Annotated in this window: 52 protein-coding genes and 1 tRNA gene (2 of these 53 cut by a window edge); 29 read left to right on the forward strand and 24 right to left on the reverse strand. The window is 67.7% G+C overall.

What is annotated here, in order from left to right; translation table 11 throughout:
* The 8 genes from mnmG to ACSYAO_RS21015 all read left to right on the forward strand — a co-directional run.
* Positions 1-1727, forward strand: the 3' portion of a protein-coding gene (gene mnmG / locus ACSYAO_RS20980; protein WP_049461687.1) for a tRNA uridine-5-carboxymethylaminomethyl(34) synthesis enzyme MnmG. It extends 163 nt beyond the left edge of the window; only the last 1727 of its 1890 coding nucleotides appear in the window; the start codon falls outside the window, past its left edge; the stop codon is at positions 1725-1727.
* 255 nt (positions 1728-1982) lie between these two features.
* A complete protein-coding gene (locus ACSYAO_RS20985; protein ID WP_032129113.1) occupies positions 1983-2513 on the forward strand; it encodes a gamma carbonic anhydrase family protein in 531 nt (176 codons plus the stop codon).
* Between the two features lie 123 nt (positions 2514-2636).
* Positions 2637-3326: an RDD family protein gene (locus ACSYAO_RS20990; protein WP_049461685.1), complete on the forward strand. Its 690-nt coding sequence runs from the start codon at positions 2637-2639 to the stop codon at positions 3324-3326.
* Complete coding sequence (locus ACSYAO_RS20995; RefSeq protein ID WP_032129115.1) at positions 3323-4315, forward strand: stage II sporulation protein M; 993 nt, start codon at positions 3323-3325, stop codon at positions 4313-4315. Before ACSYAO_RS20990 ends, ACSYAO_RS20995 begins: the two co-directional genes overlap by 4 nt.
* A complete protein-coding gene (locus ACSYAO_RS21000) occupies positions 4305-5921 on the forward strand; it encodes a DUF4129 domain-containing protein (RefSeq protein WP_049461719.1) in 1617 nt (538 codons plus the stop codon). The genes ACSYAO_RS20995 and ACSYAO_RS21000 overlap by 11 nt, the downstream gene beginning before the upstream one ends.
* Positions 5918-7102 (forward strand): DUF4350 domain-containing protein, encoded by a 1185-nt coding sequence (locus tag ACSYAO_RS21005; RefSeq protein WP_049461684.1) that lies wholly within the window; start codon positions 5918-5920, stop codon positions 7100-7102. The genes ACSYAO_RS21000 and ACSYAO_RS21005 overlap by 4 nt, the downstream gene beginning before the upstream one ends.
* The gene (locus ACSYAO_RS21010) at positions 7099-8085 is read left to right on the forward strand and encodes an AAA family ATPase (protein ID WP_005411535.1); all 987 of its coding nucleotides are present in this window, start codon (positions 7099-7101) and stop codon (positions 8083-8085) included. Before ACSYAO_RS21005 ends, ACSYAO_RS21010 begins: the two co-directional genes overlap by 4 nt.
* Positions 8082-9380 carry a DUF58 domain-containing protein gene (locus ACSYAO_RS21015; RefSeq protein ID WP_049461683.1) on the forward strand — a complete coding sequence of 433 codons (1299 nt, stop codon included), beginning with the start codon at positions 8082-8084 and terminating at the stop codon, positions 9378-9380. Before ACSYAO_RS21010 ends, ACSYAO_RS21015 begins: the two co-directional genes overlap by 4 nt.
* A gap of 559 nt (positions 9381-9939) precedes the next feature.
* On the opposite strand, the gene ACSYAO_RS21020 is transcribed toward ACSYAO_RS21015, so the two are convergent.
* Both ACSYAO_RS21020 and ACSYAO_RS21025 read right to left on the reverse strand, forming a co-directional pair.
* Entirely contained in the window at positions 9940-11118 is a 1179-nt protein-coding gene (locus ACSYAO_RS21020) for a glutathionylspermidine synthase family protein (RefSeq protein ID WP_049461682.1), read from the reverse strand.
* Between the two features lie 7 nt (positions 11119-11125).
* A complete protein-coding gene (locus ACSYAO_RS21025; RefSeq protein ID WP_014038869.1) occupies positions 11126-11698 on the reverse strand; it encodes a DUF1190 domain-containing protein in 573 nt (190 codons plus the stop codon).
* 312 nt (positions 11699-12010) lie between these two features.
* Here ACSYAO_RS21025 and ilvD point away from each other — a divergent pair, with 312 nt between their 5' ends.
* Together ilvD and ACSYAO_RS21035 are read left to right on the forward strand one after the other, a co-directional pair.
* On the forward strand, positions 12011-13849 hold the full coding sequence (gene ilvD, locus ACSYAO_RS21030; protein WP_149908936.1) for a dihydroxy-acid dehydratase: 1839 nt from the start codon (positions 12011-12013) through the stop codon (positions 13847-13849).
* A gap of 138 nt (positions 13850-13987) precedes the next feature.
* On the forward strand, positions 13988-14605 hold the full coding sequence (locus ACSYAO_RS21035) for a hypothetical protein (RefSeq protein WP_049461717.1): 618 nt from the start codon (positions 13988-13990) through the stop codon (positions 14603-14605).
* A 151-nt stretch (positions 14606-14756) separates the two neighbouring features.
* On the opposite strand, the gene dinG is transcribed toward ACSYAO_RS21035, so the two are convergent.
* From dinG to aroE, 3 genes are all read right to left on the reverse strand, one after another.
* Positions 14757-16859 carry an ATP-dependent DNA helicase DinG gene (dinG, locus tag ACSYAO_RS21040; RefSeq protein ID WP_049461681.1) on the reverse strand — a complete coding sequence of 701 codons (2103 nt, stop codon included), beginning with the start codon at positions 16857-16859 and terminating at the stop codon, positions 14757-14759.
* A 167-nt stretch (positions 16860-17026) separates the two neighbouring features.
* Positions 17027-17380 carry a hypothetical protein gene (locus tag ACSYAO_RS21045; protein ID WP_005411542.1) on the reverse strand — a complete coding sequence of 118 codons (354 nt, stop codon included), beginning with the start codon at positions 17378-17380 and terminating at the stop codon, positions 17027-17029.
* Between the two features lie 3 nt (positions 17381-17383).
* Positions 17384-18229 (reverse strand): shikimate dehydrogenase, encoded by an 846-nt coding sequence (gene aroE, locus ACSYAO_RS21050; protein ID WP_049461680.1) that lies wholly within the window; start codon positions 18227-18229, stop codon positions 17384-17386.
* Between the two features lie 48 nt (positions 18230-18277).
* Between aroE and ACSYAO_RS21055 the strand changes: the two genes are divergently transcribed.
* Complete coding sequence (locus tag ACSYAO_RS21055; RefSeq protein ID WP_049461679.1) at positions 18278-19150, forward strand: PD40 domain-containing protein; 873 nt, start codon at positions 18278-18280, stop codon at positions 19148-19150.
* Positions 19151-19310: 160 nt separating this feature from the next.
* On the opposite strand, the gene ACSYAO_RS21060 is transcribed toward ACSYAO_RS21055, so the two are convergent.
* From ACSYAO_RS21060 to ACSYAO_RS21075, 4 genes are all read right to left on the reverse strand, one after another.
* Positions 19311-19580 (reverse strand): hypothetical protein, encoded by a 270-nt coding sequence (locus ACSYAO_RS21060; protein ID WP_049461678.1) that lies wholly within the window; start codon positions 19578-19580, stop codon positions 19311-19313.
* 32 nt (positions 19581-19612) lie between these two features.
* Positions 19613-20602, reverse strand: coding sequence for a porphobilinogen synthase (gene hemB / locus ACSYAO_RS21065; protein WP_049461677.1), 990 nt, complete (start codon positions 20600-20602; stop codon positions 19613-19615).
* 19 nt (positions 20603-20621) lie between these two features.
* Complete coding sequence (locus tag ACSYAO_RS21070; RefSeq protein WP_010482217.1) at positions 20622-21539, reverse strand: bestrophin family protein; 918 nt, start codon at positions 21537-21539, stop codon at positions 20622-20624.
* Between the two features lie 122 nt (positions 21540-21661).
* A complete protein-coding gene (locus ACSYAO_RS21075; protein WP_006475755.1) occupies positions 21662-21910 on the reverse strand; it encodes a hypothetical protein in 249 nt (82 codons plus the stop codon).
* 184 nt (positions 21911-22094) lie between these two features.
* Between ACSYAO_RS21075 and ACSYAO_RS21080 the strand changes: the two genes are divergently transcribed.
* Positions 22095-22559 (forward strand): hypothetical protein, encoded by a 465-nt coding sequence (locus tag ACSYAO_RS21080; protein ID WP_014038879.1) that lies wholly within the window; start codon positions 22095-22097, stop codon positions 22557-22559.
* 896 nt (positions 22560-23455) lie between these two features.
* Here the strand turns inward: ACSYAO_RS21080 and ACSYAO_RS21085 are convergent.
* From ACSYAO_RS21085 to ACSYAO_RS21100, 4 genes are all read right to left on the reverse strand, one after another.
* Positions 23456-25255, reverse strand: a complete 1800-nt coding sequence (locus ACSYAO_RS21085) for a DUF885 domain-containing protein (protein ID WP_049462824.1) — start codon at positions 25253-25255, stop codon at positions 23456-23458.
* Between the two features lie 206 nt (positions 25256-25461).
* Positions 25462-25977 carry a cytochrome c oxidase assembly factor Coa1 family protein gene (locus tag ACSYAO_RS21090; RefSeq protein ID WP_049462825.1) on the reverse strand — a complete coding sequence of 172 codons (516 nt, stop codon included), beginning with the start codon at positions 25975-25977 and terminating at the stop codon, positions 25462-25464.
* A gap of 25 nt (positions 25978-26002) precedes the next feature.
* Positions 26003-28228 carry a S9 family peptidase gene (locus tag ACSYAO_RS21095; RefSeq protein ID WP_049462826.1) on the reverse strand — a complete coding sequence of 742 codons (2226 nt, stop codon included), beginning with the start codon at positions 28226-28228 and terminating at the stop codon, positions 26003-26005.
* A 144-nt stretch (positions 28229-28372) separates the two neighbouring features.
* Positions 28373-29062 carry a glutathione binding-like protein gene (locus ACSYAO_RS21100; RefSeq protein ID WP_049462827.1) on the reverse strand — a complete coding sequence of 230 codons (690 nt, stop codon included), beginning with the start codon at positions 29060-29062 and terminating at the stop codon, positions 28373-28375.
* A 110-nt stretch (positions 29063-29172) separates the two neighbouring features.
* Between ACSYAO_RS21100 and ACSYAO_RS21105 the strand changes: the two genes are divergently transcribed.
* The gene (locus ACSYAO_RS21105; protein ID WP_032129129.1) at positions 29173-29802 is read left to right on the forward strand and encodes a TIGR00645 family protein; all 630 of its coding nucleotides are present in this window, start codon (positions 29173-29175) and stop codon (positions 29800-29802) included.
* A 201-nt stretch (positions 29803-30003) separates the two neighbouring features.
* Positions 30004-31005, forward strand: a complete 1002-nt coding sequence (locus tag ACSYAO_RS21110; RefSeq protein ID WP_049400878.1) for an energy transducer TonB — start codon at positions 30004-30006, stop codon at positions 31003-31005.
* An 83-nt stretch (positions 31006-31088) separates the two neighbouring features.
* On the opposite strand, the gene ACSYAO_RS21115 is transcribed toward ACSYAO_RS21110, so the two are convergent.
* On the reverse strand, positions 31089-31343 hold the full coding sequence (locus ACSYAO_RS21115; protein WP_049462828.1) for a hypothetical protein: 255 nt from the start codon (positions 31341-31343) through the stop codon (positions 31089-31091).
* Positions 31344-31420: 77 nt separating this feature from the next.
* Between ACSYAO_RS21115 and ACSYAO_RS21120 the strand changes: the two genes are divergently transcribed.
* Both ACSYAO_RS21120 and ACSYAO_RS21125 read left to right on the forward strand, forming a co-directional pair.
* The gene (locus ACSYAO_RS21120; protein WP_049463730.1) at positions 31421-32218 is read left to right on the forward strand and encodes an AraC family transcriptional regulator; all 798 of its coding nucleotides are present in this window, start codon (positions 31421-31423) and stop codon (positions 32216-32218) included.
* Between the two features lie 101 nt (positions 32219-32319).
* A complete protein-coding gene (locus tag ACSYAO_RS21125) occupies positions 32320-33018 on the forward strand; it encodes a transposase (protein ID WP_049460585.1) in 699 nt (232 codons plus the stop codon).
* 34 nt (positions 33019-33052) lie between these two features.
* On the opposite strand, the gene ACSYAO_RS21130 is transcribed toward ACSYAO_RS21125, so the two are convergent.
* From ACSYAO_RS21130 to ACSYAO_RS21145, 4 genes are all read right to left on the reverse strand, one after another.
* Positions 33053-34237, reverse strand: a complete 1185-nt coding sequence (locus ACSYAO_RS21130) for an ABC transporter permease (protein ID WP_049460587.1) — start codon at positions 34235-34237, stop codon at positions 33053-33055.
* Positions 34234-34980, reverse strand: coding sequence for an ABC transporter ATP-binding protein (locus ACSYAO_RS21135; protein WP_049400883.1), 747 nt, complete (start codon positions 34978-34980; stop codon positions 34234-34236). The genes ACSYAO_RS21130 and ACSYAO_RS21135 overlap by 4 nt, the downstream gene beginning before the upstream one ends.
* Positions 34977-36503 (reverse strand): alpha/beta hydrolase, encoded by a 1527-nt coding sequence (locus tag ACSYAO_RS21140; RefSeq protein WP_049460588.1) that lies wholly within the window; start codon positions 36501-36503, stop codon positions 34977-34979. The genes ACSYAO_RS21135 and ACSYAO_RS21140 overlap by 4 nt, the downstream gene beginning before the upstream one ends.
* 68 nt (positions 36504-36571) lie before the next feature.
* The gene (locus ACSYAO_RS21145; RefSeq protein ID WP_049460590.1) at positions 36572-37774 is read right to left on the reverse strand and encodes a GGDEF domain-containing protein; all 1203 of its coding nucleotides are present in this window, start codon (positions 37772-37774) and stop codon (positions 36572-36574) included.
* A gap of 154 nt (positions 37775-37928) precedes the next feature.
* On the opposite strand from ACSYAO_RS21145, the gene ACSYAO_RS21150 reads away from it, so the two are divergent.
* The 3 genes from ACSYAO_RS21150 to ACSYAO_RS21160 all read left to right on the forward strand — a co-directional run bounded on the left by ACSYAO_RS21150 (position 37929) and on the right by ACSYAO_RS21160 (position 41174).
* Positions 37929-38414 (forward strand): DUF1203 domain-containing protein, encoded by a 486-nt coding sequence (locus tag ACSYAO_RS21150; RefSeq protein ID WP_032129137.1) that lies wholly within the window; start codon positions 37929-37931, stop codon positions 38412-38414.
* Between the two features lie 233 nt (positions 38415-38647).
* Entirely contained in the window at positions 38648-39820 is a 1173-nt protein-coding gene (locus ACSYAO_RS21155; protein ID WP_049460593.1) for a lytic polysaccharide monooxygenase, read from the forward strand.
* 178 nt (positions 39821-39998) lie between these two features.
* Positions 39999-41174, forward strand: coding sequence for a lytic polysaccharide monooxygenase (locus ACSYAO_RS21160; protein WP_049460595.1), 1176 nt, complete (start codon positions 39999-40001; stop codon positions 41172-41174).
* A gap of 112 nt (positions 41175-41286) precedes the next feature.
* Here the strand turns inward: ACSYAO_RS21160 and ACSYAO_RS21165 are convergent, their stop codons facing one another.
* A complete protein-coding gene (locus tag ACSYAO_RS21165) occupies positions 41287-42036 on the reverse strand; it encodes a ferredoxin--NADP reductase (protein WP_080356485.1) in 750 nt (249 codons plus the stop codon).
* Between the two features lie 84 nt (positions 42037-42120).
* Between ACSYAO_RS21165 and ACSYAO_RS21170 the strand changes: the two genes are divergently transcribed.
* The 5 genes from ACSYAO_RS21170 (at position 42121) to ACSYAO_RS21190 (ending at position 47114) form a co-directional block, all read left to right on the forward strand.
* Positions 42121-43089, forward strand: a complete 969-nt coding sequence (locus ACSYAO_RS21170; protein ID WP_049400895.1) for an ABC transporter ATP-binding protein — start codon at positions 42121-42123, stop codon at positions 43087-43089.
* On the forward strand, positions 43086-43877 hold the full coding sequence (locus tag ACSYAO_RS21175; RefSeq protein ID WP_005411568.1) for an ABC transporter permease: 792 nt from the start codon (positions 43086-43088) through the stop codon (positions 43875-43877). The genes ACSYAO_RS21170 and ACSYAO_RS21175 overlap by 4 nt, the downstream gene beginning before the upstream one ends.
* A gap of 349 nt (positions 43878-44226) precedes the next feature.
* Positions 44227-44994, forward strand: coding sequence for a hypothetical protein (locus ACSYAO_RS21180; protein WP_049460599.1), 768 nt, complete (start codon positions 44227-44229; stop codon positions 44992-44994).
* Positions 44995-45294: 300 nt separating this feature from the next.
* Positions 45295-46233 (forward strand): 2-dehydropantoate 2-reductase, encoded by a 939-nt coding sequence (gene panE / locus ACSYAO_RS21185; protein WP_049460601.1) that lies wholly within the window; start codon positions 45295-45297, stop codon positions 46231-46233.
* 50 nt (positions 46234-46283) lie between these two features.
* Complete coding sequence (locus ACSYAO_RS21190) at positions 46284-47114, forward strand: epimerase (protein WP_180862769.1); 831 nt, start codon at positions 46284-46286, stop codon at positions 47112-47114.
* 76 nt (positions 47115-47190) lie between these two features.
* Here ACSYAO_RS21190 and ACSYAO_RS21195 read toward each other — a convergent pair whose 3' ends face one another.
* The gene (locus ACSYAO_RS21195) at positions 47191-47988 is read right to left on the reverse strand and encodes a TatD family hydrolase (RefSeq protein ID WP_049460617.1); all 798 of its coding nucleotides are present in this window, start codon (positions 47986-47988) and stop codon (positions 47191-47193) included.
* Between the two features lie 67 nt (positions 47989-48055).
* Between ACSYAO_RS21195 and hrpB the strand changes: the two genes are divergently transcribed.
* Both hrpB and ACSYAO_RS21205 read left to right on the forward strand, forming a co-directional pair.
* Positions 48056-50560 carry an ATP-dependent helicase HrpB gene (hrpB, locus tag ACSYAO_RS21200; RefSeq protein ID WP_049460604.1) on the forward strand — a complete coding sequence of 835 codons (2505 nt, stop codon included), beginning with the start codon at positions 48056-48058 and terminating at the stop codon, positions 50558-50560.
* 135 nt (positions 50561-50695) lie between these two features.
* Positions 50696-51070: a hypothetical protein gene (locus ACSYAO_RS21205; protein WP_019336760.1), complete on the forward strand. Its 375-nt coding sequence runs from the start codon at positions 50696-50698 to the stop codon at positions 51068-51070.
* 94 nt (positions 51071-51164) lie between these two features.
* Here the strand turns inward: ACSYAO_RS21205 and ACSYAO_RS21210 are convergent, their stop codons facing one another.
* The 4 genes from ACSYAO_RS21210 to ACSYAO_RS21225 form a co-directional block, all read right to left on the reverse strand.
* Positions 51165-51704 (reverse strand): pseudouridine synthase, encoded by a 540-nt coding sequence (locus ACSYAO_RS21210; protein WP_049460607.1) that lies wholly within the window; start codon positions 51702-51704, stop codon positions 51165-51167.
* Positions 51705-51833: 129 nt separating this feature from the next.
* Entirely contained in the window at positions 51834-52085 is a 252-nt protein-coding gene (locus tag ACSYAO_RS21215; protein WP_223224685.1) for a hypothetical protein, read from the reverse strand.
* A 135-nt stretch (positions 52086-52220) separates the two neighbouring features.
* Positions 52221-52484, reverse strand: a complete 264-nt coding sequence (locus tag ACSYAO_RS21220) for a hypothetical protein (protein WP_223276875.1) — start codon at positions 52482-52484, stop codon at positions 52221-52223.
* 118 nt (positions 52485-52602) lie between these two features.
* The gene (locus ACSYAO_RS21225) at positions 52603-53460 is read right to left on the reverse strand and encodes a class I SAM-dependent methyltransferase (protein ID WP_049460609.1); all 858 of its coding nucleotides are present in this window, start codon (positions 53458-53460) and stop codon (positions 52603-52605) included.
* 169 nt (positions 53461-53629) lie between these two features.
* Here ACSYAO_RS21225 and ACSYAO_RS21230 point away from each other — a divergent pair, with 169 nt between their 5' ends.
* The 3 genes from ACSYAO_RS21230 to ACSYAO_RS21240 all read left to right on the forward strand — a co-directional run.
* Complete coding sequence (locus tag ACSYAO_RS21230) at positions 53630-54586, forward strand: aldo/keto reductase (RefSeq protein ID WP_049460611.1); 957 nt, start codon at positions 53630-53632, stop codon at positions 54584-54586.
* Between the two features lie 683 nt (positions 54587-55269).
* Positions 55270-55343 (forward strand) — tRNA-Lys (locus ACSYAO_RS21235).
* 357 nt (positions 55344-55700) lie between these two features.
* A protein-coding gene (locus ACSYAO_RS21240) for a slipin family protein (protein WP_049398660.1) crosses the window boundary here: on the forward strand, positions 55701-55982 show its 5' end (the start). The gene runs 843 nt beyond the window's last position; only the first 282 of its 1125 coding nucleotides appear in the window; it begins with the start codon at positions 55701-55703; its stop codon lies beyond the right edge, outside the window.

The raw sequence follows: 55982 nt of genomic DNA on the forward strand, positions 1-55982 counted from the left end.
TCGGCAAGGGCCACCTGGTCAAGGAGATCGACGCGCTGGGCGGTGCGATGGCGCATGCCGCCGACCGCGCCGGCATCCAGTGGCGCACGCTCAATGCCTCCAAGGGCCCGGCCGTGCGCGCCACCCGCTGCCAGGCCGACCGCAACCTGTACCGCATGGCGATCCGCGCCATCGTCGAGGGCCAGGCCAACCTGACCGTGTTCCAGGCCGCCGTGGACGACCTGGTCATCGAAGGCGACGCCGTGCGCGGGGTCATCACCCAGACCGGGCTGCGCTTCGATGCCGAGGCCGTGGTGCTGACCGCCGGCACCTTCCTGGCCGGCAAGATCCATGTCGGTCCGACCCAGTACGCCGCCGGCCGCATGGGCGACCCGCCGGCCACCACGCTGGCCGCGCGGCTGCGCGAGCGCCCGTTCCAGGTGGACCGCCTGAAGACCGGCACGCCGCCGCGCATCGATGGCCGCTCGCTGGACTACAGCGTGATGGACGAGCAGCCCGGCGATTCGCCGCGGCCGGTGATGTCCTTCCTCGGCTCGGTGGACGAGCATCCGCAGCAGGTCAGCTGCTGGATCACCCACACCACCGAACAGACCCACCAGATCATCCGCGACGCGCTGCACCGTTCGCCGCTGTACAGCGGCCAGATCGAAGGCATCGGCCCGCGATACTGCCCGTCCATCGAGGACAAGGTGGTGCGCTTCGCCGAGAAGGCCAGCCACCAGATCTTCGTCGAACCCGAAGGCCTGGGCATCGTCGAGATCTATCCCAACGGCATCTCCACCTCGCTGCCGTTCGACGTGCAGCTGGAGATGGTGCGCAGCATCCGTGGCTTCGAGAACGCACACATCACCCGCCCCGGCTACGCGATCGAGTACGACTTCTTCGACCCGCGCGGGCTGAAGGCCTCGCTGGAGACCAAGCTGGTCAACGGCCTGTACTTCGCCGGCCAGATCAACGGCACCACCGGCTATGAAGAAGCCGCCGCGCAGGGCCTGCTGGCCGGCCTCAACGCCGCACGCCAGGTGCGCGGGCTGGACGGCTGGTGCCCGCGTCGCGACGAGGCCTACCTGGGCGTGCTGGTCGATGACCTGATCACCCACGGCACCAACGAGCCGTACCGTATGTTCACCAGCCGCGCCGAGTACCGCCTGCAGCTGCGCGAGGACAATGCCGACCAGCGCCTGACCCCGACCGGCCGCGAAATGGGCCTGGTGGATGATCGCCGCTGGAGCGCGTTCGAGACCAAGCAGGCCGCCGTCGCTGCCGAGCGCGCACGCCTGGGTGCGCTGTGGGCGACCCCGGCCAATGCACTGGGCCGCGAAGTGAACGAGACGCTGGGCGTGGCGGTCAGTCGCGAGACCAACGTGCTGGACCTGATCAAGCGCCCCGAGCTGGATTACGCCAAGCTGATGCAGGTGCCCTCGCTGGGCCCGGCGGTGGCCGATGGCAAGGTTGCCGAGCAGGTGGAGATCGGCGTGAAGTACGCCGGCTACCTGGACCGCCAGCGCGAGGAGATCGAGCGCCAGCAGCGGCACGAAGCCACGCCGATCGCTGAAGCCTTCGATTACGCGACGGTGCGCGGGCTGTCGGCCGAAGCGCTGCAGAAGCTGGAGCGCGTACGCCCGCAGACCATCGGCCAGGCACAGCGCATTCCGGGCATGACCCCGGCAGCGATCTCGCTGCTGCTGGTGCACCTGGAGCGCGCACGCCGGGGACGCGTGGCATAACACGAGCGCGGTAGATGCCATCCACGCATGGCGTGGATCTACTGCAATGCTGCGCGCGATCCGCTGTTCCGCATACAGCATCGGCTACAACTACGAACCGTAGCGGGTAGTGCCGGCCGCTGGCCGGCAATCGCAGAACTCCAGACACGCCCATGAGGTTGCCGGCCAGCGGCCGGCACTACCCTGCGGTGCGCGCGCGGCGTGCAGACCACGCAGGTATCATCGTCGTGAACGCCCTGATTTCCGGAGACTTCGATGAACCCGCTGCGCCCCTTCCGCGACAAGATGCCCGTCCTCGGCGAACGCGTGTACATCGATCCGGCCTGCACCATCATCGGCGACGTGGAGCTGGCCGATGACGTGTCGGTATGGCCGGGCACGGTCATCCGCGGCGACGTCAACCATGTGCGCATCGGTGCACGCACCAACGTGCAGGACGGCACCATCATCCACGTCAGCCACCACAGCCCGTACAACAAGGCCGGCTACCCGACCCTGATCGGCGAAGGCGTGACCGTTGGCCACGGCTGCATCATCCATGCCTGCACGATCGGCGATTACAGCCTGATCGGCATGGGCGCCTGCATCCTCGATGGCGCCCGCGTGGAGCGCCATGGCTTCGTCGGCGCCGGTGCGGTGATCGGCCCCGGCAAGGTGGTGGGCGAAGGCGAGCTGTGGGTCGGCAACCCTGCACGACCGGCACGCACGCTCAGTGACAAGGAGATCGAGGCGCTGCATTACTCGGCCGACCACTACGTGCGGCTGAAGGACGAATACCGGGGCTGAGCCCCCGTCGCTGCCATGCGGCTCTGCTAAAGTCTTGGCCCGACCAGGACCTGTCGAGACCCCCATGCCTGTGGCTGCCCGCCGGAGAGGACTCCGGCGCCCACAACGAAGGCCATCGCGCTGATGGCCGCACCGATGCTCGATACCTACCGCGAGGTGGTGACGCCGGAGGGTGTGCCGCTGCAGTTGCCTACCGCCGGCCCGGTACCGCGGGCGATGGCCTGGCTGGTCGATCTTGGCGTGCGCATCGCGGCACTGGTGCTGGTGTCCATTCCGCTGGCGCTGCTGGACAAGTTCGGCTCCGGCCTCTACCTGGTGCTGATGTTCCTGGTCTACTGGGCCTACCCGATCGTCTGCGAAGCGTTGTGGGGGCGCACGCTGGGCAAGCGTGCGCTGGGGCTGCGCGTGCTGTCCCGCGATGGCGCGCCGGTAGGCTGGATGGCGGCGATCACCCGCAACCTGCTGCGCACGGTGGACATGCTGCCGTTCGGCTATGCGCTGGGCCTGATCAGCAGCCTGTTCGATCCGCATGGCCGCCGCCTTGGCGACCTGGTGGCGGGCACCGTGGTGGTGCACGCACCCGCGCTGTACCTGCCACCGCCGCCGACCATCGACAGCGTGCTGGCCCCGCCGCAGCCGCTGCGACCAGAGGAACAGGCTGCGTTGATGGCCTTCGCCGAGCGCGCGCCACGGTTGTCGGCGGCGCGCCAGCAGGAGCTGGCCGGTATTGCCGAGCCACTGACCGGCACCCATGGCCAGGTCGGCGTGCTGCGCCTGTATGCGATGGCCAACTGGCTGCTGGGGCGGCGATGAAGCAGGAACAGTTCGTCGCCCGCTACCAGCAGGAATGGCAGGACCTGGAGCAGTGGCTGCTGCTGCGTGCCGGTGCCTCACGCCGCACGCGCCGCAAGGCCAGCGGCCTGGCACTGGACGACACCACCTTCCCGCAGCGCTACCGGCGGCTGTGCCAGCAACTGGCACTGGCCCGCGAACGCGGCTACAGCCCGCAGCTGGTGCAGCGCCTGCAGCAGCTCATGCAGCAGGGCCACAGCGTGCTGTACCGCACGCCGCCGACGCGCTGGCGGGGTGCCCTGGAGTTCCTGGTGGCCGATTTCCCGCTGCTGGTGCGCAGCCAGGCGCGCAGCATGTGGGTGGCGCTGGCGATGTTCGCGCTGCCGGCGGTGGCCTGCTTCGTGCTGGTGCAGGTCTATCCGGACCTGATCCACATGCTGATGGACAACCGCCAGATCGCCGAGATGGAGCGCATGTACGATCCCGCCGCCGAGCGCCTGGGGCGTGACAGCGGCACCGACTGGATGATGTTCGGCCACTACATCATGAACAACATCAGCATCGCCCTGCGCACCTTTGCCAGCGGGCTGCTGGCTGGGCTGGGCACGCTGCTGGTGCTGTTGTTCAACGGCGTGATCATCGGTTCGGTGGCCGGTCACCTGCAGCACATCGGCCATGGCGACCCGTTCTGGCGCTTCGTGGTCGGCCACGGTGCCTTCGAGCTGACCGCGATCGTGATCGCCGGCGGTGCCGGTCTGCAGCTGGGCATGAAGCTGCTGGCACCAGGCCGGCGCAGCCGCCTGGATGCACTGGTCGAAGGCGGCCGCATCGGCGCACGGCTGTGCCTCGGCGTCGCCTTCATGCTGCTGGTGGCCGCCTTCATCGAAGCCTTCTGGTCCTCGCTTGCCGAAGTACCGGCGTGGGGCAAGTTCAGCGTGGCCGGTGTGTTGTGGGCCGGCGTGCTGCTGTGGCTGTGGCGCGGCGGACGTGGGGGCGGCCATGCGCATTGACCGCCTGGACGTGGCGCTGCGCGCCCGCAGTGGCTGGGAAGCGATGGAGCTGGGCACCGCCCTGTCCCGCCGTCACGCGCGTGCGCTGTGGGGCAGCTGGCTGCTGGCCAGTGCACCGCTGTTCGTGATCTTCAACGCGCTGGGCTGGTGGCTGGATGCCTTCGGCTGGGCCTGGCTGGCGATGTGGTGGTGCAAGCCGCTGTTCGAACGCGCGCCGCTGTACGTGCTGTCGCGCGGCATTTTCGGTGAGCCGGTCGGCACGCTGGCCGCGCTGCGCGCGCAGCGAAGCTGGGGCAACAGCGGCTTCTGGGGCTACCTGGGCTGGCGCCGCTTCAGCGTGCTGCGCAGCCTGTGCCTGCCGGTGAACCTGCTGGAAGGCAACACACCGGGCCAGCGCGGCCCACGCCGTCGTGCGGTGGCAGCCGGCGCAGCGGGCGCGGCACTGGTACTGACGGTGACCTGCCTGGCGTTCGAAGCCGTGTTGGTATCCGGCGCGATCGGTGCGGTGTTCATGTTCATGCCACTGGAGCTGATGTCCGAATCGTGGCGTGCGGCGTGGGACATGATTGGCAAGGACACGCCGGCATGGGCACGGCTGGGCTTCAACCTGGCGTGCTGGCTGGCCTCGGTGCTGATCGGCCCGTTCTTCGTCGGTGCGGGCTTTGGCCTGTACCTGAACCGTCGAACGCAGATGGAAGCCTGGGACGTCGAAATCGCCCTGCGCCGCCTGCGCGAGCGGCTGCTGCCGGCAGCATCGACGCTGGCGCTGCTGCTGTGGCTGGCACTGCCGCTGGTGTCCGCACCGGTACATGCGCAGGACGCGCAGACGGTCGCGGAGCAGGCAGGCGATGCCGAAGAGGACGAAGACAGTGCGGAAGAACCGGCCACCGCGGCCAACGACCCCGCCAATACGCCGGCGATGATCTTCGGTACAGCGCCGGTGGACACCGCCGGTTTCCGTCAGGCAGTGAACCGCGCCTATGAAGACCCGCTGCAGCGCCCGACCCGCCAGGTCACCCGCTGGAAGCCGATCGAGCAGGCCGAGGAAAAAAAGAAGGAAGACAAGCAGCTGCAGCGTGACACCAACAGCAAAGGTGAACGCAAGGCGCGCAAGGACGGCATCGCCTGGCTGGCACGGCTGGCCGAATGGGGCCTGTGGGGCCTGCTCGGCATCCTGCTGCTGGTGCTGCTGCTGACCGCGCGGCTGTGGCTGCCATGGCTGCGTGGCAGTGGCCGGCGCAAGGCCGACGTTGCACCGAAGGTGCTGGAGGAGCAGGTGGAGTTGCCGGTGGTGCTGCCGCCGGACGTGGCCACCCAGGCCGGCCTGCTCTGGGACCAGGGCCGGCCGCGGCAGGCGCTGGCCCTGCTGTACCGCGCCAGCGTGCGCACGGTGGGCGAGCGCAGCGGTATCGCGCTTCCACCCGGTGCCACCGAAGCGCAATGCCTGCGCGCATCGCGACGCATGCCCCAGGCCAGCGACCGTGACCTGTTCGCGCGCATCGTGCGCATGTGGCAGTACGCCGCCTACGGTGGCCGCCTGCCCAGCCGCGCCGATTTCGATGCATTGGCCGATACCCTGCGCCAGCAGTACGGGTGGCAGGCATGAGTCCGCGCCTGTTCTGGTCGCTGCTGCTCGGTGCATTGGTGCTGTTCGGCGTACCGCTGACCATCCTCTACCTGCGCACGCACGAACGGGTGACCGAGACGATCCGGCTGCCGCCACAGGGCGAGGCCGCCTACAACCCGCTGTACGTACTCGGCCAGGCCCTGCGCGCCGATGGCATCGACGTGCATTCGCGACCGCGGCTGGAGTTGCAGCAGATGACGCTGGGGCGCCACGACACGGTAGTGCTGCTGCAGGACAGCAGCGAACTGCCGCCGCCCGTCGCCAGCGCACTGCTGGACTGGGTCGACGGGGGTGGCCACCTGCTGGTACGTACGCCGCCGCCGGCCGAGGACGATGCCGGCAGCACGCAGGGCCCCCTGCTGGACCGGCTGGGCGTAGACAGCCTGTTCCAGCGCAGCGACTGCCAGGCCTTCCATGTCGACGACGATCCGGGCCACGTCGAATTCTGTGGTGGCCGCCGCTTCACCCTGGGCTTTGCCGCCAGTGCGCAGGCCGAACGCCGCTGGGGCACTGATCGCGACCTGGTGTTCGCGCGCCTGCGCCACGGCCAGGGCAGAGTGAGCGTGCTGGCCGACATGGAGTTCATGCGCAGCGAAGTGGACTCACCGGCAGCGCGCCTGGCGTCGGCAGGTGGCGGGGCCAGCGACGGCCTGCACGACGCGTCGCATCGCGACCTGACCCGCTACCTGCTCGATCCGAACTATGGCAAGGGTGCGGTCTGGCTGGTCTATGCCAGCCGCCCGCCGTCGCTGTGGTCGCGCATGTTCTATCAGGGCTGGCCGTTGTGGGTGCCGTTGCTGCTGGCCCTGCTGGGCTGGCTGTGGGGCCGTTCACAGCGCTTCGGCAGCCTGCTGCCGTCGCCGGTGCTGGAACGTCGTTCACTGCTGGAGCACGTGCGTGCCAGTGGAGAACTGCTGCTGCGCTTCGGTCACGGCATACGCCTGTACGAGGCCGTGCTCGCCCTGTTCCTGCACCGCCTGCGCCTGCGCGCACCGATTGCCGCCGCATTGGATGGTGCGCCGCGCGATCAGGCCATCGCCGAGCTGCTGAAGTGGCCGCAGGGCCGCGTCGCCAGCGCACTCACGCCCCCACCGCCGCACGATTCCTCCGCCCTGCGCGAGCGCATCCGCTTGCTGCTCCAGATGAGATCCCTGCTATGACCGAAGTCCCCGAGCTGCCGGCGGCCGCCAACGCCCGCCTGATCGAACGCGTCGATGCCATCCGCGATGCCGTCGGCCACGCCTTCATCGGCCAGGCCGATGTGCTGGACCAGATCCTGGTGGCGCTGCTTGCCGGTGGTCACGTGCTGATCGAGGGCGTGCCCGGGCTGGGCAAGACCCTGCTGGTGCGCGCACTGGCACAGGCCCTGGAGCTGGATTACGGGCGTGTACAGTTCACCCCCGACCTGATGCCCAGCGACGTCAGTGGCCACGCGGTGTACGACCCGAAGAGCGAGAGCTTCAAGATCCGCCGCGGCCCGGTGTTCACCAACCTGCTGCTGGCCGACGAGATCAACCGTGCACCCGCCAAGACCCAGTCGGCGCTGCTGGAAGTGATGCAGGAAGGCCAGGTGACCATCGAAGGCAAGGCCTTCACCCTGGCGCCGCCGTTCATGGCGCTGGCCACGCAGAACCCGCTGGAGCAGGAAGGCACCTACCCGCTGCCGGAAGCACAGCTGGACCGCTTCCTGCTGAAGGTGCTGATCGACTACCCGCAGTTGGAGGACGAGAAGCGCATGGTGACCGCGATCACCAGCGGCCGTGCCGCCAGCGATTTCGACCTGAGCCAGGTGCCACGCGTGCTCGGTGCTGGTGAGCTGCTGGAACTGCAGCGCGCCACTGCGGCGATCACCGTCGACGACGAAGTGATCGACTACGCGGTGCGGATTGTGGCGGCCACAAGGCAGTGGCCGGGTATCGCGGTCGGCGCTGGCCCGCGTGGCAGCATCGCGCTGGTGCGTGCCTCGCGCGCGCAGGCGGTGCTGGCCGGTCGTGATTTCGTCACTCCGGATGATGTGCGCGACATCGCACGCCCGGCGCTGCGCCACCGCATCGCGCTGGCCCCGGAACTGCAGATCGAAGGCCAGGACGCCGACGACGTGCTGGGCGCGCTGCTGGCCAAGGTGGAAGCGCCGCGCCGATGAGGCCGGCCCCGCTGCTGCTGGCACTGCTGCTGGCCTGGGCTGCCCTGGGCGGTCTGGTGCTGGGCGGTCTGCTGCCGCGCTGGAGCTGGGCGCTGGCGGCGCTGGCGATTGCCGTGCCGGCGCTGATGGATCTGTGGCGCCAGTGGCGGCGTCCGTCGCCGCAGGTGCAGCGCGAACTGCCCGAAGCGCTGGCACTGGGCGTGCGCCGCGAGGCTGCACTGCGGCTGCAGGCGGACGCACCGATGACGGTGCAGGTGTTCGACCTGGTCCCCGGCGGCTGGCCGCTGGAATCACTGCCGCAGCGCGTGCGCCTGCAGGCGGGCAGTGCTTCCACCCTCCACTACCACCTGCAGCCGCTGCAGCGTGGGCATTTCCGCTTCGAAGGCGTGCACCTGCGCATGCGTTCGCCGTGGCGGCTGTGGTGGCAGCAACGCACGCTGCCGCCCGCACTGGACGTGCGGGTCTATCCGAACTTCGTGCCGCTCACCCGCTTTGCCCTGTTCAGTGCCGACCAGGCCTCGCGGCTGGTCGGTGCACACGTGAAGCGCCGCCGCGGTGAAGGCACCGACTTCCACCAGATGCGCGAGTACCGCATCGGCGACAGCCTGCGCCAGCTCGACTGGAAGGCCACCGCGCGTGCGCGCAAGCTGATCTCGCGCGAATACCAGGACGAGAAGAACCAGCAGCTGCTGCTGATGCTCGACAGCGGTCGGCGCATGCTGGCCAGCGAAGGCGGGCTCTCGCACTTCGACCATGCCTTGAACGCCTCGCTGGTGGTGGCTTACCTGGCGTTGCGCCAGGGCGACGCCGCCGGCCTGTTCGCCACCGGTGGCGAGCGCCGTTGGGTGGCGCCGCAGCGCGGCATGGGCACCGTCGAGCACCTGCTGCGCGCCAGCTACGACCTGCAGCCACGCGCGGTGGCCACCGACTACCTGGCCGCCGCCACCGAAGTGTCGCTGCGCCAGCGCCGGCGTGCGCTGGTGATGCTGGTCAGCAATGTGCGCGACGAAGACATCGAAGACCTGCTGGCGGCGGTGCGCCTGCTGCAGCAGCGCCACCTGGTATGCGTGGCCAGCCTGCGCGAGCGTGAGCTGGACGGTGTGCTGGACAGCGAAGTGCAGACACTGGAAGACGCCACCCAGGCCGGTGCAGCGGCGCTGTACCTGCAGCAGCGCGCGAAGGCGCATGAGGCGCTGCGCAGCGAGAAGGTGATGGTGCTGGACGTAACCGCCGATGCCCTGCCCGGTGCGCTGGTGGAACGCTACCTGGCGGTGAAGCGCGAAGGGCTGCTCTGATACCAGCGATCGATCTGGTGGGAGCCAACAACGGTTGCCGGCCAGCGGCCGGCACTACCCCTGCAACAGCCGACGCATCGCTCTGGTGGGTGCCAACCTTGGTTGGCACGGAATCAACAGCGCCAACCAAGGTCGGCCTCTACCAACGGCGGTTGCCGGCCAGCGGTCGGCACTACCCCTGCAACAGCCGACGCATCGCTCTGGTAGGTGCCAACCTTGGTTGGCACAAACCCACAGCGCCGACCAGGGTCGGCATCTACCAACGGCGGTTGCCGGCCAGCGGCCGGCACTACCCCTGCAACAACCGACGCATCGCTCTGGTGGGTGCCAACCTTGGTTGGCACGAACCCACAGCGCCAACCAGGGTCGGCATCTACCAACGGCGGTTGCTGGCCAGCGGGCGGCACTACCCCTGCAACAACCGACGCACCGCTCTGGTAGGTGCCAACCTTGGTTGGCACGGAATCAACGGCGCCGACCAAGGTCGGCCACTACCCACAGCGGTTGTTCTACGACCGGCGTCGGTTGCCCACGCCGGCCCGGGGGCGCCGCACCGTCATCAGACGTAGATCCGCGTCGGCGCCTCATCAACGATCGCGTGCGGCACGAAGCGCGCGCTGTCGCGGGTGATCGCACTGTCGTCCTCGCGGATGCCGATGCCGCAGGCGTGGTCACCGACCACCCAGCTTCCGATCAGCGGGTAGCCGCCTTCGAAGCGGGTCAGCGGATGCGCACGCTGGATGATCGCCGGGCCGTCGTAGGGACCGTCGCTGCGTTGGGTGCTGCCATCGGCCAGGTGCATCTCGATGTTCGCGCCTTCGCGCGAGAACAGCGGCTTGCGCACCCAGCCCGACGCCAGCGTGCTGCCGTCATCGAAATGCGCTTCCAGCAGGTTCGGATGGCCCACGTTGCGCTGCCACAGCAGCGGCAGGATGCCCTTGTTGCTCAGCACCGCCTTCCACGCCGGCTCCAGCAGCTGCACGCCCGAGCCGGGCAGCGCGCGACCAAACTCTTCCGCCATCAGGTCTTCCAGCGGGTACAGCTTGAACAGCGTGCCGATCACCGAATCATCCAGCGCGGTGAAGCGGCCATCCTCGGACAGCCCGATATCCTCGACGGCGATGGCCTGGCCATGCAGGCCGGCCTGCGAGGCGCAGTCGCGCAGGTAATCGACCGTGCCACGGTCTTCTTCGGAACTGCCCACCGCGCTGAAGTACAGCGGCGGCGGCAGCTGCGTGGCCAGTTCGCCGAAGCGCTCGACCAGCGCCTCATGGATGGCGTTGAACTGGTCGGCATGCTGCGGCAGGCGCCCGGCATTGCGCTGGTCCTCCAGCCACTGCCACTGGAAGAAGCTGGCCTCGAACAGCGAGGTCGGCGTGTCGTAGTTCAACTCGTACAGCTTGGCCGGGCCGGTACCGTCGTAGGCCAGGTCCAGGCGACCGTACAGATGCGGCTGGCGCTGGCGCCAGCTGTCGGCGATCCAGTCGCGGTAATGCGACGGAATCGCCAGCTGGTCCATCAGGCGTTCGCTGCCGATGACATCGCCGACCAGGTCCAGCGCCATCTGGTGCAGCTCGGCGCTGGGGTCTTCGATGTCCTGCTCGATCTGGCGCAGGGTGAAAGCGTAATACGCGCTTTCATCCCAGTACGGCTGGCCGTCGATGGTGTGGAAGCGGAAACCCGCCTCTTCCGCGCGTGCCCGCCACTGGGCACGCTCGGCAATCCGGATACGCTGCATGGGTCGATCAGCCGCCGTAGCTGCCGCTGGTGCTGCGGCGTGCGCTGGTGTTGCCGAAGCCACCACGGCTGGCGGTGACCGCACGGTTCGGTTCGCTGGTGACCGGCGCCAGGCCCGCCTTGCCGGCGCCGATGCCGCTGGCGGTGTTCAGGCCGCCGCTGCCGCCCGGTGCCGGACGCGCCCAACCAGCGCTCTTGTCCTGGTAGGCCGGCGACGCCGCCGGCGCCTGCGGAGCCAGGCCGCCGCGGTTACTCAGCATCTGCGACATGAAGAAGCCCATCATCATCGGGCCGATGAACGAGGTACCGGCCGAGGTGTGCTGCTGCACGCACTGTTCCGGCTTGTAGTCCTTCTCGCAGGCTTCCTTGCTGGCGTACTTCGGCGCAGCATCGGCGGCCTGCTTCTGCGCTTCGGCGAAGGCATTGCGGCACGACGACGGATCGCCGGTGGCCTCGGTGCAGGCCTCCACCGAGGTGTACAGGCCTTCCTGCACCTTCACCTCCGGCTCCTTCTGGCAGGCGGTGAACAGCAGCGGCGCAGCGCTCATCAGCAGCAGCGCGGTGGTGCGGGAACGTTTCATGGCCTCATGCCCTGTCGACGGATCAATGCCCCAATGATGCCAAATCCGGACCAGCAACCGGAATCGGCAAAGTCCGAAAGATGAACGGACTTTCATTTTCGTCGGGCATTGGGGTCAGAGCCCATCGCGCCGCGATGGGATCCGACCCCGGGCGGCGCACCGCTCTGGCAGGTGCCAACCTTGGCTGGCACACACGGCACGGCGCCGACCAAGGTCGGCATCTACCGAAAACGGGTGGTTGCAGCAGCAACCGAAAAAATTGGCCATGATCGGGCGACCCCCACGTTGTACGGCCCGCCCGTTCCGCCAGCCATGCCTGAATACCGCTCCCGCACCTCCACCGCCGGCCGCAACATGGCCGGCGCCCGCGCCCTGTGGCGTGCCACCGGCATGAAGGACGGCGACTTCCACAAGCCGATCATCGCCATCGCCAACTCCTTCACCCAGTTCGTGCCCGGCCACGTGCACCTGAAGGACCTCGGCCAGCTGGTCGCGCGCGAGATCGAACAGGTCGGCGGCGTCGCCAAGGAATTCAACACCATCGCCGTGGACGACGGCATCGCGATGGGCCACGACGGCATGCTGTATTCGCTGCCCAGCCGCGAGATCATCGCCGACGCCGTGGAGTACATGGTCAACGCGCACTGCGCCGACGCGCTGGTGTGCATCAGCAACTGCGACAAGATCACCCCCGGCATGCTGATGGCCGCGCTGCGCCTCAACATCCCGGTGGTGTTCGTCTCCGGCGGGCCGATGGAAGCGGGCAAGACCAAGCTGTCCGAGCACAAGCTGGACCTGGTCGATGCGATGGTGGTGGCCGCCGATGACAGCGCCTCCGACGAGAAGGTCGCCGCGTTCGAGCGCAGCGCCTGCCCCACCTGCGGCTCCTGCTCGGGCATGTTCACCGCCAACTCGATGAACTGCCTGACCGAAGCGCTGGGCCTGTCGCTGCCGGGCAATGGCACCACGCTGGCCACCCATGCCGACCGCGAGGCGCTGTTCCGCCGCGCCGGCCGCCTGATCGTCGAACTCTGCCACCGCTGGTATGGCGGCGAAGACCCGAGCGCGCTGCCGCGCGGCATCGCCACCCAGGCCGCGTTCGCCAACGCGATGACCCTGGACATCGCCATGGGCGGTTCCACCAACACCATCCTGCATCTGCTGGCTGCCGCGCAGGAAGCGGAGGTCGACTTCGACCTGACCCACATCGACGCGCTGTCGCGGCGCGTACCGCAGCTGTGCAAGGTGGCGCCGAACACGCCGAAGTACCACATCGAGGACGTGCACCGCGCCGGCGGCGTGTTCGGCATCCTCGGTGAACTGGACCGCGCCGGCCTGCTCGAAACCACGGTGCCGACCGTGCACAGCGCCAGCCTGGCCGAAGCACTGGAACGCTGGGACGTGGTGCGCAGTGACAACGACACCCTGCATACCTTCTTCAAGGCCGGCCCGGCCGGCATCCCCACCCTGGAGGCCTTCAGCCAGGCCACGCGCTGGCCGACGCTGGACGTGGACCGCGCCGAGGGCTGCATCCGCTCGCTGCAGCACGCGTATTCGCTGGAAGGCGGGCTGGCCGTGCTGCGCGGCAACCTGGCCATCGATGGCTGCGTGGTGAAGACCGCCGGCGTGGACGAGTCGATCCATGTGTTCGAAGGCCCCGCGCGCGTCTACGAAAGCCAGGACGCCGCCGTTGCCGGCATCCTCGCCGACGAGGTGCAGCCGGGCGAGGTGGTGGTGATCCGCTACGAAGGCCCGAAGGGCGGCCCCGGCATGCAGGAGATGCTGTACCCGACCAGCTATCTGAAATCGAAGGGGCTGGGCAAGCAATGTGCGCTGCTCACCGATGGCCGCTTTTCCGGCGGAACCTCGGGCCTGTCGATCGGCCACGTGTCGCCGGAAGCCGCCAGCGGCGGTGTCATCGGCCTGGTGGAAAACGGCGACCGCATCCGCATCGACATCCCGGCCCGCCGCATCGACCTGCTGCTGGACGAGGCCACGCTGGCCCAGCGCCACGCCGACGCCGATGCCCGCGGCTGGAAGCCGCGCGCACCGCGCCCGCGCAAGGTCACCAGTGCACTGAAGGCTTACGCGCTGCTGGCCACCAGCGCTGACAAGGGTGCCGTACGCAACACCGCGCTGCTCGGCGATTGACCCCCGCGCGGTAGTGCCGGCCGCTGGCCGGCATCTGCACTGCGACGCCCCACATCAATGAGGTTGCCGGCCAGCGGCCGGCGCTACCCCTCCTGATCCGTTATGGTGGTCCAGGAAGTCACCAACACGGAGGTTGAGATGATGTTGCTTTCCTTAGCGCTGGCCGCTGCCATGGGCACGTCAGCCGAACCGCCCAAAGCCCCGGACTGCAGCTACGACCGTGCCGCGATGCTGGCGATGGAACCTGGCCGATTCGATCAGGATCTGGCAGGTGGCTGGCGCCCGCTGGCCGACCGTGGCTGTACCCGCGAAGCGGCCGACCTGCTGTCCGCCTACGGCGCTCTGCCCAAGGCAGAAGGCAACGTCATCATCACCTGGCACGAGGGCCAGCTGCGCGCGGAGCTGGGGCAGACCGCGCAGGCGATCACGCTGATGGAACGCAGCCACAAACCCGTGAACGCGGGCGACCCGGGTTACTGGAATGCCTACGTGGACGGCATGGTCGCGTTCCTGCGCCAGGACCGCAGCGCCCTGGAGAAGGCTCGTGCGAGGCTGGTCGCGATACCGACGCCCACCGCGATGGCGGAGAACATCAAGGACGGTCGCTACCAGTTCACCACCGAAGGCGGGCAGCAGGTGCAGATGCCGTGGCCGCCCAACCTGGATGTGCTTGATGGGCTACTGCGCTGCTTCGGCAAACCCTACATGGAGGCCTATGGGCCAGGCTGCCGGACGCCTGAAACAGGCACCCGGTAACCACCAAGCGCCGCTGTCCGATCGTCAGCCCGTGCGGTAGTGCCGGCCCCTGGCCGGCATCTGTACAGTGCTCGCAAAAAAGGGGACGGAGGGAATTAAGTCGTTTTTGCCATAAACGACTTAATTCCCTCCGTCCCCTTTTTGCTACCGGTCAGCCGATCACGCGCTTGAACGGTGGCAGCGCGTCGATGATGCGCTTGCCGTAACGGCGGGTCAGCAGTCGCGAATCAAGAATGACCACGCGGCCGGTGTCGGTGGAGGTGCGGATCAGGCGGCCGGCGAACTGGGTCAGCGTGCGCAGCGCGTGCGGAATGGCGATCAGGTTGAAGGCATTGAGCCCACGTCCCTCGAACCATTCACTGAGCGTGGCGGTCTGCGGATCGGTCGGCACCGCGAACGGCACCTGGGTGATCACCACTGTGGTGCAGGCTTCGCCGGGCAGGTCGAGGCCTTCGCCGAACGAATTCAGCCCGAACAGCACCGAGCCTTCGCCTGCCGCCACGCGCCGCAGATGCTCGTCGATCAGCCGGGTCTTGGACATCTCGCCCTGCACCAGCACCTGCTTGCGGCGCGCGGCCGACATCAGCCCGGCCACCTTCTCCATCTTCCAGCGCGAGGTGAACAGCACCATCGAGCCCTTGGCCCAGTCCAGTTCGGTGTCCAGGTAGCGCGCCACTTCGCGCGGGTGGCCTTCGCGGTCGTCCGGGGTGACCGGGAACTTCGGCACGATCAGCTCGGCCTGGTTGGGCAGGTCGAACGGTGACGACAGCGAGACCATCTCGGCCTCTTCCGGAATGCCGTTGTCGATCGCCAGCGACTGGAAGTCGCCACCGCCGGTCAGCGTCGCCGAGGTCATCACCACCGAGTCCACTTCATCCCACAGCAGCTTGCGCAGCACGTGCGCGGCCGAAACCGGCGAGCCGTGCAGCACCAGGTCGCCGTCGCGGGTGGCGGTGACCCAGCGCGCCATCGGCGGCGCACCGTCCTTGTCTTCGCGACGCCAGGCCTGCCACAGGTTGTACTGCTGCTCGATCATTTCCAGCGCCATGCCCAGGTTGCGCTGCAGGCGCTCGCGCGCGGCATCGTCCGGCTTGCCCTTGGCCACCTGCGCGGTAGCGGCATGCGCCCAGTTGTAGAGACTGCGGGTATCGTCGGCCAGTGCTTCGATCGGCTCGCGCCAGGCCTCGGGCAGGCGTCCATTGGCGGCGCGCCACATCGGCTCTTCGTCCGCCGGCGCCGGCATCCACACGCGCTCGATATGATCGCGGAACGCGCGCAGCTGCTTGGCCACGTTGCTGGCCACCTCGATCGCTTCATTCGGCAGCAGGTTGCCGAGGCGATCCTTGTCGACCGCGCGGTAGGCGCCGGCGATCAGGATCTGCAGGCGACCGGTACGCTTGGCCATCTCGTCCAGCGCCAGGCTGGCCGCGCCCTGGTCGATCGCCACGTTGCCGATGTGATGGCCTTCGTCCAGCACCAGCAGCATGTCCGACGGCGGTGCGATCAACGGCTGGCCGTTGTCGCTGTCGCCGATCGACAGCGCCGACAGCAGCAGCGCGTGGTTGGTGACCACGATCTGCGCGTCACGCACGGTGTTGCGCGAACGCAGCACCGCGCACTGTGCCGAGTGCGCACAACGGCGCCCGGCGCAACCCGAAGCCGGCGTGGTGATGCGGCTGCGCAGGCCGGGGCTGATGGTCTCCGGTGCGTTGTCGATATCGCCATCCCAGCTGCCGCTGGTGAAGGCGTCGGTCAGGCGCTTGGCGATGTCCATTTCGATCGGCGCCAGCGGCCGGTCGAACAGCGGCGCGTCATCCTCGAACATGCCGCCCTGCGAGCCCTCGCCCTGCGCCTCGGCGGCATTGCGCGTGCACAGGTAGCGGGTACGGCCCTTGGCCAGCGCCACGGTCGCCTCCAGGCCGGTGGCTTTCAGGAAATTCGGGATATCGCGCTCGACCAGCTGCGACTGCAGCGCCACGGTGCCGGTGCTGATCACCAGCTTCTTCTTGCTGGCCAATGCGATCGGCACGCCTGCGGTGAGGTAGCCCAGGCTCTTGCCGACGCCGGTGGGCGCCTCGACCACGCCGACGCCACCACTTTTCGACAGCGCACGCGACACCACGCCGATCATCTGGCTCTGCGAGCGACGGGTGGAGAAGCCGGGGGTATTGGCCTGCAGCGTCGTGTACGCCTTGCGGATCGCGTCCTTCAAGGTGTCATCGAGGGTGCGCGGAGCGGCGACGGTTTCGGTCACGCCGGGAATTGCCGTAGCTGGATCAGGCCGGGCATTGTCGCATGGCCGGCCGCATTCACCGCCGCTGGGACCCTGAACGGGCCAGCGACGACGCCCGCTGGCGGTCCCGGTCCAATGACCGGACCATCCCAGGGGCAGATACGCCGGGCATGGCCCGGCGCGACCGGTCAGGCGGCCGGGAGCGTACGGGTACGCAGCAGGCGCACCAGCGCCCACACCACCAGCACCACACCGATGGCCTCGACCATCGCCAGCGCGAAATGCAGTACGCCGAGGATGGCACTCAAGCTCGACACGGCACTGAAATCACCGCTGCGGACCATCCACATCGGCAGGATGCCCGCCGCCATGCCGCCGAGGCTGGCCAGCAGCAACAGCAGCAGGCCGACCAGGGCACCGGTGCGGGTGGCATCGCGCGGTGCGCCGACCACCCAGACCAGGCCCACGCACAGCGCGATCAGCACCGGCAGGCGCACGCCCACCATGCTCAGCACCGTGACCAGCAGGGTTGTGCCGTCCATCGATCAGTCCTCGCCGGCCAGCACGGCCGAGCCCCGGCGCAGCGACTGGTAGACCTCGTCGGTCTGCGGGCGCACACCGTGCCACTGCAGGAAACTCTCAGCGGCCTGCTCGACCAGCATGCCCAGGCCATCGACCGTATTGCGGCACTCCGCGGCGCGCGCCCAGGCCAGGAAGGCGATCGCCGCTTCGCCGTAGTTGAGGTCGACGGCGGTGGTCATCGAGTTGACCAGCGACAGCGGCAGCTTGAACTCGACGTCACGGTCGCGGCCGGCCGAGGTGGCGTTGACGATCAGTTCGAAGTCACCCAGATCACGCAGGTCTTCCCAGTAGCGGCTGATCGCGCGACCCGGCTCACCCATCGCATCGATCAGTTCATCGGCGCGTTCCGGCGTGCGGTTGACCACCACCAGCTCGGTGATGCCGGCATCAAGCAGCGCCGGGGCGACGCTGCGCGCGGAGCCACCGGCACCGATCAGCAACATGCGGCGGCCACGCAGGTCCAGGCCATGGCGGTCGGTCAGGTCACGCACCAGGCCGATGCCGTCGGTGGTGTCGCCATGCCAGCGGTCGCCCTTGCGCAGCAGCGTGTTGACCGAACCGGCGCGGCGCGCGCGTGCGGTCAGGGTGGTGCACACCGAGAACGCGGCCTCCTTGTGCGGCGAGGTGACGTTGGCGCCGACACCGCCGTCGGCGGCGAAGGCCTCCAGGCCGGCCAGGAACGCCTCCGGGGCCAGGTCGATCGCGCGGTAATCCACCGCGATGCCTTCCTGGCGACCGAACGTCGCGTGGATCTGCGGCGACTTCGAGTGGGCAACGGGGTGTCCGAAGACGGCGTAACGGTCGGTCATGGAATCCTCAAGCTGGCTAGACTGATGCTCTTTCGTGCACGGACCCGGATGATGCGCATCACCCCGCCCCTGCTGGTGCTTGCCGCCAGTCTACTCTCTGCCCCCGTGGCGATGGCGTTGAACGAGTACGGCATCGAAGGCATGGGCATGGTCTCGACCCGCGCCGACGAGGGCCGCGCCACGATCAGTGCCGATGGCCGGCGCATCGTCTTCGCCCGCCGCCGCGAAGCCGGCTGGGGCCTGTGGGAGGCGCGCGTGGTCGATGGCCGCTGGCAGCAGGCGCAGGCCCTGGCGGTGGGCGTGGCCGGCGAGGCCCGCGATCCGTACTTCAGCCGCGACGGCCGCTGGCTGTTGTTCGCCGCCGGCCGCGAAGGCGCGCTGGCGCTGTACCGGGCCGCGGTGGAAGCCGATGGCCGGCTGGGCAAGGCGCACCCCATGGCCGGCGACGGTGGACGCCACGAAGAGCGCGGGCCGGCCCTGAGCGCGGACGGCACGCGGCTGCTGTTTGCCCGCCAACAGGGCCGTGGCGCCGGCTGGAACCTGTTCGTGGCGACGCTGGATGCGCAGGGCATGCGCGGCCCTGCCACCGCATTGACAGCGTTGAACAGCGCCGATGACGAGACCGACGGCGACTGGCTGGGCAACGATGGCGCGGTGGTGTTCAGCCGCGGCAACGGCACGACCGCACAGGTGTGGAGCAGCGGCTGCGCGTGGAGTGGCGCGGCCCTGCAACCGTTGGGACTGTCGTTCAACCAGACCGGCGGCTGGACCGGCGCGCCGGTGATCGACAACGCCAAGCCAGGCGAAATGATGGTGGCCAGCAGCGCGGCCAGGGCACCGCGTGCCGGTGGCGTGGACGTGTACCGGTTGGCGGTGCCGAAGGTGGCGGCGGTTGCGGGGTGCGTGCCGGGCGCACGGTGACGGCAAACGCCAACCAAGGTTGGCGACTACCAGGGCGATGGATGCGCCAGGTGCGTGCGGTAGATCCACACCGTGCGTGAATGGCCGTTTGGTAGATGCCAACCTTGGTTGGCATGCGGGAAAGTGCCAACCAAGGTTGGCGGCTACCAGAACGTGAGGGTCAGCGCGACAACACCTTGGCGCGCTGCTGCTCGTACTCCAACTCGCTCAGCTGGCCGTTGTCCTTGCGCTGGTTGAGCGCGGCCAGCTCGGCCTGCACGCTGTCCGGCAGGGCCTGCTCACGGGCCACGTGGCGGGCGGCGGAGAGCTGCTCCGGCGGGCGCTTGCCGGCCCGCCAGGCGGCGATGAAGACACCGACGATGATGGCGCCGAACACCAGCGTACCGATGCCCCAGATCAGCCATTGCATCCATCCCAGTTCGGGTCCCATCGCGCATTCCTCCGTCTATCGTGGCGCTATTGTCAGCGCTCGCGCAGCCATCGCGCCACCTGCGGCGCGAAATAGGTCAGGACGCCGTCGGCGCCGGCGCGCTTGAAGCCCAGCAGCGACTCCAGCACGCAGGCGCGCTCGTCCAGCCAGCCGTTGGCGAAGGCCGCCTTCATCATCGCGTACTCGCCGCTCACCTGGTAAGCGAAGGTCGGTACGCCGAACGTGTCCTTCACCCGGCGCACCAGGTCCAGGTAGGGCATGCCCGGCTTGACCATCACCATGTCGGCGCCCTCTTCCAGGTCCAGCGCGATCTCGCGCAGGGCCTCGTCGCCGTTGGCCGGGTCCATCTGGTAGGTCTTCTTGTCGGCCTTGCCGAGGCTGGCGGCGCTGCCCACCGCATCACGGAACGGACCGTAGAATGCCGAGGCGTACTTGGCCGAGTAAGCCATGATGCGCACGTTGACGTGGTTGTCGGCATCCAGCGCACGGCGGATCGCGCCGATGCGGCCGTCCATCATGTCCGACGGCGAAACGATGTCGACGCCGGCTTCGGCATGCGATACCGACTGCTTGACCAGCGCTTCGACAGTGATGTCGTTCAGCACATAGCCCTTGTCGTCGATGATGCCGTCCTGGCCGTGGGTGGTGTACGGGTCCAGCGCCACATCGGTCATCACCCCCAGTTCCGGGAAGCGCGACTTCAGCGCGCGGATCGCGCGTTGCGCCAGGCCGTCCTCGGCCCACGCCGCCGATGCATCCAGCGATTTCAGCGACGGGTCGATCACCGGGAACAGGTCGATCACCGGAATGCCCAGCTCCAGCGCCTCTTCGGCCACCTTCAGCAGTTCTTCGATCGACAGCCGCTCCACGCCCGGCATCGACGGCACTGCGGTGCGGCCGGCCAGTTCGTGCACGAACACCGGGTAGATCAGGTCGTCGGTGGTCAGCGTGTTCTCGCGCATCAGGCGGCGCGAGAACTCGTCGTGGCGCATGCGGCGCGGGCGGTAAAGCGGATGGGACATGGCAGGCTCCGAAGAGTGGCTATTGCAACAGGTAGCCCTGCGGCAGCAGGGGTTCGGGCAACGGGCGTTCGCCGAGCGCATCGAGCTGGTCGATCTCGATCGTGCGCACCAGCGCGTCCAGCGGCAGGTCATTCGGCTCCAGGCCGAACGGGTCTTCCATTTCTTCGCCCAGCTGGTCCAGGCCGAAGAAGGCATAGGCCAGCACCGCCGACAGCACCGGCGTGCCCCAGCCCAGCGAACTGGCCAGGCCGAACGGCAGCAGCACGCAGAACATCCACGCGCAGCGGTGCAGCAGCAGGGTGTAGGCGAACGGCAGCGGTGTGGTGAGAATGCGCTCGCAGCCGGCCTGGATCGACGACATCGCGTGCAGGCGTTCTTCCAGCTGGGTGTAGAGGATCGGGTCGAGGTCACCGGCACGCAGGGCCTGGGCCAGCTCGGCGGCGATCATCGACAACAGCGCGTCGGGCACGTTCTCGCGCTGGCCCAGCTGTTCGCGCTGGCGCTTGTCCAGCCACGGCAGGGCCATCAGCGCCACGATGCGCCCGCGCAGGCGACCGGCCAGTGCATGGGCGAAGGCGGTGGTGAGGTAGGCGATGCGGCGGCGGCGGCCGGTGTCATCGGCCAGCAGCAGGTTGACCTGGCGGGCCAGCGAGCGCGATTCGTAGACCAGCTGGCCCCACAGCTTGCGGCCTTCCCACCAGCGCTCGTAGCAGGCGCTGTTGCGGAAGCTGAGGAAGATCGACAGGACCAGGCCGAGCAGGGTGAACGGCGTGACGGAAACGCGTTCGATGCCGGTGGGCGGCGCCAGTTCCACCACCGCAGCCACGGCAATGGACAGGATCAGGATGGCCAGCACCTTGGGCGCGATCGCTTTGACGATCGAACCGCGCAGGATGTAAAGCAGTTGCCAGCCGTGGGGACGGGGTCGGATGATCATGGGGCAGCCGCGCCGGGCGCGGATTCACAGGCACGCGGGGGGCTCGCGCAGCCATTCATTGTACGCCCCTGCCCGGCCATGGGCCGTGCGCCTGCGACGCCCTGTCGCACCCGGGTGCGGGCTCAGATCACGCCGCCACCCAGGCCCAGGCGCAGGATGCCGACCACCACCACGATGCCGTTCAGGACCAGGCCGGCCCAGGCCCGGCCGCGCTTGCTCGGGTGGGTGAACAGGATGCCGAGCGCGGCGATGACCGCGCCCACCGCAGCGAACGGGATCAGGAACCAGTTGCCCCAGCCCAGCAGTGGAATCAGCGCCAGGATCATCCACAACAGCGCCAGTACGCCCCACAACAGACTGATCACACCCATGCCGCTCTCCCGCAGTTGGTTCCTGCCCCAACCATAGACGTTCCCGCTGCCGCCGCCTACTGCCATTGGCGGGGCTGTCACCCCCGCCGTGCTAGCGTGCTGCCGTGCGTGCCCTGGCCCGGGTGTTGGCGCCGATTCAGAGTGGCCCGCCGATGATCGCAACCAGTCCTACAGGGGTCGTGCCATGAACATCCGTTGGGCCGCGTTGGCGGCCATCCTGCTGGTCGCCGCTGGCTGTGCCAGTACCTCCAAGGTGATGCTGGGCCGCGCCCGCGCACCGATCGATCCGGCGCTGGTGCAGATCTATTCGACGCCACCGGCCGGTTCACAGGAAATCGCCCAGCTGGAATCGGCGTCCGCCGTCGGCTTCGGCACCCAGGGCCAGACCGATGCCGCCGTGGCACGCCTGAAGCGTGAGGCCGCCGCGCTCGGCGCCAATGGCGTGGTGTTGATGGGCGTGGGCAGCAGTGGCTCGCCGGTGGGCATGTCGGTCGGCGCCGGCACGTTCGGCTCGCACGTCGGTGGCGGCGTCGGCATCGGTATTCCGACCACGCAGAAGCGCGCCGCCGGCGTCGCGATCTGGGTGCCGAATCCGGCACCGCCCGCGCGGTTGCCGACACAGGTGATTACGCCGCAACCGCAGCGGTGACCCGAGAGGGTCACCGCCGGTAGTGCCGGCCGCTGGCCGGCAACCTCAGAAATCCTCTTCGCCCAAGGGAAATGCCGGCCAGCGGCCGGCACTACCCCTGCAACAACCGACGCATCGCTCTGGTAGGTGCCAACCTTGGTTGGCACGAAACCCGCGGCGCTGACCAAGGTCGGCATCTACCAACGGCAATTGCCGGCCAGCGGCCGGCACTACCCCTGCAACAACCGACGCATCGCTCTGGTAGGTGCCAACCTTGGTTGGCACGAAACCCACAGCGCCGACCAAGGTCGGCATCTACCAACGGCAATTGCCGGCCAGCGGCCGGCACTACCCCTGCAATAACCGACGTATCGCTCTGGTAGGTGCCAACCTTGGTTGGCACGAAACCCACAGCGCCGACCAAGGTCGGCATCTACCAACACCGGTTGCCGGCCAGTGGCCGGCACTACCCCTGCAACAACCAACGTATCGCTCTGGTAGGTGCCAACCTTGGTTGGCACAAACCCACAGCGCCGACCAAGGTCGGCATCTACCAACGGCGATTGCCGGCCAGCGGCCGGCACTACCCCTGTAACAACCGACGTATCGCTCTGGTAGGTGCCAACCTTGGTTGGCACGAAACCCGCCGCGCCGACCAAGGTCGGCATCTACCAACACCGGTTGCCGGCCAGCGGCCGGCGCTACCCCTGCAACAACCGACGTATCGCTCTGGTAGGTGCCAACCTTGGTTGGCACGAAACCCACAGCGCCGACCAAGGTCGGCATCTACCAACGGCAATTGCCGGCCAGCGGCCGGCACTACCCCTGCAATAACCGACGCATCGCTCTGGTAGGTGCCAACCTTGGTTGGCACGAAACCCGCAGCGCCGGCCAGTGGCCGGCACTACCGGTGATGCTCAGCGCTTGTACTTCGGCACGAACACCTTGTTCACCGCATCGGCCAGCTGGTCCGGCGGCAGCAGGCCCTGGTCGAGCAGGAAGTTGTTGAACGCCAGGCGGTCGAACTTCGCGCCCAGTGCCAGCTCGGTCTGCATGCGCAGTTCCAGGATGCGGGTGTAGCCGTAGAAGTAGCTGCCGGCCTGACCCGGCATGCGCACCATGTAGCGGTCCAGTTCCTGGGTGGCCATCGCCTTGGACAGGCCGACCTGCTCGATCAGCACACGCTCGCCGTTGGCGCGATCGGTCAGGCCGAGGTTGAGCATCGGGTCCAGCATCGCGCGCGCAGCCCGCAGCAGGCGGAACTGCAGGGCGATCATCTGCCCGTCCAGCGGCTCGTACGGCACCATCTCGGCCTCGGCATACAGCGCCCAGCCCTCCACGTTCACCGAATTGAACGCGAACATGGTGCGTGCCAGCGACACGCCGCGCTCGACCATGGCGGTGAACTGCAGCTCGTGACCCGGGCGGCCCTCATGCGCGCTCAGCGTCCACGCCGCCGCACCGAAGTTGAAGTCGTCGTACTGCGCACCCGGACCGGCGGCCGGATTGCCCAGCGGCAGCACGAAGGTGCCCTGCTGCCCGGTGTTGTTGACCAGCGGCGCCGGCAGGAAGTGCGGCGCCGGGCTGGCGGCGCTCTCGGCGGCCGAACCCAGTCGCATCTGCATGGCACGCTTGGGCACGTCGACGATGGCGTGCTCGCGGATCAGCGGATCGATCGCGTCGATCACCTTGCGGTAGTGGCCTTCCAGATGATCGTCGGCGATCTTGTCAGCCTTCAGCGCGCGGATCACCGCCACCGGGTCGCTCGGGTCGGCCACCTTCAGGCCCTTGTCCTTCGCCACCAGCGGCGCCAGCTGCTGCATCGCCGATCGGGTTTCCATGAACTCCAGCTGCGCGCGCTGCATCAACAGCTTCGGGTCGATGTCGATGCCGACCTGCTTGAGCTGGTACGCGTACAACGGTGCCGGCAGGCGTGCGTCGGTGCGAGCCTTCGGCAGCACGGTGGTGCGCGTCCAGCTGGCGTAGTCCTTCATCTGCCCGGCCAGCGCCTTCATTGCTTCATCGGCACCGGCGATCTGGTACTTCTTCAGCAGCGACTCGATGCCGGTGATGTAGGTCTCAACGTTGTCCAGCGACTGCTGCACTTCGATCTTCGTCGGCTGCAGCAGGCTGCTGTCCTTCAATCGCTCTTCATAGCGCTGGCGGGCCAGCGTGGTGAAGGCGGTGCCGCCCGGCTGCAGGCCGGCATAGGCCTTGAGGCGGTCGAGCGCCTTGGCCCGGCGCTCGGCCGGCACCTGGTCGGACAGCAGCAGGTTGAGGCCGCTGAACACGGTCTGCGGCGCATCGCTCCACGGCAGCAGGTACTTCTCGTTGAGCTCGCTGCCTTCGATGTTCTGGCTGGCGGCGTGGATCATGATCTCCAGGTCCTGGCGGACATTGGGATCCTGCTCGGTGGCCAGCTTCGCCTTCAGTTCGTCGCGGGCCTTGGCCATCGCGGCGCGGTAGCGCTTGCCGTTGTCCGGGCCGAGGTCGGCCACCTTGTCGTCGTAGCCGGGAACGCCGAAGAAGCCGGTTTCCTCCGGCTGGAACGGACCCTGTGCATCAAGCAGGATCTGCGCCAGTGCATTGCTGCGGGCGACCCAGGCAGGGCTGGCGGGAGTCGCGGCCTTGGCAGCCGGCGCGGCCAGGGCCGGCGGTGCGGACAGCAACGGGGCGGCAGTCAGGGCCAGGGCAACGGCCAGCGCGATCGGCTTCATGGGACACTCCAGCAAAGGGTTGCCCGCAACTTACGCGCTCACGGCGATGGCGACAATCGGCTGGAGGTCACGGCGCGGCTGATGGGTAGAGTCGACTGTCAGTCGACTATCGCGCGCAGCGCGGGGTTTTTCAGGCGTCTTGTGGAGAGCAGTCGACTAACAGTCGACTCTACATGGCCGCCCTTACCCGGCCGCGCGACCTGCGGTCACAGCGCGGCGGTCAGCGGGCATTCGCCACGATCACGGCAGGCCTGCAGCTCGCACTCCCCCGCAGCCTCGTCGTCATCCAGTGCAGTCAGGTCGAAGGTCTGCTTGTCTTCGGCCAGTACATACATCACCGGGTAATCCCAGACTTCATCGCGACGGCTGCCCTGCACGAACAGCCGGCCGTGCGCATGCGGTCCTTCCAGCGCAACGGTCAGGCCGACGTCGCGCTGGCCGTTCATCGCGGTCTGCATGCTGCCCAGCGGCATCGATTCGATATGCAGCGGCTCGCCAAAGGCTTCCACCAGTTCGATGCTGCAGCCCGCGCGGCGCAACGCTTCGCGCATCGGCGGGCTCTCGCGTGCCGCCTCGCTCCAGCGCAGCACGCTCCAGGTCACCACGCCACCGGCGCCGCCCAGTACCAGCACCACCGTCAACGGCATCGCCCAGCGCCAATGACGGCACCACCAACCGGCGGACGTCTGTCGATGGGCGGGAATCGGTGGTGGCAGGGTCATCGGCGGGCTCCTTCCCGGCTGTGGATCAGGGTTTCAGGCAGCGTCCCAGGAAGGCTTCGGCCACGCGGTAGCGATGCAGGGCATCGGCGCCGGACAGGCCATGCTTGGCACCCGGGTAGGTCATCAGCTCGAACGGCTGTGCACGCTTCTGCAACGCGCTCATCAGGCTGGTCGAATTGGTGAACAAGACGTTGTCGTCGGCCATGCCGTGGATCAGCAGCAGCGGCGAGCGCAGGCCGTCGATATGGGTCAGCACGCGCGCTTCGCGGTAACCCGCTTCGTTGCGCGCCGGCAGGTCCATGTAGCGTTCGGTGTAGTGGCTGTCGTACAGGCCCCAGTCGGTCACCGGCGCACCGGCCACGCCACAGGCGTACTGGTTCGAGGCCTTGGCCAGCAGCATCAGGGTCATGTAGCCACCGTTGGACCAGCCCTGCACGCCGATGCGCGCCGGGTCCACCCACGATTGCTGCTTCAGCCAGGTCACGCCGCGCAGCTGGTCGGTCACTTCCACCGTGCCCTGCTTGCCGTACAACGCGCCACCGAAGTCACGGCCACGGCGCGGGGTGCCGCGGTTGTCCAGCGAGAACACCACGTAGCCCTGCTGGGCCAGGTACTGGTTGAACAGGTGGTCGCCACGGCCGGGCCAGCTGTCGGTGACGGTCTGGCTGGCCGGGCCACCGTAGACGTACACCGCCACCGGGTAACGCTTGGACGGATCGAAGCCGGCCGGCTTGATCAGGCTGTAGTTGAGCGGGGTCTTGCCGTCGGCCGCGGTCAGCGTGCCGAACTCGATCGGGCGCTGCGCATCGCGATAACGCGCATACGGATGCTTCGGGTCCGCCAGATCGTTCTCGAGCAGGGTGGCGATCTTCTCACCATTGGCGCGGAACAGTTCGATCTGCGGCGGCGTGGTGCTGTTGGACCAGCTGTCGACATAGACGCTGGCGTTGCGGGCGAAGCTGGCGCTGTGCATGCCCGGTGCCTTGGACAGGCGCTGCGGCTCACCGCCCTGCAGCGACACCGCGTAGATCTGGCTTTCGCGCGAGGTCTCGATGCCGGCGCGGAAGTAGGCCTTGCCAGCCTTCTCATCGACCGCCAGCAGTTCGTCCACCGGCCAGTTGCCGTGGGTCAACGCGGTGGCCTTGCCCTTGCTGTCGATGCGGTACAGATGCTGGAAACCGGTGCGCTCGGACGACCACAGCACGCTGCCGTCATCGAGGAAACGCAGGCTGTTGTGCAACGGCACCCAGGTCGGGCTGGTCTCGTGGGCGAGCACGCGCTGGCGATTGGAATCGAGCGCCACTTCCACCAGGTCCAGCTGCTTCTGGTCGCGCGACTGGCGCTGGAAGCTCAGGCGCTGCGCATCGCGCCAATCGACACGAGCCAGATAGATGTCCTGTTCCTTGCCGAGGTCGACCCAGCGCGGCTGCGCATCGGCGGCCGGTGCGATCACGCCCAGCTGCACGCGCACGTTGGCGTCGCCGGCGGCCGGGTAACGCTGCTCGATCACGTCGGTGCGGTCGGCGTAGACCTCGTAGCGCTTCTGCACCGGCACCGGTGCTTCATCGATGCGCGCGAAGGCGATGGCCGAATCATCCGGCGCCCACCAGTAGCCGGTGTGGCGGTCCATTTCCTCGTCGGCGACGAACTCTGCCACGCCGTTGCCGATGGTGGTGCTGCCGTCGCGGGTGAGCTGCAGCTGCCTGCCGCTGGCCAGGTCGATCACCCACAGGTTGCGGCCGCGGATGAAGCTGACGAAACCGCCCTTGGGCGACAGCTTGGCGTCGGTGGCGAATCCTTCACCGTGGGTCAGCTGGCGCACTGCGGCCTGGCCCTGCTGCTTGAGGTCGTACAGGTACAGCTCACCGCCCAACGGGAACAGTAGGCGCTGCGCGTCCGGCGACCACTGGTAATCGACGATACCGGTCATCGCGGCGATGCGCTGGCGCTCGCGGCGGGCCTTTTCCTCATCACTGAGGGTCTCGGTGCCGGGCAGCACCACCTTCGAATCCACCAGCAGGCGGGTCTGGCCGCTGCCGATGTCATAGGTCCACAGGTCCAGCTGGTTGCGGTCGCTGTCCTTGCCGCGCAGGAAGCTGACCTGCGAACCATCGGGGGCGACCTTCGGCTTCATCAGGGTCGGGCCGGAAAGCGGCAGCGGGCCGGTGATGGCTTCCAGGGTCAGCTTTTCAGCGTGGGCGGCGGTACTGGTGGCGAGCATGAGGGCGAGCGAAGCGAACAGGTGGCGCATGGAGGATCCTGGCAAACGGCAGGTCCGCCACCGCGATGGACGCGGGGCGGTCAGCCTCCATCCTAACCAAGCCGGTGCGGGAAGGCAGCATGACCTTCTGCCCATGAGGCGTGCCGACCAACGGTCGGCACCCACCGTTCCGGGTCAACGCTGGCCGAACAGGTGCTTGCGCTCTTCGTCGCTGAGCGGCTTGCCGGCGTTGGGGTTCACCTGCTGGCGCAGGGCATAGGCGCGCTGGGTGGCCGGGCGTGCAGCAATCGCTTCGTACCAGCGCTTGAGGTTCGGGAACGCGGCGAAATCCACCGGCAGCTTGTCGTAGGCGCCGATCCACGGGTAGCTGGCCATGTCGGCGATGGTGTACTCGTCCCCGGCCAGGAAGGCGTGCTGGGCCAGGCGCTTGTCCATCACCCCGTGCAGGCGGCGCACTTCGTTGTCATAGCGCTCGATCGCATACGGGATCTTCTCCGGCGCATACACATTGAAGTGGCCCATCTGGCCGCTCATCGGACCCAGGCCGGCCATCTGCCAGAACAGCCACTCCAGGGTGGTGACGCGGCCGCGCGGGTCGCTGGGCAGGAACTGGCCGGTCTTCTCGGCCAGGTACAGCAGGATGGCGCCGGACTCGAACACGCTCTGCGGGGCGCCGCCATCGGCCGGGGCGTGGTCGACAATCGCAGGCATCTTGTTGTTGGGCGAGATCGCAAGGAATTCCGGCTTGAACTGGTCGCCCGAGCCGATGTTGACCGGATGGATGCGGTACTCCAGGCCGGCTTCTTCCAGCAGCAGGGTCACTTTGTGGCCGTTCGGGGTGGGCCAGTAATACAGGTCGATCATGGCGGCGGCTCGGGGTGCGGAAAGGAACCTGAAGTCTAGTGCGAGAGTTGGGTTGGCACCGTCACGACGGGCCGGTAACCTCGCGGCTCCCCCGAAACGCACTGTCCTGCATGAGCCACAGTCCTCGCCCCCTGTCCCCGTTGTCCTCGCTGATCTTCGCCTCGCGCTGGCTGCAGCTGCCGCTGTACCTGGGCCTGATCCTTGCCCAGTGCGTCTACGTGTTCCTGTTCGGCAAGGAACTGTGGCACCTGCTGTCCCACTCGGTCTCGATGGGCGAACAGCAGATCATGCTGATCGTGCTGGGCCTGATCGACGTGGTGATGATCTCCAACCTGCTGGTGATGGTGATCGTCGGTGGCTACGAGACCTTCGTCTCGCGCCTGCGCCTGGAAGGCCACCCGGACCAGCCGGAATGGCTGAGCCACGTCAACGCCAGCGTGCTGAAGGTGAAGCTGGCAATGGCGATCATCGGCATCTCCTCGATCCACCTGCTGAAGACCTTCATCGCCACCAGCGCGCTGAAGGGACTGCCGCTGTGCAAGCCGGAACAATGGGCAGCAGCAGTGTCGTCGGCTTCGACCAGCTTCTACAACGCTGGTGTCGATACCTGCACGACCATGACCCAGGAAGGCGTGCTGTGGCAGACCATCATCCACTGCGTGTTCATCCTGTCGGCGATCGGTATTGCCTGGACCGACAAGCTGATGTCCAACAGCCACAGCAAGTCGCACGACCACTGATGCGGCAACCGGCAGCGGTCCTTCGCCGCTGCCCCATCCCGGCCCCTGCCCCTTGTACGCGGCGGCGGCCGGGATGCTAGATTGCACCCTCGCCGTTGCCGGCGGTGGCGTCGGGAAACGTCATCGTTCCGCGCCCGGACCACAGGTCCCGGCCATGCGTATCAATGATTTACGTCACGTCGTCTTCTAGAGGGGAGCAGGATGTCGCACGTCTCAACGATCACCGCCGCGCGCCGGTGGCTGCCGGTTGCTTTGGCACTGGCGCTGGCCGCCTGCTCGGGAAAGGAAGAATCTGCAGCACCGGCCCCGGCCGCCGCACCCGCCACCGCTGCACCGGCCGCACCGGTGGTCGCCGCCAAGGTGCAGTCCATGGGCACCGAACAGCTGCGTGAATCGGCCAGCCAGGCACTGCGCGAGAACCGCATGTACGCGCCGGCCGGCGACAACGCCATCGAGTACTACCTCGCCCTGCGCGACAAGACACCGGACGACGCGTCGGTGAAGAGCGCGCTGACCGACCTGCTGCCCTACACCCTGATCGCCGCCGAGCAGCACCTGGGCCGCGAGGACTACACCGAGGCGCAGCGCCTGGTGGCACTGATCGAGAAGGTGGATGCCTCCGCTCCCGCCCTGCCGCGCCTGAAGGAAGGCCTGGCCAAGGGCGTGGAAAATGCGGCCAAGCGCACCGAGACCGAAGCCGAGAAGGCCAGGAAGGACGCCGAAGACCGGACCAAGCAGCAGGCCGAACAGCAGCGCCTGACCGAGCAGCGCGCCAAGGAAGCCGATGCGGCCAAGCAGATTGCCGCGCAGCAGGATGCCGCACGCCGCGACAACGAGCGCCAGGAGGCGGAGCGCCAGGCCGCGGCCCGTCGCGATGCCGAACAGAAACAGCAGCAGGCCGCCGCCCAACAGGCCAGCGCCGCACGCCAGGCAGCCGCCGCGGCAGCTCCCACCCTCCGCCCGGTCAGCACGCCGGCGCCGCGCTATCCGGCCGAGGCACTGCGTTCGGGAACGTCGGGCGAAGTGCTGGTGGAGATCACCGTCGGTACCGACGGCTCAGTGGTCAGCGCCCGCGTGCTGCGCGCGACGTCGGGACGGACCTTCGACCGCGAAGCCCTGAACGCGGTCAAGCGCTGGCGCTTCGAGCCGGTCAACGCGCCGGTCACCACCCGCCGCACCCTGGTGTTCGCACCGGGCGGCTGACCGCAAAAAAGGGGACGGAGGGGATTAAGTCGTTTCCGCCCCTTGATGACGCCAAGGCCCGGCATGTCCGGGCCTTGTCCGTTTCAGGCAGCGCCATCAATCAGGCGCTGCAACGCCGGATCGCGCGCAGCCAGCACCTGGAACAGGCCCAGCGCATGCAGGCCGGGCAGCAACGCACGCAGGTCGGCTTCGGCAGTGGCGCGGGTGGCATCATCGCTGGTGGGATCCTGCCAGGCACGGACGCTGGCCAGGAAGGCACCGACGCTGCCCTTGCGCACGGTGAGGCCATTTACCTGCACCTCGTTCTGATGGTCCGGAAGAATGTCCTGTGGCTGCATGGGGAAGCGCTCCGTTGAAGTGGGCTCCAGTGTCGGAGCCCGGACGCGACGTTTCTGCCGTATAACTGCCAATCGATATGGCAGATCAGACAACCACCGCATTGATTGACCCGGCACTGGCCAATGCCGCCGACGGGCCTGCGTTGCTGGGGGCGCAGCTGCGCCTGCCGGGTCCGCGCCGCACGGCACGCCACCAGCACGCCCGCGGGCAGCTGCTGGGTGCACATCAGGGCCTGCTGCGGATCGAGGTGGGCGACCTGCACTGGCTGCTGCCGGCGGGTCATGTCGCCTGGATACCGCCTTCGCTGCCCCACGCACTGGCCAGTACCAGTGCGTTCGACGGCTGGAGCCTGTACTTCAGCGCGCAGGCCTGCACCGACCTGCCTGCAGCCCCTCGCATCTTCCAGCCGGGGCCGCTGCTGCAGGCCGCGGTGATTCGGGCGCTGCAGTGGCCGCATGTTCCTCTGGATGCCACACAGGCACGACTGGCCGGTGTGATCGCCGATGAGATTGGCGCCAGCTCGCCATTGCCGCTGGCCCTGCCGCAACCGCGTGACCGGCGACTGCAGAAACTTGCCGCCGCACTGGCGCGCGCACCGCACGACAACCGCAGCATCGAGGACTGGGCCGCCAGCAGCGGTCTGTCCAGCCGCAGCCTCGCCCGCCATTGGCTGGCCGAGACCGGCCTGTCGCCAAGCCAGTGGCGGCAACGCCTGCGGGTGCTGCTGGCACTGCCACGCCTGCTGTCCGGCGAGCCGGTGATCAGCGTCGCGCTGTCGATGGGCTACGACACACCCAGTGCCTTCATCGCCGTGTTCAAGCGCGAGATAGGGGTGACGCCTGCGCGGTATGGAAAAGGGGACGGAGGGGATTAAGTCGCTTCTGCCCTCCCCCACATCAACTCGCGGCATCGCCTGATGCCCTTCGCGGTCACGGAAGCGGCAGGCTGATGATTCCTTGAAACCCCTGAACTGCCATGCCTCGACAAGCACGCCTGATGTTGGCCGAACAGCCGTATCACGTAACCCAGCGCGGTGTGAACAAGGGGGCGATCTTCGTTGACGATATCGACCGCCAGCTGTTTCTGCACCTTTTGCACAGCGCCTTCCTGAAGCATCAGGTCGCGCTGCATGCCTATGTATTGATGGGCAATCACGTCCATCTATTGGCCACACCCTCCACTCAGGCCGGCTTGGCCAACGCGATGCGGATGCAGGGCAACAACTATGTCCAGGCGTTCAATCAGCGGCATGAGCGCAGCGGACCACTCTGGCAGGGCCGCTTCCATTCTTCGATGGTGGACAGCGACGCCTATCTGCTCAGCGTCTATCGCTACATCGAACTCAATCCGGTTCGTGCAGGCATGACAGGCGCCCCGGAAGATCACCCTTGGTCGAGCGTGCATGGAAACCTGCAGCGCCGCGATGATCCGATGCTGACAGAACATCCCGCCTTTCGGGCACTGGCCTCGACCAAGCGACAGCGGACGACGCTCTATGCGCAGTTCCTGCGGGACGTGAACGCGTCCGCCGACCTGCCGGCAATACGCGCGCACAGTGCCGGGCAGCATCCGTTGGGAAATGCAGCTTACCTGCGGATGGTGGAACAGACACTGGGCCGCCCCGTGGTGCTGCGCAAGCGGGGACGCCCTCAGAAGAAGGGGGCGGAGGGTTAAAAACGACTTAATCCCCTCCGTCCCCTTTTTGCAGTCAGCCCGAGATCGCCAGGCGCTCGTTGTGGTAACGGCGCACGGCGGCGAACCACAGCAGTGCGGCCAGGCCGAGGCTGGCACCGAGATAGATGGCCCAGACCGACGGCGTGATGGTCTCGTGGCGGATCACCTTCAACAGCATCTGGTTCTGCGACAGGAACGGCACGGCGTACTGCCACAGCTCGCTCTTCAGCGGATAGGCCACCAGCGCGTAGCCGGGCATCATCGGCAACAGCATCAGCCAGGTCATGTGGCTCTGCGCTTCCTTCATGCTCTTGGCCGCCGCCGACAGGAAGGTCAGCAGCGAGGTGCCGATCATCAGCATCGGCAACATCACCAGCAGCATCTGCAGCATCGAACCGACGTTCATGTTGAACTGGCGGCCGATGTTGCCGGGCGCGATCTGTGCGCTCACCTTGAATGCGACCAGGGTCAGCAGCAGTGACACGAAGCCGACCACGCAGGCAGCCGCGATCTTGCCGCTGACGATCGCGCTGCGCGAGCCGGGCGTGGCCAGCAGCGGCTCCAGTGACTGCCGCTCGCGCTCGCCGGCGGTGGCGTCCATCACCAGGTAGGCGCCGCCGATGAACGAGGTCAGCGTGAGCAGCACCGGCAGCAGCATCGACAGGATCATGCCGCGCTTGGCCTCGGCACTGGCCAGGTCCTGGCGCGCCACGTCCAGCGGCCGCGCCACCTGCGCGTCGATGCCACGCGCCATCAATCGCAGCGCGCCCACCTGGCCGTTGTAGGTGGCCAGCGCCGCCTCCAGACGCGCACTGGGTACTTCTGCGGCGCGACGGGTACTGTCCTTGATCACCTCCACCAGCGCCGGCTTGCCATCGGCCCAGTCCTTGCCGAAGTCATCGCTGATGCGCAGCGCCACGTCGATCTCCTGGCTGCGGATGGCCTCGGCCAGGTCCTTCGGTGCCGGCGCGGTGTTCAGCCCCTGCGCGGCGAGGAAACGCACCAGGTTGGGGGCGTTGTCCGCACCGATGGTCGGAATCTGCAGCGGCTGCTCGATCTGGGTGCGTACCCGGCTCTCGGCCAGCTTGCCCATGCCCAGCAGCAGCACCGGGTACAGCAGCGGCCCGAACAGCAGGGTCAGCAGCAGCGTGCGGCGATCACGGGAAAGGTCGCGCAGTTCCTTGCGCATCACCGTCATCAGGGTCGACATCATGCTCATGCGTGCAGGCCCTCTTCGCTGCCGATCAATTTCACGAACGCGTCTTCCAGGTTGGATTCGCTGGCTTGCGCACGCAGTTCATCGGCGCTGCCGGCAGCCATCACCGTGCCCTTGGCGATGATCACGATGTGATCGCACAGCGCGGCCACCTCCTGCATGATGTGGCTGGACAGGATCACGCAGCGGCCCTCTTCGCGCAGGCCCAGCAGGAAGCGGCGCAGTGCGCGCGTGGTCATCACGTCCAGACCGTTGGTCGGCTCATCCAGAATGACGTTGCGCGGGTCGTGCACCAGCGCGCGGGCGATCGCGGTCTTGGTGCGCTGGCCCTGCGAGAAGCCATCGGTCTGGCGGTCGAGGATGTCACCCATGTCCAGGGCATGCGACAGCACTTCGATGCGTTCGCGGATGCGCTCGGCCGACAGGCCATGCAGCTCGCCGAAGTAGGCGATGTTCTCGCGCGCGGTCAGGCGCTTGTAGACGCCACGCGCATCGGGCAGCACGCCAAGGTGGCGGCGTACTTCCACCGGATTGCGTGCGGCATCGACACCATCGACGCTGATGCTGCCCTGGTCCGGGGTCATCAGCGTGTACAGCATGCGCATGGTGGTGGTCTTGCCGGCACCATTGGGGCCCAGCAGGCCGGTGATGCGGCCGTCCTCGGCGCGGAAGCCGACGTTGGAGACCGCCTGGATGCGGCCGGTGCGGGTGTCGAAAGCCTTGTGCAGGTTGTCGGCGACGATCATGGTTCCCATCCGTTGAACGAGGTGAACGCCGGCACGTAGCTCAGCGTGTCCAGGCAGCCGGCATCCAGCGCCTTGGCATCGGTCTTGTCGATGAACTGGCCGAGCAGGCGCGGCATGCAGCCGGCACTCAGCGTGCCGTGGCCCTGGCCGCGGGCGACCAGCGCGCGGCCATTCGGCAGGCCCTTGAGGACCTGTTCGGCATAGCGCGGGGGTGTCACCGGGTCGAGTTCACCGGACAGCAGCAGCGCCGGTACGTCGCTGCGCAGCGGCACGGCATTGGACGCTGGCGCCGGCTGGTGCGGCCATACCGGGCAGGCCGCGAAGAAGGCACTGGCCACGTCGTTGCCGAACAGTCGCTCCGGGTCCTCGGCCGGCGCCTTGTAACGCGGCGCATCCTCGCTGCAGATCACCGACCACTGCATGCCTCGGTTGATCTGGAAATCCATGCTGCGGTTCGCACCGCGTGCCAGTGACGCCAGCGGTGCATAGCGGCCATGCGCGGCTTCATCGAGCACCAGCGGCAGCAGCGAGGAATACTGCGGCACATAGGAGAAGGCGAACGCCAGGCCGATCACGCTGTCCGGACTCAGCACATCCTGCCGGGTCTGGTTGGTGCCGGGGTCGCGATACTCCACCGAGACCGGCGCACGGCGCAGGGTCTCGACCACGCTGCGCAGCTGCGCGCGGGTGTCGGTCGGGAAGCGTTTGCTGCAGGCGGCATCCTTGCGGCACTGCGCCGACTGCAGGGCGATCGCATCCTCGAACGTCGTGGCGAAGTCGCCGCCCACCACCAGTTCATTGGGCACTACGCCATCGATGACGATGCTGCGGGTGTGCTGCGGATAGGCACCGGCATAGCGCTGGGCCACGCGGGTACCGTAGGAGCCGCCGACCAGGTTGATCCGGTCCACGCCCAAGGCCTGGCGTACCGCATCCAGGTCGGCGATGGCTTCGGTGGTCGTGTAGAAGCGGGCATCGGCACGCCCCTGCAGCGAGGCCGCGCAGCGCTGCGCGTAGTCGCGCAGCGACGCCTCGGTGGGAGCGGCGTCCTCGTCCATCTGCAGGTCCTTGCCGTCCGCGCCGAGGCAGCTGAGCGGGTTGGAGCCACCGGTACCCCGCTGGTCGACAAGGAAGATGTCGCGCTGCTTGCGCACCTGGCGCAGCGCGGTATCGACGATGACCGCCACTTCGCTGGCCGCCTGGCCGGGACCACCGGCCAGGAAGAACACCGGGTCGGGCTGGCTGGAGCCGCTGCTGCCCGATTCCAGCCAGGCGATGCGCAGGCCAATGCGTCGGCCATCGGGCTGGGCCCGGTCCTCCGGCACCTGCAGGGTGGCGCACTGCGCTTCCACGTTGGCGCTGGCGCCTTCGGTGGACAACGTGCAGGGCTGGAAGTCGATCGTGCCGAAACGGCGGCTGGGTGCATCGCTGGCGCTTTCGGCGCCGGGTGACGGTGACTGGCTGCAACCGGCAAGCATCAGGCTGGCCAACGCTGCGGCCAACGCGAGGTGGTGTCTTTGCATCGTGCTCGTTTCCCCTGGAGGACGTTCCTGGCAACCACGACGGGCTGCCGCGGAAGATGTGACTCAACTTACACGGGCACGGCGTCGTCGGCGATGGGCAGACGCGAAATCTCCGCCGGCGTGGCGCAGGCCAGGCGGTCGCGGCCTGCGGCCTTGGCCCGGTACAGCGCCGCATCCGCCGCTGCCAACAGCGTGGACAGGTCGCCGTGGCCGTCGTCCATGGCCAGGCCAATGCTGGCGGTGACCATCACCGGCCCGGTACCCAGCCGCGCCGGCTTCTGCTGCAGAGCGGTACGGATCGCCGCGGCCCGCGCCATCGCTTCACCCTGTGTGCTGCCGGCCAGCACCAGCACGAACTCCTCGCCACCGTAGCGGCCCAGCAGCGTGTCGTGGCCCTGCAAACCATGCTGCAGCAGCGCAGCGAAGTGACGCAGTACCTGGTCACCGGCCAGGTGGCCCCAGCGGTCGTTGATCTGCTTGAAGTGATCGACGTCGACCAGCAGCAGGGCCAGCGGCCGGCCCTGCCGACGCAGCCGCTGCAACTGCGCCTGGCCATCGGCCAGCACCGCGCTGCGGTTGAGCAGCCCGGTCAGGCCATCGGTGCGTGCCGCACGCCGCAGATCGACCAGCATGCGCTCGACCAGCAGCAGTACCATCGCGAAACATCGCGCCAGCTCCAGCATCACCCCGGCAATGTAGGTGACGAACATCGGCGTGCCGGTGCGCATGATGTCCTCACCGGCATCGGGCGCCACCGGCAGGAACAGGCGCACCGCGTACAGTGCCGCCTCGGCCAGGAACACCGCCGCCGCCAGACGGCAGCTGGTGCGCTGCTGTACGGGGGCATGCCGCAGCAGCAGCCAGGCGATCCAGCCATCGACCAGCAGCGTGAACACACTGAACACCTGCAGGCGCACGCCCAGGTCCGGCCAGAGCACCAGGAAGGCGAAGATGCAGGCCATGAACGCGGCTGCCATCAACAACGGCCGCCACAGCGGCAGCGGCTGTTCCAGATGCAGCGCCACGCCGCGCAGCATCAGCACCGCGCAACCGGCCATCGCCGCATTCCCGGCCAGTATGGCCAGCGCCAACGGCAGGTAGGGGCGCAGCGCCAGCAGGGTCACGCCCAGGGTCAGCAGCCACAGGCTGGCGGTCCACAGGCGCAGCACCGGTTGCCCGCGCAGCACCACCAGCAGCAATGAGAACCCCACGGCGATGCCGATGCAGAGCAGGAAGCCAAGCACGGTGATGGTGGGGAAATCCAGGGACATGCGGCGCTCATCGGCCGGGGCGGCGCGCGCATCTTAGCGCCTTGCGGTGCGATCCCCGTGGCACTGCCTGGCCCGATGGCGATGCCGGGTCTGAAAACGGCGAGCATGACGGCCGGTGCATGCGCAGAATCCGGGGAAAACCAAGGAGACGCCCATGCATGCGTGGTATCTCGGTGGCCTCGACCACCGCCCCTTCCAGCACCTGTTCGAGAAGAGTGACACCGCGCTGGCTGCGCTGGGCATCCAGCGTCGCTGGGCCGGCGAAACAGGAGGACACCCCTGCCGGATCGGCCTGAGCGATCCGCCCAGCGGCAGCGAGCTGCTGCTGTTGTCCCATGTGCACCTGCCGCTGCACTCGCCCTATCACGCCTCGGGCCCGATCTTCGTGCAGCGTGGCGTAACGCGCTGCGTGCTGCCGCCGGGTGAGGTACCCGCCTATGTACAGCGCCGTACGATCTCGTTGCGCGCCTATGACCAGGCTGCATTGATGCTGGCCGCAGAGATCAGCGCGGGCACTGATGTTGCCGCCCGGCTGGACGCGCTGTTTGCCGACCCTGCCGTGGCCTTCGTGCAGCTGCACAACGCGGCCCACGGCTGCTTCTCGTGCCAGGCAGATCGAGTGGGTATGGCGCCGACGTAGCAGGATCTCCACGACGTGATCGATGCCACGCCGATCCCGTGACCGCCAACGCATCCGTTCAGTCCCGCGTGAAGCCTGCGGGAAGGGCTTCACACCCCCAGTCACGGATCGGCGCTTCGGTGGTTCCTCAGCCTGCATCGCGACTCGATACTCGCCGTGGTGCCGCCGAAAGTCCGCCGTGCAGCGCAGCTCCTGCGGTCACCGTTCTCTTTCGACGACCACAAGGAAGCGCCATGTCATTCCGATCCACACCGCTGTTGCTGGCCACCTCGTTCGCCGCTGCGGGCCTGTGCCTGGCCGGCAACGCATTCGCCCACGGCACCATGACCATGCCGGTCAGCCGCGTCTATGCCTGTTTCCAAGGCAATCCGGAGAACCCGACCAACCCGGCCTGCGCCGCCGCGAAAGCGGTGGGCGGTTCGCAGGCGTTCTACGACTGGAATGGCATCAACCAGGCCAATGCCAACGGCAACCACCAGGCCGTGGTGCCCGACGGCAAGCTGTGCAGCGGCAATAACCCGACCTTCCGCGGGCTGGATGTAAACCGCAGCGACTGGCAGACCACACCGATCCAGCCAGACGCCAACGGCAAGTTCACCTTCGTGTTCAAGGCGACCGCACCGCACGCCACGCGCGACTGGCGCTTCTTCGTCACCCGCGACGGCTGGCAACCGGGCAGCCCGCTGCGCTGGGCCGACCTGCAGGAGTTCTGCACGCTGGGCAACACGCCGCTGTCGGCCGATGGCACCTACAAGCTGCAATGCACGCTGCCACAGCGCAGCGGCCAGCATGTGATCTACAACACCTGGCAGCGCTCGGATTCGACCGAGGCGTTCTACACCTGCATGGACGTGCGCTTTGAAGGAGGCGGTGGCAGCACCCCGCCCGCAGCGCAGTGGCAGGATGCCGGCCCGGTCACCGCGCGCGGCGAGCTGCCGGTCGGCACCACCCTGGCGTTGCGCGTGTTCAACGCCAACGGCAATGATGTCGAACGCGTGGAAGCGACCCTGGCCAGTGGCCAGACTGCGGCCGCGCAGTGGCCGTTGGCGCTGGCCCGCAAGGTCAATACCAGCGCCCAGCACGCACGCGTGGGTGTGCTCAGCAATGGCGTGATCACACCGACGGCCTCGGCCACCGCCAACCGCGTGTACCTGAAGGATGGCAACCGCTTCCAGCTCGATACCCAGGTGCCCGACCCCGGCACGCCATCACCGGGCGGTGATTTTGACCACGTGTATCCCGCCGGTATCGGCAGCTACGTGCCGGGCCAGACCGTGGTGAAGGGCGGCGACGGCAAGCTTTATGCCTGCCGCCCGTTCCCGGAAGGTGCATGGTGCAACGTCAACGCCGAAGCCTACCGGCCGGGCGTGGGTGCAGCATGGCGCGATGCGTGGATCGCGTACTGAGGCAGTGATGCGGGAGGCGGTGCACAGTGCACCGCCTTTCGCCCGGATGGCGGCACAGTGAGCACCGTGTTGCAGATCGAACACAGCCGCCATCGATTTCAAACTTGTCCGATGTTGCCGACGGCCCTGCATGTGAAGACTGCGCGAGGTTTCCCACACTTCGCAAAGGAGTTCCTGCATGCACCTGTCCCACCGGGCAGTCCTCGCTCTGTCCGTCGTTGCCGGCCTGGCCCTGTCCGGCAGCGCCCTCGCCCACGGCACCATGTCCAAGCCGCTCAGCCGCGTGAAGCAGTGCCACGAAGGCAATCCGGAAAACCCGACCAACCCGGCCTGTGCCGCGGCCAAGGCCATCGGCGGCGCGCAGCCGTTCTATGACTGGAGCGCGATCGCCCACGGCAACGCCAATGGCAACCACCGCGACCTGGTGCGCGATGGCGAGCTGTGCAGCGCCAGCATCCCCAAGTACCGCGGCCTCGATCTGAATCGCAGCGACTGGCCGACCACGCCGATGCGCGCCGATTCGCGTGGCCGCTACACCTTCGAATTCCTGGCGCCGGCGCCGCACGCCACCCGCGAGTGGAAGTTCTACGTCACCCGTGACGGTTGGCAGCCGGGCAGCCCGCTGCGCTGGGCCGACCTGCAGGAATTCTGCACCCTGGGCAACGTGCCGCTGTCCGAAGGCGGTGTCTACAAGCTGGACTGCCCGCTGCCCAAGCGCACTGGCCAGCACATCATCTACAACACCTGGCAGCGCTCGGATTCGCAGGAAGCCTTCTACACCTGCATGGACGTGCGCTTCGAAGGTGGCGGTGGCGTGGTTCCGCCGCCGCAGTGGCAGGATGCCGGCGCGGTGACCGCCAATGGCGCACTGAACGTGGACAGCACCGTGACCCTACGTGTGTTCAATGCCAACGGCAACGATCTGGAGCGCGTGGAAACCAAGCTGGCCGCTGGCCAGACCAGCCCGACGCAGTGGCCGCTGGCCCTGGCCCGCAAGGTCAATGCCAGTGCACAGCATGCGCGCGTGGGCGTGATGAAGAACGGCGTGATCACGCCGGTCGCCTCGGCCACCGACAACCGCGTGTACCTGAAGCCGGGCAACCGCTTCCAGCTGGAAACCCAGGTGCCGGGGCCGGGGCCGATCGATCCGGTCGATCCGCCGGGCGGCGACTTCGACTTCGTGTACCCGGCCGGCCTCGGCAACTACACGCCGGGCGAGACCGTGGTGAAGGGCACTGACGGCAAGCTGTATGCCTGCCGCCCGTTCCCGGAAGGCGCCTGGTGCAACATCAATGCCGATGCCTATCGTCCGGGCACCGGCTATGCGTGGCGCGACGCCTGGATCGCGTACTGAGGCAGGACACCGGGGGCGGCGTGATGCCGCCCCTGGTTCATGGGCTGCCGGCCAGCGGCCGGCACTACCAGGGTCCACGCGGTTGCCGGCCAGCGGCCGGCACTACGCAGGCTTACTTGCTGCTGACGTACTTCTCGCGGCGGATCTGCGGGTTGCCCAGCCCCGCGCCCTTCAGCAGTTCGGCACAGGCGTCGACCATGTCCGGGTTGCCGCACAGGTAGGCAATGTCGGTGGCCGGGTCCGGGGTGAAGCCGGCCAGCGCCTGCTGCACGTAGCCGTGCTGCACGTCCGGATGCGGATCAGCCGGCAGTTCACGCGACAGGCATGGAACATAACGGAAGTTCGGGTGCTTTTCGGCGAAGCTGTAGAAATCTTCGCTGTACAGCAGCTCACCCGGGCTGCGCGCGCCCTGCAGCAGCACGATCTGCACGCCGCGCTCGGCCATGGCCTTTTCCAGCAGCGGCAGCATCGAGCGGTACGGGGTAACGCCGGTGCCGGTGGCGATCAGCAGGTAGCGGGCATTGTGGTCACCGGGATTCAGGCAGAACCGGCCATAGGGGCCGGACGCACTGATCTGGCCGCCCTGCTCCAGCGCCTCGAACAGGGCCGTGGCGGCGCCACCGGGGACGAAACTGACCGCGATATCCACCGCCTCGCCCGGGCCCAGCGCGTGGTCGTGGATGGTCGCCAGCGAGTAGCTGCGCTTGGTTTCGGTGCCGTCGGCGTAGCTGAAATGGACCTGGATGAACTGACCGGGCTGGAAATCCAGCGGCTGCCCATCGTCACGCACGAACTGGTAGTGGCCGACGGTCGGGGCCAGCATGCGGCAGCCGACCAGCTTGAGGGGGAATTGAACAGGCACGACTTTTCGGGACAGTGTGTAGCCGGGGCAAGCCCTCGGGGTCTTCTATAATAGCCCCTCCCCGCCCCTCTCCAGCGCCAGCCCATGGGCGCGAAGGCTTCGAGCTTGGCATCCCAGAACGATACGGCGCCCGCCCTGCGCGTGCGCGACCTGCGCAAGACCTATGACAACGGCACCCAGGCCCTCAAGGGGGTTTCCCTGGAAGTGGCCCCGGGCGACTTCTTCGCCCTGCTCGGCCCCAACGGTGCCGGCAAGTCCACCCTGATCGGCATCATCAGCTCCCTGGTCAACCTCAGCGAGGGCCAGGTGGAAGTATTCGGCAGCGACCTGGTGCGCAACCGCAGCGCCACCATGCGCCTGATCGGGCTGGTGCCGCAGGAAATCAACTTCAACCTGTTCGAAAAGCCCTTCGACATCCTGGTGAACTACGCCGGTTTCTATGGCGTGCCGCGCGAGGAAGCCGAGCAGCGTGCCGAAGAGGAACTGAAGCGGGCGCACCTGTGGGAAAAGGCACAGGTGATGAGCCGTACGCTGTCCGGTGGCATGAAGCGCCGGCTGATGATCGCCCGCGCGATGATGACCCGCCCGCGCCTGCTGATCCTGGACGAGCCGACCGCCGGCGTGGACATCGAGATCCGCCGCGACATGTGGCGCGTGCTGAAGGAGATCAACGCCGCCGGCACCACGATCATCCTCACCACGCACTACCTGGAAGAAGCCGAGTACCTGTGCCGCCACCTGGCGATCATCAACCATGGCCAGATCGTCGAGCAGGGGCCGATGCGCACCCTGCTGGCCAAGCTGGACGTGGAAGGCTTCCTGCTGGACATCGACGGTGACCTGCCGGCGCAGCTGCCGGTGATCGAGGGCGCGACGCTGACCGCACCGGACCCGCACACGCTGGACATCGACATGCCGCGCGCAATGGACCTCAACCGCGTGTTTGCCACGCTCAACGAGTCCGGTATCCGCGTGCGATCGATGCGTACCAAGAGCAACCGCCTGGAGGAGCTGTTCGTGCGCCTCACCGGCAACCTGGAGAAGCCTGCATGAGCACCACCGAGCTGACCGACGGCCAGCGCAACCGCATCGCACTGATGACCATCGTGCGCCGCGAAGTCGCCCGCATCATGCGCATCTGGGGCCAGACCCTGGTGCCGCCGGCGATCACCATGACCCTGTACTTCCTGATCTTCGGCAACCTGATCGGGTCGCGCGTGGGGGACATGGGCGGCTACACCTACATGCAGTTCATCGTGCCGGGCCTGGTGATGATGAGCGTGATCCAGAACAGCTACGGCAACATCAGTTCCTCGTTCTTCGGTGCCAAGTTCGGCCGCCACGTGGAAGAGCTGCTGGTCAGCCCGATGCCGAACTGGGTGATCCTGTGGGGCTACGTGGCCGGTGCGGTGCTGCGCGGCCTGATGGTGGGCGTGATCGTGCTGATCATCGCGATGTTCTTCACCCCGGTGCGCATCCCGCACCCGCTGGTGATGCTGACCACGGTGATCCTGGGTGCGACGATCTTCTCGCTGGCCGGTTTCATCAACGCGGTGTATGCGAAGAAGTTCGATGACGTGGCGATCGTGCCGACCTTCATCCTGACCCCGCTGACCTACCTGGGCGGCGTGTTCTATTCGGTGAAGCTGCTGCCGGGCTGGGCGGAAGCGGCCACGCACGCGAACCCGATCTTCTACATGGTCAATGCATTCCGCTATGGCCTGCTGGGCAGCAGCGATGTGCCGCTGCCGGTGGCCTACGGGCTGATGATCGGCTTCGTGGTGGTGCTGACGGCGCTGGCGCTGTGGTTGCTGCGCCGTGGCGTGGGCATGCGCAGCTGAGGGGTGCCTGCAGGGCCTGCGGCACTGCGGCCCTGCACCTGCACCTGCAGTGGTAGTGCCGGCCGCTGGCCGGCAACAGCAACAGCCAAGGCGGAAGCATCACGAGTTGGGCGGGGCGGTGTGAGGGTGCAGGACACGCCGTAAACCCGTCCGTGGGGGCTCGATGGCGCCATCCATGGCGCCAACGGTCCTGCACCCCCACACCGCCCCACCCCTGACAGTTTCCGGTCGCTGTTGGTAGGTGTCGACCTTGGTCGACACGATGGATCCACGCCATGCGTGGATGGAGCGTTCACGGTAAGACCGATGCTTGGCTCTTTTCGTTTCGGATTACGGCTAGGCTGTGGCGATGAAGATCACTTCCATTGCGTTGGACAAGGCCGTGTCGGATGGTCCGATCGATGCGTTCAGCCACGTCCTGCTGAGCGATTCGCCTACGATGGATGAGGTGCTGGGTTGCCTGGCCTCGCTGCAGACGGCTGATCCCCGCCTTCGTTATCTCTGCACGCTCGACGATGTCGGCCAGTGCCGCTACACCAGCATGCACGCGTCCGACGACGAGCGCATCGCGCTGTACGAGGACGAAGACCCGGCGACGCCGGAAGATGCGTTGGCGGCACGCGAGCGGTTGCTGGCGCACGTCGTCGCGCAGCTCGAGCATTCCACGCATCGGCTGCAGTGGACAGCGCTGGCGGGTACGTTGATGTGCAGCGACGAGGACATCGAGGCGCTGGTCGCTGCCAATGCGAAGCCGGATCTCATCATCGATGACGTGGTCTGCGTGCAACAGGTACCCGTAGCCAGTGACGACCTGCTGATTGCCGCCCTGCCCAACGGTTACTTCAGCGCGGACTGGGACCTCTTCCAGAACCACGCCCTGATCCGGCATCTGCAGGAGCGCTACGACTACCGTCTGTTCGGACTCGGCGCATCGTGGCTCGGTTTCCAGCGCGACAGCGCACCGTCGCCTGCAGAGGCGGGCGCGTTGGTCGCGGACCTGCAGCGCATCTACGCGGCCGGAACGCACGACACCTGGTCACAACTGGCTGCAACGCTGGCCAACCGCACCACACTGCTATTGGGCTACACCGAAGACTTCAGCGAACAACTACCCTGAGCACCGCTCTACACGAGCTCGCGCAGCGAGCGACCCGCTTCCGCTCTTGATCTGCTTTCCGTGGTGGCCGCGCCCGGAACATGTCCGTGGCCGGACGGGTAGGTTGCGCAGGGGCGTGAGCCGCATGGATGCGGCGACCGAGCTTACAGGGACGTACTTGCAGCGTCCCCTGCGCGGCCTACCCGCCCGGCCTACCCCAATGAACAGTGCTTTCCGCGAACCACCACGAGGGGCTCCGCCGTTGGCCGCAATCTCCGGCACAATCGCACTCCTGATTCCCCAGAAAACGGTGAACGTGCAATGCGCATCCTGATCCTCGGCGCCGGCGGTACCGGCGGTTACTTCGGCGGTCGCCTGGCTCAGGCTGGCGTGGACGTGACCTTCCTGGTGCGCCCCGCACGCGCCGCCCAGCTGGACCGCGATGGCCTGGTCATCCGCAGCCCGCTCGGCGACGCCAGCTTCCCGGTGCAGCACGTCACCGCCGACGTCCTTCCCGCGCTTGCCGCACAGAAGCCGTTCGACCTGGTCATCCTCAGCTGCAAGGCCTACGACCTGGACAGCTCGATCGATGCCATCGCTCCGGCCGTGGGCGCGAACACCACCGTGCTGCCGATCCTCAACGGCCTGCATCACTACAAGGCGCTGGACCTGCGCTTCGGCCGCGACGCCGTGCTCGGCGGCCTGTGCTTCATCAGTGCCACCAAGGCCCCCGACGGCGCCGTGCTGCACTTGGGCAAGCCGGCCAAGCTCACCTTCGGCGAGCGCGACAGCGGTGCCATCTCCGAACGCGTGCGTGCCTTCGCCGCCGCCTGCGTGCAGGCCAACCTCGATCATCTGGCCAGCGAGCACATTGGCCAGGAACAGTGGATCAAGTACACCTTCCTGACCGCGCTGGCCGCCTCGACCTGCCTGCTGCGCGCGGATATCGGCAGCATCGTCGCCACCGATGATGGCGAGGCGATCGTGCGTGGCCTGTACGACGAATGCCTGGCCGTGGCCGAAGCTGCCGGTGAGCCGATTCCCGATGCTGCGCAGGACACCGCACGCGGCACCCTGACCCAGGCCGGCTCTGCGTTGAAGGCTTCGATGCTGCGCGATCTGGAAGCCGGCCAGCAGGTGGAGGCAGAACAGATCGTCGGCGACATGCTGGCGCGCGCGCGCAAGGCCGACCAGGAAGCTCTGCTGCTGCAGGTCGCCTACAGCAGCCTGCAGGCCTACCAGGCGCTGCGCAGCGCGTGAGCGCCGCGTTGCAGACCAACGCGCTGCCGGCGCGGGTGCTGATCCTCGGCATGGGCTGGAGCGGGTGCGTGCTGGCTACGCATCTGCGGGCGTTGGGCGTACACGTGGCCGGCACGGCGCGCGACCCGGCGTCGGCACCGCACGATGGCCTGCCGCGCCATCAGCTGCGAGCTGACATGCCACCGTCGCCCGCCCTGCTCGATGAGATCGCGCAGGCCGAGGCCGTGCTGTGCAGCGTGCCGCCCGATGCCGAGGGTGACCCGGCACTGCGTCTGCTGCTACCGGCACTGCAGGAAAGTCCGGCACTTCGCTGGGTGGGCTATCTGTCATCCACGTCGGTCTATGCCGATCGGGCCGGCGGCTGGATCAACGCAACCAGCGTGGCCGATGCCACTGAAACGACCGGCATGCAACGCAGACGCGCCGAGGACCAGTGGCGTGCGCTGGCGGAGCAGCGCGGTATCGCCTCGGCGGTATTCCGCCTGCCCGGCCTGTACGGGCCGGGACGCAATGCGCTGCTGCAGCTGGCACAGGGACGTGCGCGCCACGTAGTGCGTCCAGGGTTGGTGTTCAACCGCCTGCACGTGGATGACCTGGCAACGGTCGTTATCGCATCGATGCAGCGGCCGTGCGTGGATGGGCTGTATCTGCCAGCCGATGACGAGCCGGCACCATCGCAGGAGGTACTGGCCTTCGCCGCGCAGCTGGGCGGCTTTGCGATGCCACCTGCCATGGCCTGGGACGACCCTGCGCTGAGCCAGACGCTGCGGCGCTTCTACGAGAGCAACAAGCGCATCGACAGTCGTGGCACGCGTGAAGCGCTTGGGTGGCAGCCGCGCTTCCCAAGCTACCGTGAGGGCCTGCGCGACCTGCTCCGGTAGTGCCGGCCGCTGGCCGGCAACCGCGCGATTTTTGCGGCGTTCATGCTGCTGCCGGCCAGCGGCCGGCACTACCTGATCAACCCGCGTCGGGCAGGCGGAAGAACGTACGCGTCGCGGCAGTTGCATTCGCGGCGGTCACCGCCACGTCCTCGCCACGGTCACGCGCCAGTTCTTCCACGATGTGCGAGAGGAACATCGGTTCGTTGCGGCGGTCCTTCGGCATCGGTCTCAGCGTGCGCGGCAGCAGGTACGGCGCGTCGGTCTCGATCATCAGGCGGTTGGCCGGGATGTTCTTCACCAGCTCGCGCAGGTGCGCGCCACGGCGTTCGTCGCACAGCCAGCCGGTGATGCCGATGTACCAGTCCTGGTCCAGGTAATCAAACAGCTCGTCACGCTCGCCGGTGAAGCAATGCACCACCGCCGGGCCGATACGGCCTTCGAAGTTCTTCATCTGTGCCATGAAATCGGCATGCGCGTCGCGCTGGTGCAGGAACAGCGGCTTGCCGTTGTCTGCGGCCAGCTGCAGCTGGCGCTCGAACGCGCGGTGCTGGGCCGGGCGCGGCGAGAAGTCACGGAAGTAGTCCAGCCCGCACTCGCCCACAGCCACCACTTCCGGGTGGGCATGCAGCGCGCGCATCTCGGCGTCGCATTCCTCGGTGTACTCCACCGCATGATGCGGGTGCACGCCGGCGGTGGCATACAGGAAGCCCGGGTGCTGCTGCGCCAGCTGCAGGGCCAGTGGCGAGTGCTCGCGGCTGGCACCGGTGATGACCATCTGCACCACGCCGGCCTGCCGTGCGCGTTCAAGCACGGCATCGCGGTCACGGTCGAAGGAGTCGTGGGTCAGGTTGGCGCCGATATCGATCAGGTGCATGGTCATCGCGGGGGAAAAGTGCCCGCGCATTGTACCTGCGACCGCCGTGGCCCCTTATCCTTTGCACATGAACGCCCCGCTCTTCCCGATTTCCCCGCTGCTGCCACAGATCCAGCAGCATCTGGCCGCGCAGCCGCGGCTGGTGCTGGAGGCACCGCCCGGCGCCGGCAAGACCACCCAGGTGCCGCTGGCGCTGCTCGATGCACCGTGGCTGCAGGGGCGGAAGATCATCCTGCTGGAACCGCGCCGGGTCGCCGCGCGCAGCGCCGCGCTGTTCATGGCGCGGCAGCTGGGCGAAGAGGTCGGTGGCACCGTCGGCTACCGCATCCGCTTCGAGAACAAGGTTTCGGCACGCACCCGCATTGAAGTCGTCACCGAAGGCATCCTGACCCGCATGCTGCAGGACGACCCGATGCTGGAAACCGTCGGCGCGATCCTGTTCGACGAATTCCACGAACGCCACCTCAGTGGCGATCTGGGCCTGGCGCTGGCGTTGGACGTGCAGGCACAGCTGCGCGATGACCTGCGCCTGGTGGTGATGTCGGCGACGCTGGATGGTGAGCGCCTGGCCCGTTTCCTGGATGCGCCGCGGCTGAGCAGCGAAGGCCGCAGCTACCCAGTGGCGATCAGCCATTTCCCGGCGCGCCGCGATGAGGCGCTGGAGCTGCAGGTGCGCCGCGCGGTGCAGCAGGCCCTGGCTGAACATCCCGGTGACCTGCTGGTGTTCCTGCCCGGCCAGCGCGAGATCGCGCGGGTGCAGGCCGGGCTCCAGGAATCGCTGGATGCCGGCGTCGAAGTGCTGGCCCTGCACGGCGAACTGCCGGTGGAGCAGCAGGCGCGGGTCCTGCAGGCGGCCAGTGATGGTCGTCGGCGCGTGGTACTGGCCACCAACGTGGCCGAGTCTTCGGTGACGCTGCCCGGCGTGCGCGTGGTGATCGACAGCGGCCAGGCGCGCGAACCGCGCTACGACCCCAACAGTGGCTTCACCCGGCTGGACGTGGTGGCCATCGCCCAAGCGTCGGCCGACCAGCGCGCCGGTCGCGCCGGTCGCGTGGCCGAAGGCGTGGCGTGGCGGCTGTGGCCGCAGTCGCAGCGGCTGGAGCCGCAGCGCCGCGCCGAAATCGATCAGGTCGAGCTGGCCGGACTGGCGCTGGAACTGGCCGCCTGGGGCAGCAGCGACCTGCGCTTCCTCGATCCGCCACCGGCCGGCCCGATGGGTGCCGCCCGCGAACTGCTGCAGCGGCTCGGCGCGCTGTCCAGCAGCGGTGCGATCACCGCACTTGGCCGCCGTGTGCTGGCGCTGGGCACGCATCCGCGGATGGCGGCGATGCTGCTGGCCGCGCCCGATGCCCGCGCACAGGCGCTGGCCGCCGATCTGGCCGCCCTGCTGGAGGCGCGCGATCCGTTGCGCCAGGGCGGTGATGCGCTGGCCGCGCGTTGGCGTGCGCTGGCGGCGTTCCGCAATGGCCGCGCACCGGGCGACGCCAACCGCAGCGGCCTGGCCGCGATCGATGCCGCCGCCAAGCAGTGGCGTCGCCGCCTGCGCTGCGAGGCCGCACCACCGGCCAGCATCGAGGCGCACGAAATGGGCGACCTGCTCGCGCACGCGTTCCCGGACCGCATCGGTGTCCAGCACCCCAGCGACCCACTGCGCTACCTGCTGGCCAACGGTCGCAGCGCACGCCTGCACGATCTGAGCGACCTGCGTGGCGAGCCGTGGCTGGTAGCCAGTGAACTGCGCTTCGAGGCACGCGACGCGCTGCTGCTGCGTGCCGCACCGGTGGACGAAGGCCAGCTGCGCAAGGCCTGGCCGGAGCGCTTCGTGACCGAGGACGTAGTGCGCTGGGACAGCGAGCGTCGCGCCCTGGTGGCACTGCGCGAGACCCGTTTCGACCGCATCGTGCTGGACAGCCGCTCGGCAGGCCGGGTCGATCCGCAGCACGCCGCACAGGCGCTGACCGACGCGGTGGCCGAACTCGGCCTGCAGGCGCTGCCGTGGACCGAAGGCCTGCGCCAATGGCAGGCACGCGTGGAGTCGCTGCGGCGCTGGATGCCCGAACTCGGCCTGCCCGACTGCAGCGACGACGCCCTGCTGGCCACGCGTGCGCAATGGCTGCAGCCTGCGTTCGCCGGCAAGAGCCGCCTGGATGCGCTGGACGAGTCCAGCTTCGGCGAAGCGCTGAAGTCGCCCCTGGAATGGTCACAGCGTCAGCTGGTCGAGCGTCATGCACCGACCCGCATCACCGTACCCTCCGGGCTGGAGCGGCCGATCACCTACGCGCTGGACAGCGAGAGCGGCGAACCGCTGCCGCCGGTGCTGGCGGTGAAACTTCAGGAACTGTTCGGCCTGGCCGACACGCCGCGCATCGCCGATGGCCGCGTCCCACTGACCCTGCACCTGCTCTCGCCCGGTGGCCGCCCGCTGCAGGTCACCCAGGACCTGCGCAATTTCTGGGAAAACACCTACGCGGAAGTGAAAAAGGAAATGAAGGGCCGCTACCCGCGCCATCCGTGGCCGGATGACCCGTGGACGGCGACGGCCACCCATCGGGCCAAGCCGCGCGGGACCTGACCGGTGGGGCCGGCTGCGGACCCTGCCTGATCCTGAATGGCTGCGGTAAAGTCACGCCACGTGTGACCTCGACTGACATACCGTTTACGGGCAACACGCGACACTGGACTTCGACCCGAGGCAAAGGACCCCCGCATGAGCAAGCTGACCGTAATCACCGACCGCGCTCTGGAGCGCGCCCTGGAGCTGGCCCACACCGCCGGCGATGGCCTGAAGAGCGCCGGTGGCAGCCTGCGCAATGCGGACTGGATCAAGACCGGCGCCGCCATCGGCGCAGTGAAGACCGGCGGCAAGGCCGCAACCAAGTTCGTGCGCCGCAATCCGGCAGTGGCCGTGGCCGCCGCTGCGGTCGGTGTAGGCCTGCTCGGCTACGCGCTGTACCGCAAGCAGCAGAAGAAGAAGGCCGCCAATGGCCACGTGGTGAATGGCCAGGCGCAGCGCATCAACGCACGTGACCGCCGCAACGACACCGTGGTGGACGAGCACAGCGATATCGGCAGCGACGCCTGAGCCTGCCGGGGTCGGATCCTTTCCACAGGAAGGACTCTGACCCCAAGGCACTACATGAGGGCCGGACACCGGAAGGTATCCGGCCCTTTCTGCATCAACCGATCTGCCGCCACTGTCCCGGCTGCAGGTCGTCCAGCCGGTAAGGCCCCATCGACACGCGGACCAGCCGCAGCGTCGGCAGGTTCACCGCCGCGGTCATCCGCCGCACCTGCCGGTTGCGGCCTTCCCGGATCGTGATCGCCAGCCAGGCGTCGGGCACGGTCTTGCGGAAGCGTACCGGCGGATCGCGTGTCCACAGCGACGGCGCCGGATCGAGGCGCTCGATCTTCGCCGGCAGGGTCGGCCCGTCATTGAGCACCACGCCCGTGCGCAGCTGCTGCAGCTGTTCGTCGCTGGGCATGCCTTCCACCTGCACCCAGTAGGTCTTGTCAGCCTTGTGCCTCGGGTCGGTCAGCTTGTGCGCCAGCGTACCGTTGTCGGTCAGCAGCAGCAGGCCTTCGCTGTCATGGTCCAGGCGACCGGCGGCATACACGCGCGGCGGCAGGCCGAACCCGGCCAGGGTCGGCCGCGGTGGCACGCTGCGGTCGGTGAACTGGCAGAGCACGTTGAAGGGCTTGTTGAAGGCGATCAGCATTGCGGGCACGGCAGGCGGCGGGTGGGGCATTGTCCCATGCCGCGTGCGGCGGCTCGAAAGGTGCCGGTCAAGTCGGCCGGCATAGCCCATGCCCGGCTGCGCTTTCCTGCGACCACGAACACGAAGGGCTCAGCCGAATACCTTCCACTGCAGCAGGAACGACCCCAGCACCAACACGAAACCGCATGCCGTGACGACATTGGCCCGGCGACGCAGCGCCGCGGGTGGCGGACAGGTCATGCGGGCGCGTTCGTCCAGCACCCCGCCAAAGAACAGCACCGCAAAACCCGTCGCTCCCAGCAGGTCGTAAGCATGCCCACCGTGGTACACAAAGTCATACAGCCGCGGCAGCACCAGCACCGCGATGACGATATACAGCACCTTCTTCAACGGTCCATGTCCTTGAATTCGATTGGACTCCGGCGCATGGCCGGACCTGGGGCCAGCCATACGTTGCGCTGCGCGCGGTGAGCGTGGTTGCGGCTGCGCTTTCCTGCCGCCCCAATCTCGGCCGGCTCAGCCGAAAACCTTCCATTCCAGCAGGAACGAGCCCAGCACCAGTGCGATGCCGCACGCGGCGATGACATTGGCCCGCCGCCGCAGGCCTGCGGCCGGCGGGTCGGCCCTGCGCGAACGTTCCTCCAGAAGGGCACCCGCGAACAGCACGGCAAACCCTACCGTCGCCATCAGATCGTGGGCATGACCACCGTAGAACACAAAATCGATCAACCGCCCCAGCACCAGCACCGCGACAGCGATGTAAAAGACCTTCTTCAACAATTCATGTCCTTGCATACGATCGAATTCCGGCGCATGGCCGGTTGGGACCAGCCATGCGCCGCGCTACGCGCGATGAGCCGAGCAGGAACGATGTCGGCCGTCCTGACCGGCACCCCTCTTACGGCTTGATGAAGCGCAGGGTCATGCGGTCGCTTTCGCCGATCGCCTGGTATTTCGCATCATCAGCCTTGTCGTGCTGGTTGGTCGGCGGCAGCGTCCACACGCCGTTCGGGTGGTCCTTGGTGTCCCGCGGGTTGGCATTGACCTCGCTGCGCGCGTCCAGCTTGAAGCCGGCGGCCTCGGCCATCGCGATCACCTGCTGCTGGCCGACATAGCCGGTGTCATCGTCGTCGGCCACGTCGGCCTTGGCGCGGTGCTCAATCACACCCAGCACACCGCCCGGCTTGAGCACGTTGAAGAAGCCCTGGAACATGCCCTGCGCCTGGCCGGCCTTGCGCCAGTTGTGCACGTTGCGGAAGGTCAGCACCACGTCGGCTGAACTGGCCGGGCCGAACACCGGCTTGGCCGGATCGTAGGCGACCACGGCGGTCTTGCCGAACTGTGCCGGCGCACCGGCGTACTTCTTTTCCAGGCTGTCGCGGCTGCGCTGCTGGTAGTCACGGCCGCGGCCCTCGGGCACCGCCATCGGGTCGACCACGGCGGCAACATAGTGGCCCTTGTCCTGCAGCAGCGGCGCCAGGATCTCCGAGTACCAGCCGTTGCCGGGGGTGATCTCGATGACGGTCTTTTCCGGCGTCACCTTGAAGAACGACAGCGTCTGCGCCGGATGACGGAAGCCATCGCGCTTGACGTTGTTGGCATCACGGGTCGACGCCTTCACCGCCGCATCGATGGCCGGTGACACCTGGATCTTCGCCGGTGCCACCGTGGCCGGTGCGGCGAACGCGGGAACAGCGGCAAGCAGGGCCGAAGCAAGCAGCAGGCGGCAACCACGCAGGGACGAAGCAGGCATCATCGGAGCGACTCCAGCGGAAGATGCGGCGAGACTAGCAGCCGCAGCGTCCCAGGTGTTCACAAAACGTTAGCTGCGTGCGCATCGCGGAACACTGTTTTGTGGTCACCGCCGCAGCACGGTCACACAACGCGTTTTATTCTGGAGCACTTCCCCCAAGGAGTCCGTGCCCATGACGGCAACCCGCGAACTGGGCCGTTCCGGCCTGCATGTACGTCCGCTCGCCTTCGGTGGCAACGTGTTCGGCTGGAGCGCCGATGAGAAGGCCAGCTTCGCCCTGCTCGATGCCTTCGTCGATGCCGGCTTCAACCTGGTCGACACCGCCGATGTGTATTCGGCCTGGGTGCCGGGCAATGCCGGCGGCGAATCGGAAACGCTGATCGGCAAGTGGTTTGCCCGCAGCGGCAAGCGCGACAAGGTGGTGCTGGCGACCAAGGTGGCCAAGTGGGCCGAGCGCCCCGGCCTGACCCCGGACAACATCAACGCCGCGGTGGAAGATTCGCTGCGCCGCCTGCAGACCGACGTGATCGATCTGTACCAGGCCCACGAGGATGACGAGTCAACGCCGCTGGAAGCGACCCTGGCCGCATTCGGCCGGCTGATCGAAGCCGGCAAGGTGCGTGCGATCGGTGCGTCCAACTACAGCGCCACGCGCCTGGCCGATGCGCTGAAGGTATCCACCGACTACAAGCTGCCGCGTTACGAAACCCTGCAGCCCGAGTACAACCTGTACGACCGCGCCGGCTACGAGAAGGAGCTGGAACCGCTGGTGCAGCGCGAACAGATCGGCGTGATCGGCTACTACGCCCTGGCCAGCGGCTTCCTCAGCGGCAAGTACCGCACGTCGGCCGATGCGGCCAAGAGCCCGGCACGTGGCGAGAACGTGGTGAAGCGCTATCTGAATCCGCGTGGCCTGCGCATCCTGCAGGCGCTGGATGACGTGGCCAGCAAGCACAGCGCCAGTGCCGCGCAGATCGCACTGGCGTGGCAGATCGCACGGCCGTCGATCACCGCGCCGATCGTCAGCGCCACCAGCGTCGAGCAGCTGCACGATCTGCTGGCCGCAGCCAACGTGTCGCTGAGCGTGCAGGATGTCGCGCAGCTGGATGCCGCCAGCACGGAAGCTTGAGACCCGGTAGTGCCGGCCGCTGGCCGGCATTGCACAGTCCGGTAGTGCCGGCCGCTGGCCGGCATTGCGCGGTAAAAGAAGAAAATAATTGAACAAAATGGTTGCGCGCGAGTAAATCGTGGTTTATCGTGCGCACCTCGTTTCAACAACCACTGGAAACTTCCCTTGAACGCGCATTCCGTCGCCATCGCCAAACTGCTGCCATGCCTGCGCATGGACGTGCTGGCGCGCGTGTTCGGCAAGGAAGTCCAGCTGACAACGGCCTGATACCCGCCCTGCGGAGATCGGCCACCCCGATCTCCGAGGCTTGACGACGCCCTCGGAACGCAAGTCCCGGGGGCGTTTTCGTTTGCGTCGGCACAAGGACCCGCGATGCCAGAACTGCACCCCGCGCGGCAACCCGCCGCTCACTGACACAGGTTTTTTCCGCTCCGCCGAAGGATTTACTTCGCGCGAGTGGCGACGCCTGGACATTATCTGCATCGCATCAAAACATTATCGCTCGCGATAATGTCGATGGCCTGCACCCTCGATTCTCCAACGGTCCCGTTTCCACCACGGGCTGGTGCGCGCGGCGTTGCCGTGGCGTATGCCGGAGGTCTCGAACATGCCATCGCCTGGATCGCCTGCTGGAAGCAGGCGCCGGTTCGCCGGTACGCGGTTCGATTCCGCGCGGTCCCCAACTGGATAGCTCAGCTTGGTCAGAGCAACGGATCCTTAATCCGTCTGTCGTGGGTTCGATTCCCACTCCAAACCACATGACCTGTCACGTCATGACTTGAAGCAACACCCGGGGCGCAAGCCCCAGCGGCCATCGTCGCCGTCCACGGACAACGCCTTCGGGCAGGAACGTGGAAGGCAACGGACCGCACGCCGGGCCCCGGCCCGCCGCCACTGCCAGCCACGTTCCGCACCGGTGCTGCCTGCCGGGAACGACGACGGCAGCAGTGCCGGTGCACCGAAGGCTCCGCGCGTGGACCGTCCGCCGATGGCCGCCCTCTTCCGCTGCCTGCACGTCGTGTGCAGGCGGCCTCGCCACGACCTGATCGGCCCGGGTCATGGCGATTCATCCGCAACGGGTCGAACCACCAGAGCCATACAAGGAGAGACTCCCATGTTCTGGACCATCAAGGTCGTGATCGGCGACGGCGAGCGCGGCCTGGTGTATCGCAACCGTCGTTTCCAGCAGATCCTGCTGCCGGGCGTGCACCGCCTGTCGCCGTTCGGCGGCCGCCCGCACGTGGACATCCACACCGCATCGAAGGGCGCGGCCTATACCGGCAGCGACCAGGACAGCCTGATCGAAGCGCTGGGCACCGAGCTGGACACGCACTTCGTGCTGGCCAACGTCGGCGCCAGCGAGGTCGGTCTGTTGCTGCGCAACGGCCGCATCGAT

This window comes from Stenotrophomonas sp. STK16_22 (assembly GCF_051984505.1).
GTDB classification, from domain to species: domain Bacteria; phylum Pseudomonadota; class Gammaproteobacteria; order Xanthomonadales; family Xanthomonadaceae; genus Stenotrophomonas; species Stenotrophomonas maltophilia_A.

Bases quoted from the DNA above. Each gene is read 5' to 3' on its own strand.
- ACSYAO_RS20985 (WP_032129113.1), top strand. From the start codon at position 1,983: ATGAACCCGCTGCGCCCCTTCCGCGACAAGATGCCCGTCCTCGGCGAA.
- ACSYAO_RS20990 (WP_049461685.1), top strand. From the start codon at position 2,637: ATGGCCGCACCGATGCTCGATACCTACCGCGAGGTGGTGACGCCGGAG.
- ACSYAO_RS20995 (WP_032129115.1), top strand. From the start codon at position 3,323: ATGAAGCAGGAACAGTTCGTCGCCCGCTACCAGCAGGAATGGCAGGAC.
- ACSYAO_RS21000 (WP_049461719.1), top strand. From the start codon at position 4,305: ATGCGCATTGACCGCCTGGACGTGGCGCTGCGCGCCCGCAGTGGCTGG.
- ACSYAO_RS21005 (WP_049461684.1), top strand. From the start codon at position 5,918: ATGAGTCCGCGCCTGTTCTGGTCGCTGCTGCTCGGTGCATTGGTGCTG.
- ACSYAO_RS21010 (WP_005411535.1), top strand. From the start codon at position 7,099: ATGACCGAAGTCCCCGAGCTGCCGGCGGCCGCCAACGCCCGCCTGATC.
- ACSYAO_RS21015 (WP_049461683.1), top strand. From the start codon at position 8,082: ATGAGGCCGGCCCCGCTGCTGCTGGCACTGCTGCTGGCCTGGGCTGCC.
- ACSYAO_RS21020 (WP_049461682.1), bottom strand. From the start codon at position 11,118: ATGCAGCGTATCCGGATTGCCGAGCGTGCCCAGTGGCGGGCACGCGCG.
- ACSYAO_RS21025 (WP_014038869.1), bottom strand. From the start codon at position 11,698: ATGAAACGTTCCCGCACCACCGCGCTGCTGCTGATGAGCGCTGCGCCG.
- ilvD (WP_149908936.1), top strand. From the start codon at position 12,011: ATGCCTGAATACCGCTCCCGCACCTCCACCGCCGGCCGCAACATGGCC.
- ACSYAO_RS21035 (WP_049461717.1), top strand. From the start codon at position 13,988: ATGATGTTGCTTTCCTTAGCGCTGGCCGCTGCCATGGGCACGTCAGCC.
- ACSYAO_RS21045 (WP_005411542.1), bottom strand. From the start codon at position 17,380: ATGGACGGCACAACCCTGCTGGTCACGGTGCTGAGCATGGTGGGCGTG.
- aroE (WP_049461680.1), bottom strand. From the start codon at position 18,229: ATGACCGACCGTTACGCCGTCTTCGGACACCCCGTTGCCCACTCGAAG.
- ACSYAO_RS21055 (WP_049461679.1), top strand. From the start codon at position 18,278: ATGATGCGCATCACCCCGCCCCTGCTGGTGCTTGCCGCCAGTCTACTC.
- ACSYAO_RS21060 (WP_049461678.1), bottom strand. From the start codon at position 19,580: ATGGGACCCGAACTGGGATGGATGCAATGGCTGATCTGGGGCATCGGT.
- hemB (WP_049461677.1), bottom strand. From the start codon at position 20,602: ATGTCCCATCCGCTTTACCGCCCGCGCCGCATGCGCCACGACGAGTTC.
- ACSYAO_RS21070 (WP_010482217.1), bottom strand. From the start codon at position 21,539: ATGATCATCCGACCCCGTCCCCACGGCTGGCAACTGCTTTACATCCTG.
- ACSYAO_RS21075 (WP_006475755.1), bottom strand. From the start codon at position 21,910: ATGGGTGTGATCAGTCTGTTGTGGGGCGTACTGGCGCTGTTGTGGATG.
- ACSYAO_RS21080 (WP_014038879.1), top strand. From the start codon at position 22,095: ATGAACATCCGTTGGGCCGCGTTGGCGGCCATCCTGCTGGTCGCCGCT.
- ACSYAO_RS21085 (WP_049462824.1), bottom strand. From the start codon at position 25,255: ATGAAGCCGATCGCGCTGGCCGTTGCCCTGGCCCTGACTGCCGCCCCG.
- ACSYAO_RS21090 (WP_049462825.1), bottom strand. From the start codon at position 25,977: ATGACCCTGCCACCACCGATTCCCGCCCATCGACAGACGTCCGCCGGT.
- ACSYAO_RS21095 (WP_049462826.1), bottom strand. From the start codon at position 28,228: ATGCGCCACCTGTTCGCTTCGCTCGCCCTCATGCTCGCCACCAGTACC.
- ACSYAO_RS21100 (WP_049462827.1), bottom strand. From the start codon at position 29,062: ATGATCGACCTGTATTACTGGCCCACCCCGAACGGCCACAAAGTGACC.
- ACSYAO_RS21105 (WP_032129129.1), top strand. From the start codon at position 29,173: ATGAGCCACAGTCCTCGCCCCCTGTCCCCGTTGTCCTCGCTGATCTTC.
- ACSYAO_RS21110 (WP_049400878.1), top strand. From the start codon at position 30,004: ATGTCGCACGTCTCAACGATCACCGCCGCGCGCCGGTGGCTGCCGGTT.
- ACSYAO_RS21115 (WP_049462828.1), bottom strand. From the start codon at position 31,343: ATGCAGCCACAGGACATTCTTCCGGACCATCAGAACGAGGTGCAGGTA.
- ACSYAO_RS21120 (WP_049463730.1), top strand. From the start codon at position 31,421: ATGGCAGATCAGACAACCACCGCATTGATTGACCCGGCACTGGCCAAT.
- ACSYAO_RS21125 (WP_049460585.1), top strand. From the start codon at position 32,320: ATGCCTCGACAAGCACGCCTGATGTTGGCCGAACAGCCGTATCACGTA.
- ACSYAO_RS21130 (WP_049460587.1), bottom strand. From the start codon at position 34,237: ATGAGCATGATGTCGACCCTGATGACGGTGATGCGCAAGGAACTGCGC.
- ACSYAO_RS21135 (WP_049400883.1), bottom strand. From the start codon at position 34,980: ATGATCGTCGCCGACAACCTGCACAAGGCTTTCGACACCCGCACCGGC.
- ACSYAO_RS21140 (WP_049460588.1), bottom strand. From the start codon at position 36,503: ATGCAAAGACACCACCTCGCGTTGGCCGCAGCGTTGGCCAGCCTGATG.
- ACSYAO_RS21145 (WP_049460590.1), bottom strand. From the start codon at position 37,774: ATGTCCCTGGATTTCCCCACCATCACCGTGCTTGGCTTCCTGCTCTGC.
- ACSYAO_RS21150 (WP_032129137.1), top strand. From the start codon at position 37,929: ATGCATGCGTGGTATCTCGGTGGCCTCGACCACCGCCCCTTCCAGCAC.
- ACSYAO_RS21155 (WP_049460593.1), top strand. From the start codon at position 38,648: ATGTCATTCCGATCCACACCGCTGTTGCTGGCCACCTCGTTCGCCGCT.
- ACSYAO_RS21160 (WP_049460595.1), top strand. From the start codon at position 39,999: ATGCACCTGTCCCACCGGGCAGTCCTCGCTCTGTCCGTCGTTGCCGGC.
- ACSYAO_RS21170 (WP_049400895.1), top strand. From the start codon at position 42,121: ATGGGCGCGAAGGCTTCGAGCTTGGCATCCCAGAACGATACGGCGCCC.
- ACSYAO_RS21175 (WP_005411568.1), top strand. From the start codon at position 43,086: ATGAGCACCACCGAGCTGACCGACGGCCAGCGCAACCGCATCGCACTG.
- ACSYAO_RS21180 (WP_049460599.1), top strand. From the start codon at position 44,227: ATGAAGATCACTTCCATTGCGTTGGACAAGGCCGTGTCGGATGGTCCG.
- panE (WP_049460601.1), top strand. From the start codon at position 45,295: ATGCGCATCCTGATCCTCGGCGCCGGCGGTACCGGCGGTTACTTCGGC.
- ACSYAO_RS21190 (WP_180862769.1), top strand. From the start codon at position 46,284: ATGGGCTGGAGCGGGTGCGTGCTGGCTACGCATCTGCGGGCGTTGGGC.
- ACSYAO_RS21195 (WP_049460617.1), bottom strand. From the start codon at position 47,988: ATGCACCTGATCGATATCGGCGCCAACCTGACCCACGACTCCTTCGAC.
- hrpB (WP_049460604.1), top strand. From the start codon at position 48,056: ATGAACGCCCCGCTCTTCCCGATTTCCCCGCTGCTGCCACAGATCCAG.
- ACSYAO_RS21205 (WP_019336760.1), top strand. From the start codon at position 50,696: ATGAGCAAGCTGACCGTAATCACCGACCGCGCTCTGGAGCGCGCCCTG.
- ACSYAO_RS21210 (WP_049460607.1), bottom strand. From the start codon at position 51,704: ATGCTGATCGCCTTCAACAAGCCCTTCAACGTGCTCTGCCAGTTCACC.
- ACSYAO_RS21225 (WP_049460609.1), bottom strand. From the start codon at position 53,460: ATGATGCCTGCTTCGTCCCTGCGTGGTTGCCGCCTGCTGCTTGCTTCG.
- ACSYAO_RS21230 (WP_049460611.1), top strand. From the start codon at position 53,630: ATGACGGCAACCCGCGAACTGGGCCGTTCCGGCCTGCATGTACGTCCG.